Consider the following 57,330-nt stretch of genomic DNA (forward strand, 5'->3'; position numbering starts at 1 on the left):
CCAGCCACGGGGCGAGCGCCACCACGGCTTCAACCTGCGGATGATCCGCCGCGCAGACTGCGGTGAGCCCGCCCATGGAGTGGCCCACCAGATACACCGGAACACCGGGGTGCTTTGCGCTGATCTGTTGCAGGGCCCAGCGGGCGTCGTGGAGCGCGGACATGTCCTGCCCGTTCCAGCCGCGCACGCTGTTCCGCAGGGACCAGACGGCCAGGCCGTCGTCCTTGCCGGCCCGGTGCAGGTGGCGGGCGAAAGGGATCATTCTGAGGGGGCTCAAGTGCCGGGCCTCCACCGGCTCATAACTGTGAGCCTTGCCGCCGTGCAGCACCAAAGCCACACCCTTCGTGGCACCGGTGGCTGCCAGGACGGTGAGCGCCGGCTGGTGCCTGCCCGCGGGCACCCTTGCGGCGGCTGCGTTCCTGTCGGGTGCGTTCCTGTCGGCTGCGTTGCGGGGGGTGTTGCGGTGCTCCCCGGTCTTGTGGTCCATCACGTGTGGTTCCTCCCGCTTCCTGCCATTTATCAACCCTAAGATGACCGACGTAGAGTTCAAGGTATGAGGATTAGCTGCTGATGGGATCCGGTCACTCCCACGCTTCCACCGGTCATTCGGAGCCGACAGCAGAAGCGATTGCCGCTCGCCGGAAGGCAAACCGGATACTTGCCGCCATCCTGGTGCCGCTGACGCTGCTGACCCTGGCAGGAATGGCCATGCTGTGGCCGTCCGGGTCCAAGGAGGGTATCTCCCTCGCCAGCCCGTACTCGGCCGCGCCCGGTGTCACCTTTGACACGGGCAAGATCCAGAGCGTGGTGGAAGAAAGCTGCATGCAGGGCTCCACCGCGGCGGGCCCGTCCTCCGACGGCACGGGCCAGCCTGCCCCGGAGGGTTCCGAATGCATGTTTGCCTTCACCCAGCCGGATCAGGGCGGCAGCCCCGTCAAGGTGGTGATCAACCCCGAGGTCGCTCAATCCCACGGGGTGCGGCCGGGGGACCAGATCCGGTACCTGAACCTCTCCAATGCGCAGGGCGCAGCGGCCTCGCAGGGGTCACCGGCCTACATCTTCGTTGACTTCGTACGGACCCTGCCCATCGTGATGCTGGCACTCCTGTACGCCCTGGTGGTGATCGCCGTGGCACGCTGGCGGGGACTCCGGGCACTCCTGGGCCTGGTGGGCGCCTACTTCGTCCTGGCTGTCTTCATGCTGCCGGCGCTGGTGGAGGGGAAGCCGCCGCTGCTGCTGGCGCTGGTGGGATCCACCGTGATCATGATCGGGGTCCTCTACTTTGCCCACGGCTTCTCGGCCCGGACCTCGACGGCCCTGCTGGGCACAATGTTCGGCCTCGGCATCACTGCCCTGCTGGCGGCCTGGGCCACGGATGCCGCCAACCTCGCCGGCGTGGGCAGCCACGACGCCACCACCCTGATCAATACCTCCGCCAACATCTCCATCTCCGGGGTGATCCTGTGCGGCCTGATCATCTCGGGCCTGGGTGTGCTCAATGACGTCACTATCACGCAGTCGTCCGCCGTGTGGGAGCTGTACGAGCTGGCGCCGGGAACCAGCGCCCGCAAGCTGTTCAGCTCCGCGATGCGGATCGGCCGGGACCATATCGCCTCCACCGTCTACACCATCGCGTTCGCGTACGCGGGTGCAGCCCTGCCCATCCTGATCATCGTGATGCTCTACAACCGGCCGCTGGGGGACACCCTGACAAGCGCTGAGCTTTCCGAAGAGGTCATCAGGACGCTCGTGGGCTCCGTCGGGCTGGTGCTTGCCATCCCGGTAACGACGCTGATCGCCGTGCTGGTGGTCAAGGCCACCGGCATCCAAACGGCAGCCGGGCCCGCGGATGCCGGCGGCAGGGTGCACGTGAACCCTGATGACATCGACGATACGGGCGCGCTCGCCGCTGCAGTTGCGAGCAACCGCCCGCGCCGTGCAGCGGTGGCGGACACGGCACCGGGCCGGGCGGAAACCGGGGAAGAGCCAGGGGCACCCGCAACCCGGCGAGGCCGCCGCGCGGACCGGGGCTGAACCGGCCTCGACCCTGCGCAGGAGCCGATCCCGCCGATTTGCCCGCCTTTGCGACAATGGACAGGTGACTGTTACCGCAACCCCTCCTGCCCCCAAGCTGGAACTCCCGCCCCTGAAGCTGGGCAACATCACGGTGGACACCCCCGTGATCCTGGCTCCCATGGCGGGCATCACCAACTCCGCCTTTCGCCGGTTGTGCCGTGAGTACGGCGGCGGCATGTATGTGGCAGAGATGGTCACCTCGCGTGCCCTCGTGGAGCGGACGCCTGAATCGCTGCGGATCATCTCGCACGACGACGATGAAAAGGTCCGTTCCGTCCAGCTGTACGGCGTGGACCCCGTGACCGTGGGCCAGGCCGTGCGCATGCTGGTGGACGAGGACCGGGCGGACCACATCGACCTCAACTTCGGCTGCCCCGTCCCCAAGGTGACCCGGCGCGGCGGCGGCTCCGCCCTGCCATGGAAAATCGACCTCTTCACCTCCATCGTCCAGACGGCGGTCAAGGAAGCGTCCAAGGGCAACATCCCGCTGACCATCAAGATGCGCAAGGGCATTGACGAAGACCACCTGACGTACCTCGACGCCGGCCGGATCGCCCGCGACGCCGGGGTCGCCGCCGTCGCACTCCACGGCCGCACGGCCGCGGAGTTCTACTCAGGCCAAGCAGACTGGACCGCCATCGCCCGGCTCCGCGAAGCGCTGCCGGACATCCCCGTGCTGGGCAACGGCGACATCTGGTCTGCCGAGGACGCGGTCCGCATGGTCCGGGAAACGGGTGTGGACGGCGTCGTGGTGGGCCGCGGCTGCCAGGGACGGCCCTGGCTGTTCGGTGACCTGATGGCGGCCTTCGAGGGAAGCGACGTCCGCCACAAGCCTGACCTCCGCAAGGTGGCCGAGAGCGTCTACCGGCACGCCGAGCTGATGGTGGAAACCTTCGGCGACGAGGGCAAAGCCCTGCGTGAAATCCGCAAGCACATCGCCTGGTACTTCAAGGGCTACGTGGTGGGCAGCGAACTCCGCACTAAGCTGGCGCTCGTGACAAGCCTGGAGGTCCTCCGTGAGACGCTTGACCAGCTGGACCTGGACTCGCCCTACCCGGGGGTGGATGCCGAAGGCCCCCGCGGCCGGGCCGGCTCACCGAAGAAGCCGGCGCTGCCCAAGGACTGGCTGGAATCCCGCGCACTGAACGATGCACAGTCCAAGGACATCTCTGCCGCGGAGCTGGATGTTTCCGGTGGCTGAAACCCGCACCACGGCACCGGTCCTGCCCGGGTATGAAGCCCGGGACTCCGCCCGCTGGGTGGAGGAACCGCCCAAGAGCACGTACCGCTCCGATTTCGAGCGCGACCGCGCCCGCGTACTGCATTCCTCGGCCCTGCGCAGGCTCGGTGCCAAGACGCAGGTTGTGGCGCCGGACACCGACGACTTCGTCCGCACCCGCCTGACCCACAGCCTGGAAGTCGCGCAGGTGGGCCGGGAGCTCGGCCGTGCCCTGGGCTGTGACCCGGACGTGGTGGACACCGCGTGCCTGAGCCATGACCTGGGCCACCCGCCCTTCGGACACAACGGCGAGTCCGCCCTCAACGAGGTGGCGCACGCCATCGGCGGGTTCGAAGGCAACGCCCAGACCCTCCGCCTGCTCACCCGGCTCGAACCCAAGGTACTGACGGAGGACGGCCGTCCGGCGGGGCTGAACCTCACCCGCGCCAGCCTGGACGCGGCGTCAAAATACCCCTGGTCGGCGCTGGACGCGCCGGTCCTCCACGGGCAGCGCACCAGTAAGTTCGGCGCCTACGAGGACGATCTGCCCATCTTCAACTGGATCCGGGAAGGTGCGCCGGAGCGACGGTCCTGCCTCGAAGCCCAGGTCATGGACCTCGCCGACGATATTTCCTACTCCGTACACGATGTCGAGGACGCCATTGTGGCAGGCCACTTCCAGCTGCGCTGGATGGACAACCCGGACCACCGCGCCCGCGTGGTGGGCTATGCCAAGCAGTGGTATCTGCCGCACAACGATCCCGCAGCAATCGACGCGGCCCTTGCCCGGCTGGAGGCCACCGACGTCTGGGTCCGCGAGGCTGATGGCAGCCGCAAATCCATGGCTGCCCTGAAGAACATGACCAGCCAGCTGATCGGCCGGTTCTGCCAGAGCGCCCTGGAGGCCACGCGTGCCCTCTACGGCCCGGAGAACCTCACCCGGTACAACGCCGAGCTGATGGTCCCGGACGAGACCGTTATGGAGATCGCGGTGATGAAGGGCCTGGCCACCACGTTCGTGATGACCACCGAGCACCGCCAGCCCATCTACGAGCGCCAGCGCGAAGTCCTGCACGCGCTGGTGACGGCCCTGAACGCCACGGGGGACCGCCACCTCGAGCCGATGTTCGCGGCGGACTGGCGGGACGCGCCCGACGACGGCGCACGGCTGAGGGTGGTCATCGACCAGGTGGCGTCACTCACGGACGGGTCGGCGCTGGCCATGTACGAGCGGCTCGTGGGGAGCCTGCCGTCGCTTTGGTGAGGAACAACACCAGGCGCTCTTCCCGGCGGCACCCCGGGGCTAGGATGGCTCTGTGGCTGGCCTGATCAAACGAGAAGATATTGACGAAGTTCGCCAGCGCACGGACATCAAGGAAGTGGTTGACGGCTACGTCACGCTCAAGGGTGCCGGCCTGGGGACGTATAAGGGCCTCTGCCCTTTCCACGACGAGCGCTCGCCGTCATTCACCGTCCGCCCCCAGGTAGGCAGGTACCACTGCTTCGGCTGCGGCGAAGACGGCGACGTCATCGCTTTTGTCCAGAAGCAGGACCATACGTCTTTCCATGAGGCCGTCGAAAAGCTTGCCGCCCGCATTGGCTATGAACTGCGCTACGAGGACGGCGGAACCGGTCCCAGCCGCGAAGAAGTGGGAAAGCGCCAGCGCCTGCTGGACGCGCACAAAATTGCCGACGAGTTCTTCCGCGCCCAGCTGCTGACTCCCGGCGCCGCTGAAGGCCGGAACTTCCTGTACAACCGCGGCTTTGACCGGGCCGCCTCGGAACAGTTCGGCGTCGGTTACGCGCCGCAGGGCTGGGATGCGCTGCTGAAGCACCTCCGCGGCCGGGGCTTCACTGACGCTGAACTCAAGCTCACCGGCATGTTCTCTGAAGGAAACCGGGGAATCTACGACCGGTTCCGTGGCCGCCTGATCTGGCCCATCCGCGACATCGCCGGGGACACCATCGGCTTCGGCGCCCGGAAACTCTACGAGGACGACCAGGGCCCCAAGTACCTCAACACCCCCGAAACGACGCTCTACAAGAAATCCCAGGTCCTTTACGGGATCGATCTGGCCAAAAAACATGTTGCCAAGGACCGCCAGCTGGTGGTGGTGGAAGGCTACACGGACGTGATGGCCTGCCACCTTGCGGGAATTCCGACGGCGGTGGCCACCTGCGGTACCGCGTTCGGCGCCGAACACATCAAGATCGCCCGGCGGCTCCTGTCCGACGACGGCACCGGGGGAGAAGTGATCTTTACTTTCGACGGTGACGCCGCGGGGCAGAAGGCCGCGCTGCGGGCTTTCGAAGAGGACCAGCGGTTCGTGGCCCAGAACTATGTGGCCGTAGACCCCACCGGCGCCGATCCCTGCGACCTGCGCCAGACCAAGGGCGACGCCGCTGTCCGGGACCTCATCAACAGCCGGCGTCCGTTGTTTGAATTCGCCATCAAGGCAACACTGAAACGCCATAACCTGGACACCGTGGAAGGCCGCGTGGCAGCCCTTCGCGAATCTGCCCCGGTGGTGGCCCAGATCCGGGACGCCGCCATCCGGCCTGCCTACGCCCGGGAACTGGCAGGCTGGCTTGGCATGGCCGTTGAAGAGGTCAGCCAGGCCGTGGCCGTGGCAATGAAACGTGCTGCTGCAGGATCGCAGGCTACAGGCGCGCCGCCGGCGGGCGGACCGGCCCAGCCCGGCACCCGTACAGGGGCGCCCAGGACGCAACCCGGCGGACCCGGAGTAGCTGCCGGACCGGCGTCGGGCGCTGTTCCCTCCTATCACCGGCCCGATCCCCGCGATCCGGTGGCGTCCATGGAGCGGCAGGCGCTGGAGGTGGCGCTGCAGGAGCCCGCGCTGCTGGGCGGCGGCATCTGGGAACGCTTCTCGGCTGCGCGGTTCAGGACACCCGCCTTCCAGGCCGTTCATGACGCCATGCGCGCCTCCGGTCCAGGATCAATCGGGGAGCCCGTGCGCTGGGTGGAGCAGGTGATGAACGAAGTCCCGGAACCTTTGCGTCCATTGGTGTCCGAACTGGCTGTGGTGCCGCTGCCGGCCAGCACCGCCGACGCCGTCCAGAAATACTGCAAGGACATCCTGGCCCGGCTGTTCGAGCTCCAGATCACCCGGGTGAAAGCAGACAAGATGGGCCAGCTGCAACGGCTGGACCCGGCAGCCAGTCCCGAGGAATTCCAGCGGCTCAACCGCGAACTGATGATGCTGGAAATGGAACGGCGGGCGCTCCGTTCGGACTCCTGATCCGGGCGCTGCAGTCTGGATTTCACGTCCGATTTCGCTTCCAGCCGTTGGGTTTGCTAGGCTGATACCCGCTTCATTCCTCCTTAGCTCAATTGGCAGAGCATTCGACTGTTAATCGAAGGGTTGCTGGTTCAAGTCCAGCAGGAGGAGCGCACAATCCCCGTTCCGGGTCACCGGAACGGGGATTTTTTATACCCGGGGAGGGTATTGCGGGGACGTGACAGCGCCGATTTCACATTGGCGGGAAACCTTTGCTAAGGTCATACCTGCTTCATTCCTCCTTAGCTCAATTGGCAGAGCATTCGACTGTTAATCGAAGGGTTGCTGGTTCAAGTCCAGCAGGAGGAGCAAACAACAAAAATTCCCCGTCCTCCGTGTGAGGGCGGGGAACTTTTGCTTTCAGACGAAATCCATTTCCACCTGCAGGAAACGCTCGGCCTCGGCGATGGCGGCGAGGAACGCTTCCTGTTCGGTGGGGGACTTGCGGGGTTCGCGCGGGTGCCATTCATGCGGGGCGGAGTGCACCCTGGCGAAGCCGGCGCCCGGTGGAGCGTAGAAGATGCCGAAGCGCTGCACGGGCCACTCGGGAGACGTCTCAGGGGCTACCAGGAGGGCTGCGCTGAAGGCGGGGTTGAACCACTGGGCAATCGGGCGGCGCCGGTCTTCGGTAAAGAGCCCGGCCGCGTAGAGGGCCGCTGACTGCTCGCCCGTCTGCGCACACAGCCGGTCCCACCACAGTGGCAGGATGCCGGAATCGCACCGTTGCCATGTGGCCGGAAGCGGCGAGGAGTACTGCCAGCTGGGCACGGATTTATTTTATCGCGGCAGCATGCGCCACGTCAGGGGCGGACGGCCCTGGCCGCGGGCCTGTGCGGACCGTCTGCGCCGGGGCTGAGCCTAAACCCGTGGGTTCACTTATTTCCGGTTCCAGGGACCAGGGTTCACCCGATAGAGCAGCGCCGAACCGACGAGGGCGCCGAGGATAATCCCCATTGCAGGGCTGCCGACCATCCGGCCGGCAAAATAGCCGGCGACGGCGCCCAGCACTGCCCCGAGGAACAGTCCCCGGGGGTTGCGGTGCGGTGTGCGGCTCACTGGATCGACGGGACTGTCCGTGGCCGCACGATAAGCCACAGACCGGCAATGGCCACCAGGATGCACGCGGCCTGGACGGCGCCCATGGGAGTGGAGCCCGTGATTCCCAGCCAGCCAACCACCGGTGAGATCAGCCCCGCCATCATGAAGGTCGCGGCTCCTAGGAGCGAGGCAGCCGTGCCGGCCTGGGCTCCGTGGCTGGACAGTGCCAGCACCTGCACACACGGGAACGTAAAGCCCGTACCCATGATGTAAAGCCAGAGCGGGACAAGCACGCCCCACAGCCCCAGTCCGGCCTGGTCGAAAATCACGATCAGCAGGGCCATCAAGAACATCCAGGCCGTGGAACAGGCCAGGATCCACTGGGGCGGGACCCGCCGGATAAGCCTGGAGCTGATCTGGACGCCGGCCACGATGCCCAGGGAATTGATCCCGAACAAAAGGCCGTACTCCTGCGCCGAGAAACCGAAAATGTCCTGGAACAGGAACGGCGAGGCGGACAGGTAGGTAAAGAGGCCGGCGAAGTTCATGCCGCCCACCACCAGCAGGCCCACGAAGATCCGGTCCGTGAAGAGGACTTTGTAGCGCTGCCCGGCAGTCATGCCGGATTGGCCGCGCTTTTCGGGCGGGAGGGTTTCCCGGACCAGGAAGAGCGCTGCAGTGATCACCAGGGTGCCGTAACCGGCCAGGAACACAAAGATGCCGGGCCAGGGCATCACGAGTAGCAGCTGGGATCCGATGACCGGTGCAAGGATCGGTGCGAGTCCGTTCACCAGGGCCATCCGTGAGAACATCCGTACCATGGCGTAACCGGAGAACAGATCGCGGACCATTGCCATGGCCACCACGCCGCCGCCGGCCGCGCCCACGCCCATCAAAACGCGGAAGAGGCCCAGCGTGGCGATGTCGGTGGACAGGGCCGCTCCCAGCGAAGAGGCAATGTGCAGGGCAGTGGCCAGGATCAGCGGGAGGCGCCGGCCGAACTTGTCGCTGAGGGGGCCCACCACCAGCTGGCCGAGCGCGAAGCCTACGGTGGTGCCGGCCAGGGTCAGCTGGACCTGTGCCTCTGACACTCCCAGGCTGGCTTCGAGCGCCGGGAAGGCCGGCAGATACAGATCAATCGTGAAGGGCCCCAAAGCGGTAAGGGCACCGAGGAGGAGGATGTACAGCAACTTCCGGCGGCGGGTCAGGGAATCGCCCGGATTGAGGGGTGTGGTCACGGAGACCAATCCTAGGCCCCGGCAGGTCACTCGTTATGGGATTGCAAGCGCGCCGTTGGGCCGGCACGGGAGTTTGGCCTGACCCTGAATGATAGCTTTGGGGGCGGGACCGTGCTGGCGCACGCTCCCGTAGACGAAGCCGGACCGATAAAACAGCAGACCAGCAACAAGTAAGGCGGGAACCGATGAGCGGACGTCACACCGGGCGCACCAGCCAGGGATTGCGTATCACCGCACTGCCCAAGACGCTGAAACTACTCTTTCGCCTGGCGCCCCGCCAACTGAACGACGAAATCGCGTTTGCCAAGGTAGAGCTCAAGCGCAAGGGCGTCCAGGTGGGAGTGGCGGCAGCCTTTTTCGCTGTCGCGCTGGTGTTCGTGGCGTTCCTGGTTGTTGGCCTGATCGTTGCCGCTATCATGGGCCTGGCCACCATCATGCCCGCCTGGCTGGCCGCGCTGATCGTTTGCGCCGTGTTCCTGGTTATCGCCCTCATCGGCGGGCTGATCGGTCTCCGGAAGTTCAAGAAGGCGATGCCCCTGATGCCGGAGGAGACCATTCGCGGGATCAAGCATGACCTCGGCATTGCCAAGGAAGGTTCGGACTTCAATGCCGCCATCCTGGATCCGGCCAGCCCGGAGGCAAAAGCAGCCAAGGCTGCCAAGGCCGAGGCCGCAGCGAAGGCCAAGGCTGAGAAGGAAGCCAAGGAAGAGGCACACAAGGTGGAGTTCCCGCACGCGTCCGAGCCCGAGCTCCACCGCAGGCTGGACCAGCGGCGGCGCCACATCGCCGAAGTCCGTGACGAGCTGGACACCGAGCTGGACCTCAAACCCCAGGTCAACTTCCTTGTGGGCGCGGCCAAGGTAAAGCTCGGCGAGGGCAAGGCCGTGCTCGACCACGGGAAGAACGCGGCCGGTCAAAAGTTCGCAGCGTTCTCCGAGTCCGCTGAAGGTGCCAGCCTCCGTTGGAAGCCCCTGGCCGCTCTCGTGGCTTCTGCCACTGTTTTTGTGGTGCTGCTGCGCAGGCTGCTTCGGAATCCATAACTGACCAACACGTCCACGCAGTGCTGTGAGGAGGGGAGCGGAGTGAGGTTCATCGGCGCTGGCGCGCGTCCCGGCCGCCCCCAGATCGATCACGACCGCGTCTTCACCATCCCCAACGCCCTCACGGTGCTGCGCTTTATGGGCGTACCGCTGTTCATCTGGCTGGTTCTCGCGCAACAGGAGTACGGGATCGCCGTTGTTGTCCTGGCAGTCATGGCTGGCACCGACTGGATTGACGGCTATGTGGCACGCCGTTTCGACCAGGCGTCCAAGCTGGGCCGGGTCATGGACCCGCTGGCTGACCGGCTCGCACTGATCGCCGTAGCAGTCACCCTGGTGATCGCCGGCGTCGTCCACTGGCTCTACCTTGCCGCGCTCCTGGTTCCAGACGCCGTGCTCCTGGTCCTGACACTCTTCTATTTCCGGGGCCATCCCGATCTGCCGGTGAGCAGGGTCGGCAAGGTCCGTACCGGTCTCCTGCTGTTGGGCACTCCAATGCTGGTCCTCTCCCGGCTGGATACTCCCTTTGGGGAGCCGCTGTTCATCGCCGCCTGGATCGTGCTGGGTCTCGGACTCGCCGGTCATTGGATTGCCGCCTACAACTATTTCTGGGCCATTCTGCGAAAGGGCAGAATGCAGTCACATCAGGGCGGCGTGCAGCAGGATGGCGCAAAGCACGACGGCGGCAGCGCCTGATGGTGTGGGTGGCAGTCCTGCTGGCGGTGCTGGGGGCGTTCTGCCTTGCCTTGGGAGCGCAGAAGCAGGGGAGTGCCGTTAAGGCCGATACCGGTGGGCTCGCGCTGAGTTCCAACGGGTTCCTGCGCCTGCTGCGCAATCCGCGGTGGGTGGTCGGGCTGCTCCTGCTGTGCCTTGGAATGGCCATGAACGCAGTGGCGCTGGTTTCTGCGCCGCTGACCGTGGTGCAGCCCATCGGGGCGATCGCCCTGGTCATTACCACCGTTGTGAACGCCCGCGACCAGGACATCACAATCAACCGCGCCACCATGGTGTCCATCGCCGCGTGCGTGACCGGGTCCGCCCTGTTTGTTCTCCTTGCCGTGAACGTGACCCAGGAAAACCATCATGTAAATCAGGAGGATGAGCTCACCATTGTGTTGCTGCTTGCCCTGGCTGTCGGGGTTTTCGGGACCCTGGCGGTGATGTTCCGGCACCGCATGAGTGCATTTGTCTACATCCTCGGCGCCGGTGTTCTCTTCGGCTTTGTGGCGGTGCTGACCCGGATCATCGGCAAACACCTGCTGGACCCGAACGGGCTGTTCCTGCTCAACGTCCAGTGGTATTCGGTGGTGGCAATCGCCGCAGCCGGCGGGCTAGGCTCCTGGTTCGTCCAAAGCGCCTACTCGGGCGGCCCGCCTGATCTGGTTATCGCCGGCCTGACAGTCATCGATCCGATTGTGGGGATCGCCATCGGGATCGTGATCCTGGGTGAGCTGCGCCCTGACGTCCACGCCGTGATGGCGATTGCCATGGCCACGGCAGCTTCCCTTGCTATCGTGGGGGTGATCGCCCTTTCCAGGCACCACCCTGAGGTCACCAAGCGCAAGAAAGATGCGCGGAAGGCGGCAGGCAGGGCGTCCCACTAGCCTGTCTCACCAACAAGCCATGTCCAGTAGTCTCAACCGATTTCCGACCAACAAGTCTTGACCCAGCCAGTTTTTGAACAAACCGACTTTCACCACGAGGCCCCGTGCTACCGCGCATGCGGCTACCGGTGTCTCAGCGTCAGGTGCCCGCACCGTGACCTTCAGGAGCTCTCAACGTGACAACGCCCTCTGACCAGCGCCCCCTGACCATCTTGATCGCCGCGGATACGTATCCGCCCCACATCAACGGGGCGGCGCAGTTCAGCTACCGTCTGGCGAAGGGCATGACCGGCCGCGGCCACAACGTGAATGTCCTGGCTTGCCGTGCGGACAACGGAGCCAGCTTCACTGAGTTCCGCACCGAGGCAACAGTGCACCGCCTCCGCTCGCATGGCGTGTTCACCCACGAATACTTCCGCATCTGTTTGCCCTGGGAAATCAAGAAGGAGATCAGCCTCCTGTTTGACCGGGTCAAGCCTGACGTGGTCCACATCCAAAGCCACTACATGATTGGCGAACACGTCCTGTATGAGGCTGTGAAGCGGGGCATCAGGATCGTGGCCACCAACCACTTCATGCCGGAAAACCTCAACCCGTTCCTGCCTTTCCCGCAGTGGTTCAAGGACATCATCGGCAAGATCTCCTGGAAGGACATGGGGAAGGTCATGGGCCAGGCGGATGTGGTCACCACGCCCACGCCGCTGGCCGCGAAAGCCATGCACCAGCACGCCTTCCTCCGCAAGGTCCTGCCCCTCTCCAACGGCATCGACTCGGCCGCTTATGAGTTGCAGCCCGGCGAGGTCATCGAACCGCATGCGAACCCGACCGTGGTGTTTGTGGGCAGGCTGGCTGAGGAAAAGCACATCGACGTCCTCATTAACGCGGTGGCCAAAACTCCTGCCGAGTTGAATGTTCACTTGGAGATCGTCGGCGGCGGCGAAGTCCGTCAATCCCTCGAAGCGCTAGCCAAACGGCTTGGGCTCGAGGACCGGGTGCGGTTCCTTGGACTGGCCAGTGATGAACAACTCCGGGAGACCTACATCAAGGCGGACCTGTTCTGCATGCCCGGCACTGCCGAACTGCAGTCCCTGGTCACCCTGGAAGCCATGTCGGCCTCCACGCCGGTCCTGCTCGCGGACGCCATGGCGCTGCCGCACCTCGTGCGCGACGGCGAGAACGGCTACCTTTTCACCCCTAACGACAGCGACGACCTCGCAGCCAAGATCACCCGGATCCTGCAGTTGCCCGCGTCGGAGCGCGCAGCGATGGGCCAGGCCAGCCGGCGCATGGTGGAACCGCACAGCATCCAAGGCACTTTGCAGACCTTCGAGGACCTCTACCGCGGCGCCAGCTTCGAAGACAAAGTGGTCTAAGGGCGGGCAAATCGGTGGCCAGGCGGCCGTCGACCTGGCGTGCCAGGCAGCAGCGGTGGTCAGATGCGGCGTCCCCGTTTGCTAGAGTGTTTTTGCCCTGCTGAATCCGAAGTCCTTCCGGATCCGTTCAGTCATGGGCATGGGGCTATAGCTCAGCTGGTTAGAGCGCGGGACTCATAATCCTAAGGTCCTCGGTTCAAGTCCGAGTAGCCCTACGAACGTTAATAGGCATGCCGGGTCAGATCCCGGCAGTCAGATGTCCACCGCCGTAAGCCTGTTACGGATGAGCGGTTCTTCCCCGCTCCCGGTGGTAGGCAGCCGCAGGAGCGGAATACTGTGCGCGCTGCAGATCGCATCCTTCAGGCCGTCCCGGACTTTTTGCAGGGGGTCAGCTTCGTGGAAGGCGAAGCCGTCCACTTCCACCGCGAGGATGGGCATGTTGGTAATCCGGTTGTAGATGACGAAATCCATTGTGGCGCGGTTCCTCACATAGTCCGCCTGCCGGGGCGTAAGCCGGGACAGGTCCGGGAGCAGATTGCGCAGGACCACCTGTTGGGCAACGGCCAGATGCGTGTGGGCGTCCTCGGCAAGAATGTCCAGGAGCAAGGTCCACACGATGTTCTCTGAAGCGAACTTGGACGTGGTGTGAAGGCGGGCAGCCAAGGGCCCCAGCACCGCTGAGTACTCCTTGTACAGGAGATCGAACACGGAGAGGACTGAGCTGTCGAACACGCCGTGTTCGGGGTCTTGGTACTGAATGAATCGGATCAGGTCGCGGAGATGGCGGCTGGCCGGCAGCATGTCGTAATTCGTCACCAGGACAAACCTTTTGACCGCGCGGGAAACCGCCACATTGACCAGGTGCGGGTTGTCCACGAACTGAACCCCGAAACGTCCGTTCCTGGTCTCGTCCAGGACTGTGCTCATGATGATGACGTCCTTGGCGCGGCCCTGGAATTTGTGGACTGTGTCAGCCTGGATGGTATTGACGATGGCTGCTGCCACTTTGTCCACCTGCAGCCGGTACGGGGTCACCACGCCGATGTCTTCGGGGTCCGTGTCCGAACAGAATTTCCGCAGCACCTCCTCGGCAATGACATCCGCTTCCCGCTGATTGGTGCGGCCACCGGCATGTTGCCTCATGTGGTTTCCCTGGGCGGTCCGTACCACTACCAGCGGCCTATTGCCCGGATCGCTGGTGGTGAAGGGGATCAGCTGGCCGCCGTAGAACTTCTTGTTGCAAAAGTCGATGATGGCAGGGTCGCAGCGGTAGTGCTCCCGAAGCATGGTCCGGGGGAGGCCGGTGCCGAATCGTTCGATGATCGAGGACAGAATGCTGTGCCGTTCATAGTCATAACTGGCCGCCGGTGACGGCCGGGCACGCTGGGCTGCATCCGGCTTGGGAATGTGGGGGAGTTGCTGCAGGTCGCCCACCACAATGAGGTTCCGAGCGCGGGAAAGCGCAGAGCCGGCAACCAGCAGGTCCACTTGTGACGCTTCATCAATGATCAGGTAGTCCAGCAGGAAGCCGTCAGGGATGCTGCCGGGCAGGGAGTGGCAGGTGCTGAGTATGACCGGGTAGTCATGGGCAAAAGCGCTGAAGTGCCGGCGGTAGCTCCCCACCGAATAACTTTGTGACCCTCCCGTGGCGTAACGCTCATGCAGGCTGGCATCCAGCGCCTGCCTCGACAGCCGCCGCAGATCGCCGTCGAGCCCGGGAGCGTGGTTCTGGTCGCTTTGCCTTTCCAGCTGCAGGACCTGCTGTTCGAGTTCCGCAATCCGCTTGTCGTAAAAGGCGGCCTGGAGGCGGAGTACCACGTCCGTGTCATAGGGATCGATGTGTTTGGTTGGACCGTACCGGAATCGCCCCCTCACGCGGCGAAAAAGTCTCTGGAACGGACTTTCATTGGCCGGAACGGACGCTGTCTCGGCCAGGAATTCGAGGATACGGACTGACGGCCGCTGCAGGATGGCCAAGGCTGGCAGTGGTGGCAGATCGTGGCTGCCGATGTGCTGGCCGAAGTGACGCCGCTCCAGTTTGAAGGCAGCCAGCTCCTGCCGACGCGTGGCCAGCTCCCTGGCCGTGGTCTGCGCGTGCTGGACTCGCTCGTCGAGGTCTGAAATCTGTCCTGCGGCAGGCCGCGGTACAGGTGTCCTGCCGGCCTTGCGTTGCACCTCTGTGTTGCCGGGGTGGTCGCCGGTGAAAAAATTGACTTTGACTTCGTTGTTCCCCAAGTCTGCTGCGACGTGGCCGAGCCCTTCGGCTGTGAGTTTGTCGCGGACGTTCCTCACCGCAGCGTTGTTGGAGGATACAACGCCCACTGTTTTTCCTGGAGTGCGGATGATGTTGGCCACCAGGGTGAGTATTGTTTCCGTCTTGCCCGTTCCCGGGGGCCCATCGATCACTGATATACGGTGGGTGAGGCCTTTTCTGAGGGCTTCACGCTGGCTGAGGTTTGTAGAGAACGGGAAGATGAGCTCGCCAGGATCAGCCGAGGCATCAGGAGCCGCTCCGCGAAGATACAGATCCAGGACGCTTCCCTGCGGAACCGTCCTGAACTTTTCATAGAGCGGACGCAAAGGATCCTTCGTTTCCAGGTGGGAAACGACGTCGTGCCAGTAGTTGAGGACGTCATAAGCTGCGGGTGGAAGCTCAGCGGCCGGAACTATGGCGAACTCGTCCTGCACGCACATTTGATGTGTCTCGTGCCCGCCGTTTAGTGAAAAGACCCGCCACCAGGTTTGGCCGGGACCATCGAAGCGCCAGACTTCCGTCACTCCCTGCACGAACTGGCCCCGCACGCTGACACAGTCCCTATCGCCGAGGCGTTGCCTTTCGGGATTGCTGAGAACCAGAATTTTCCGGGTGGAGTACCGGTACTTTTTCGGACTTCCCTTGGCCGGCTGGAACGTGAGGTAGGTGTAATCTGCGCCGGCAACGCATTCCACGACGTCGGAGGTCCTGTCGTCAAAACCAGACTCATCCGGGCGACGGATAAGGATGGCCTCGCGGCGTGGGTCAGTCATGTCCATTCCCCCAAGCAAATGATCCCAGCGTCCTTGCAATCCTGACCTTACCCAAGTTAGGTCTCAGGCCTCCTGCCGCATCCACCCACCGTTGCGGGGAAGAGGTCCTTGCGGTAAGTTACTCACCAGTAACTTACTGAACTCCGGGGTTCGTGATCCTCGGAGTTCTGTTCGCCAGAACTGATCCCGAGCGAGGAAACCATGGCCAAGAAATCCATTGACATCAACGATCTTCCATATGCCGACGGTGACTTCTTTGCCTTCGAGCAATTGCTTACGGGCAAGGAGCAGGACCGCCTGGCCGAAATCCGCGGCTTCCTTTCCCGCGAAGTCCGGCCCATCGCCGTCGACTGCTGGAACCGCGGCGAATTCCCCATGGACCTCATCCCCAAGCTGGCTGAAATCGACCTTGTCAGTCCGGTGCGGCGCCAGGGCTATTCGAATCTGTTTGCCGGCCTCGTCCACGCCGAGGCCACGCGTGCGGACACTTCCATCGCCACCTTCCTTGGCGTCCACGACGGACTCTTCACCGGATCCATCGAGGCCCTGGCCTCCCAGGAACAGCAGGACGCCTGGCTCCCGGACATCTATTCATTGAAGAAGATCGGTGCGTTCGGCCTCACTGAACCCCTGGGCGGCTCCGACGTGGCAGGCGGCACCCGCACCACGGCGCAGCGCGACGGCGACACCTGGATCCTCAACGGCGCCAAACGGTGGATTGGCAACGCCACCTTCTCCGACTGGGTGGTCGTCTACGCCCGCGACCTTGCCGACAATCAGGTCAAGGGCTTCCTGGTTGATACAACGCTGCCCGGCTTCAGTGCCTCCAAGATTGAAAACAAGATCTCACTCCGTACCGTCCAGAACGCCGACATCGCGCTGGACAACGTTGTGGTCCCCGACTTCTTCAAACTTGCCGGCGCCAACAGCTTCCGCGACACCAACAAGGTCCTCAAGGTCACCCGGCTGGCCGTGGCCTGGCAGGCAGTGGGGCAGCAGCTCGCCGCGTTCGATGTTGCCCGCCGCTACGCCGTGGAACGCCACCAGTTCGGCCGCCCCCTGGCCTCCTTCCAGCTGGTCCAGAGCCAGCTGGTGCAGATCCTGGGCAACGCCGTCAGCTCGATGGGCATGATGGTCAGGCTTTCCCAGTTGGAGGACGCCGGCCAGGCCAAGGATGAGCAGTCTGCCCTGGCCAAGGCATTCACCACCGCCCGGATGCGGGAAAGCGTGGCGATCGGCCGCAGCCTCCTGGGCGGCAACGGGATCGTGACCGACTTCGAAATGGCCAAGATCTTCGCCGATGCGGAAGCCATCTACTCGTACGAAGGAACCCACGAGATCAACACGCTGGTGACCGGCCGCGCCATCACCGGAATCTCAGCCATCGTCTAGGGCAGCCGGAGCGGAACCGCTGCGGTGACCGGCAGGAGGATCGACGGCCGGAGGTCGATGACGAATTCCAGTGGATTGACGTAGTCATCGCCACGCCTGACCCCCCAGTGGACGCAGTGCAGCGCGCCGCAGTGACCCGGCATAAGCGTTCCGATGACCTCGCCCTTCGCTACGGCGGTTCCGGCCGTTAGGGTGCTCTCCACGGGCTCAAAGCTGCTGCGCAGCCCGCCGCCGTGATCGATGGTGATCACGGGACGGTCAACCACCACGCCGACGAAACTCACAGTGCCGGACGCAGGCGAGGTGACCGGGACGCCGTCGTGCGCTGCGCCAAGGTCCACGCCGCGATGCCCGCTCATCCACGGCTTGTCCGGCGGGTCGAAGGTCCGCACCACTGCAGGCCTGGGCGTGAGCGGCCAGTCCCAGTCCGGGCGCGGAGCCGATGCCTGGGGAACCGTGACTGCCTGGAGCAGCAGGACGGCGGCAAGCACAAGATTAGCTGTCATCCGCCCAGCATTCCGCTGCCGGCCGGCTACCGCGAGTGCCCGGTGCTGCCATGTGGAAAACGGCGGCCGGACGGGCGGAGGCTGTCCTGGGAATATCGGCGCCTGTAGTACACTTGGTGGAGCAGTTTGCTGTGCCCTCAACGCGTTTGCGTCGGCACGCCTCATTCAGGAATGCGGGGGAGCAGCAACTGACTACGCGCATCCAGACCTCCAATTCTAGAGCCCCGGCTTAGTTGAGGAGGATTGCGCCTCTTACGGTCAGGACCCCGGTCCTGATGAGAGTCGCAAGGGATGCCAGGAGCACGGCCCGCCCTGGGCCACGCTAATCAACCGTCAACTATTGGCAGGGTAAGAGGGCCGCGAGGCTTTCTCATGAATGACCTGCCGGAAGGAGCGCCGGCATGCCCGTCGTAACTATGCGCCAGCTGCTTGACAGCGGCGTCCACTTTGGACACCAGACCCGCCGTTGGAACCCGAAGATGAAGCGCTTCATCTTCACGGAGCGCAACGGCATCTACATCATTGACCTTCAGCAGTCGCTGTCCTACATCGACCGCGCCTACGAGTTCGTGAAGGCCACCGTTGCACACGGCGGCACCGTTCTCTTCGTCGGCACCAAGAAGCAGGCCCAGGAAGCAATTGCTGAGCAGGCTACCCGCGTGGGCCAGCCCTACGTGAACCAGCGCTGGCTCGGCGGTATGCTGACCAACTTCCAGACCGTCTCCAAGCGCATCCAGCGCATGAAGGAACTGGAAGAGATCGACTTCGACGACGTCGCCGGTTCCGCGTACACGAAGAAGGAACTGCTGCTCCTTCGCCGTGAACTGACCAAGCTGGAAACCAACCTCGGCGGTATCCGCAACCTGACCAAGGCACCTTCCGTGCTCTGGATCGTGGACACCAAGAAGGAACACCTCGCCGTTGACGAGGCCAAGAAGCTGAACATCCCGGTTGTGGCCATCCTGGACACCAACTGCGATCCTGACGAAGTCGACTTCCCGATCCCGGGCAACGATGACGCCATCCGCTCCGTAAACCTGCTGACCCGCGTTGTCGCCGACGCCGTTGCCGAGGGCCTCATCGCCCGCAACCAGCGTGCAACCGGCACCACCGAGGCTCCGGAAGAGCCGCTGGCTGAGTGGGAGCGCGAACTCCTCGAAGGCAGCAAGACCGAAGAGGCTGCTGCCGCTCCGGCTGCAGAGGAAGCTGCCGCTCCGGCTGCCGAGGAAGCCCCGGCTGCTCCGGCTGCTGAGGAAACGCCCGCCGCCGACGCGGACAAGTAAGACAAGTAAATCCCGGATTCTCCGGTGCTGCCCGCAGCGCCGGATCACTGACAGGATGGCGGCTCACCCGGTGAGCCGCCATCCTGTCGGTCCGTACACCACATAAATTTTCTAGACAGAGGGGTTCACATGGCGAACTACACTGCCGCTGATATCAAGGCTCTCCGCGAGCGCACCGGCGCCGGCATGATGGATGTCAAGAAGGCACTCGACGAAGCCAACGGCGACGCCGAAAAGGCCATCGAGATCATCCGCATCAAGGGCCTCAAGGGCGCTACGAAGCGCGAAGGCCGCTCCACCGCTGAAGGCCTCGTGGCCGCAAAGGTCAGCAACGGCGTTGGCGTCATGATCGAGGTCAACTGCGAGACGGACTTCGTTGCCAAGGCTGACAAGTTCATCCAGCTGGCCGACAAGGTCCTGACGGTTGCTGTGGAGTCCGGCGCTGCCGATCTCGACACCCTCCTCGCCACCACGGTTGACGGCAAGCCGCTGTCCGAGGTTGTCGTCGAAGAGGGCGCAATCCTGGGCGAAAAGGTTGTTGTCCGCAGGATCTCCCGCATCGAGGGCGGCACTGTCGACGCTTACCTGCACAAGACCTCCAAGGACCTCCCGGCCCAGGTCGGCGTCCTGTTCGCTGTCGACGGTGAAGGCGAAGCCGCTGCAACCGCCGCACACGACGTTGCAGTCCACATCGCCGCCATGTCGCCGAACTACCTGACCCGCGAAGACGTTCCGTCCGAGCTGGTCGAGTCCGAGCGTCGTATCGCCGAAGAGACCGCCAAGGCTGAGGGCAAGCCCGAGGCAGCACTCACCAAGATTGTGGAAGGCCGCGTTACGGGCTTCTACAAGGGCGAGGTCCTGGTAGACCAGGCATTCGCCAAGGATGCCAAGAAGTCCGTGGCGCAGGTTCTCGAAGAGGCCGGCGTCAAGGGCACGTCCTTCGCACGTTTCCGCGTCGGCTCCTAGTCGAATCCGCAAAGGGGTGGCCACTTCGGTGGCCGCCCCTTTTGCATGCACCCGGCAAGGGCCGGATGAGACCTTTGGCCGCCCAGCACGATAATCTTTTTCAGAGTCCACAACGGGAAGGCACCCATGGAAGCCGTCAATACTTCAAGCCAGCCAGAAAAGAACCGGCGCCGCGTCCTCCTGAAGCTCTCAGGTGAGGTCTTCGGTGGCGGAAAACTGGGCGTTGACCCCGACACCGTCCGCGGTGTGGCCAAGCAGATCGCCGCAGCAGTTCCCGACGTCGAGGTTGCCATAGTGGTGGGTGGCGGCAACTTCTTCCGCGGGGCCGAACTGTCCCAGAGCGGCATGGACCGCTCACGCGCGGACTACATGGGCATGCTGGGCACGGTCATGAACTGCCTGGCCCTGCAGGACTTCCTGGAGCAGGCCGGCGTTGAAACCCGGGTCCAGAGCGCCATCACCATGGGCCAGGTGGCCGAGGCCTACATTCCGCGCCGTGCCATCCGCCACATGGAAAAAGGCCGCGTTGTCATCTTCGGCGCAGGTGCCGGCCTGCCGTATTTCTCCACCGATACCGTAGCGGCCCAGCGGGCCCTTGAAGTCCACGCCGACGTTGTCCTGATGGCCAAGAGCGGTGTGGACGCCGTCTACACAGCCGACCCCAAAAAGGATCCGGAGGCCGAGCGCCTGGACACCTTGAGCTACGACGAAGCCCTGCGCCGGGACATCCGCGTGATGGACCAGACCGCAATGACCATGTGCAAGGACAACAACCTGTCCATGGTCGTCTTCGGGATGGAAGGCGAAGGGAACGTTACCCGCGCCATCCGGGGCGAAAAGCTGGGTACGCTGGTGACCCCCTAGCTACGGCTAGGATGATCTGAGCACGGTTCCATCCCGCTGGCCGGGGCACCAATGGAACCAGGAACACTGAACCAAGATTGTGCATGGAGCCGGTAGCCGGACTGCACTGATTTCTGAGGAGAGACCGTGATCGAAGAAACCTTGCTCGAAGCCGAAGAGAAGATGGACAAGGCAGTAGAGGTAGCCAAGGAAGACTTCGCCTCGATCCGGACCGGTCGGGCAAATCCGGGGCTCTACAACAAGGTGCTGGTGGACTACTACGGTTCACCCACCCCGCTGCAGCAGCTCGCGTCGTTCGCCATCCCGGACGCACGCACCATTCTCATCACCCCGTTCGATAAAACTGCCCTGCGCGATATTGAACGCGCCCTCAGTGACTCCGAGGTGGGCGCCAACCCCTCCAACGACGGCAACGTCATCAGGATCACCATCCCGGACCTGACCCAGGAACGCCGCAAGGAATACGTCAAGATCGTCAAGACCAAGGGCGAGGACGCCAAGATTTCCATCCGGAACATCCGGCGCAAGGCGAAGGAAACGCTGGACAAGCTGGTCAAGGATGGCGAAGCCGGCGAAGACGAAGGTAACCGCGCTGAAAAGGAACTCGACGCGCTGACCAAGTCTCACGTGGACGGCATCGACGAGCTGCTCAAGCGCAAGGAAGCAGAGCTGCTCGAAGTCTGATGAGCCAGGCAGAGCAGGCCCCGGCACAACGGGCGCGCACCAAGGGGAAGCCGCGGAGCAACCCGACCCCTAAAGCCGGCCGGAATCTTCCGGCAGCCATAGTGGTGGGCCTGGCCATGCTGATCGGTGTGCTGGGCGGGCTGCTTTTCCTGCCCCTCGGATTCGTTGCCGTCACCACAGGGTTCGCAGTCTTCGGAGTGTGGGAAATCTTCCGCGCCCTGGAGGCAAACGGGACCCGGATGCCTATTGTCCCGGTCATGGTGGGCACCGTGGGCATGCCGTTCTCCGCGTACTTCGGCGGTGTGGAAAGCCTGCTTTTCGCCATGCTCCTCAGCTGCGTCGCCGTGCTCCTCTGGCGATCGGTGGAAAGCCCCGCCGGTTCGGCGAACAGCATCTTCGCCGGTGTATTTACGCTTGGCTGGGTGCCGTTTTTCATCAGTTTCGCCGCCCTGCCGCTCCATGCCACCGGTGTAGCCGCCCCCCTGGGACTCTGGCCCGGCGGATCAATCCCGCCCGGAGCCTGGCAGGTGGCAGTGATGCTCCTGCTGGTGGTCTCGAACGATACCTTCGGCTACCTTGTGGGAGCCTCGCTGGGCAAGCACCCCATGGCCCCGAAGATCAGCCCCAAGAAATCCTGGGAAGGGTTCGCCGGATCAATCGCCGGCGCCATGCTGATCGGCATCCTGGCCTGCCTTTTCATCCTGGACAAACCCTGGTGGGTGGGAGTGGTCCTGGCCGTGGGCCTGGTCGCTGCGTCCACCGCGGGAGACCTGGCTGAGTCCATGGTCAAGCGTGAACTCGGCATCAAGGATATGAGCAGTATTCTGCCCGGGCATGGCGGTGTGATGGACAGGCTGGACTCCATCGTCTTTGCTTCACCGGTGGCGTTCGTCCTCTTTTCGATGGTTTCGGGGGCCTGATCCTGCACGTCCCCGGATGGCCGCCCCGCCCGTCCGGCACCGGCCGCGCCAATAGACTGGTACAAAACCCGGCTTCACAGCAACAAAGGAACAACAGTGGCTTTGGATTTTCAACGGAAAATTCCCGCGTCGTTTGAGCGAGTGCGGGGCAACGAATTTGGTTACAACGCCAAGCAGGTGGACCAGTTCCTCAAGAGCGCCAGGGTGGCGCTCGAGACACCCCAGGCCGCCATCAATGCCATCAGCAGCGCCGATGTCCGTGGCGTTTCCTTTGATCCGGTCAAGGGCGGCTACTCCGCAGCCGTGGTGGACGCGGCGCTGGACCGGCTCGAAGACGCGTTTGCCCGCCGTGAACGGGATGAGCTGATTGCAGCCCGGGGTGAAGAGGCATGGCTGCGGGAGATCGGCAAACTCTCGGGGATTCTCCGCGGCCGCCTGCACCGCCCTGACGGCGAACGTTTCCGCCGGCCCGCCAAAAAGAAAGTCCGCAGCTACAACATCGCGGACGTGGACAAACTTTGCTACGACCTGATCGGTTACCTCGAAGAGGACCAGCCGCTCAGCGTGGACAGCGTCCGCCGCGCCGTGTTCCGCCCGGCGGCGGGCCAGGACGGATACGAGGAGACCCAGGTTGACGCCTTCCTGGACCGCGTTGTCGAACTCATGGCAGCCATCGACTAGTCCCGGGTGTCCGGCCCCGCGCAGGTAGCCGTCAACCGAAGAGCCGGCGAGGCTCAGCGTTCCGTGACCAACGGCCGTTCCGGCGTGTGCAGCCTTGTCATGACCCGGGTCATGGTCTTGGGAATCCGGTCTTTGGTCCCGCGGGAGACGAACACCATGACGGCGAACGCGGCGGGCACGGTCCACGCCGCCGGTTGGGCCAGCCAGAACGGCGTTCCCGTGGCGCCCAGGACAGTGCCGCACACCATGGCGCCACCGCAGAGGACACCGCCTGTGACCATTCCGGCAATCGCACCGGTGTCGGTGAGGCCCCGCCACCAGATTCCCAGCAGGAGGACCGGGCAGACCGTGGAAGCGGTAAAAGCGAACACGAGGCCCACGCTGCCGGCCAGCGCCAGGGAATCGGTCATCACGGCGAAACCCAGGGGCACGAGGGCGGAGATGACGGCGGCGAGCCGGAATCCGCGGACACCGCCGCCCAGGACGTCCTGGCTGATGACGCCGGCGAGCGACACCACCAGCCCGGATGTGGTGGACAGGAAGGCGGCAAACGCCCCGGCCACCACGAGGGCCGAGAGCAGGTCACCGGCAGTTCCGCTGATCAGCTGCCCCGGCAGGAGCAGGACCACCGCGTCCGCCCGCCCGGACCGGGCGAGCTCGGGCGCGAACATCCGCCCTGCCAGGCCATAAGCAGTAGGAAACAGGTAGAAAACCGAGAGCAGGCCGAGCACTATCAGGGTGGTCCGCCGTGCCGAGCTTCCGTCGGGATTGGTGTAGAAGCGCACCAGGACGTGGGGGAGGCCCAGGGTTCCGAACAGCAGCGCAACCAGCAGCGAGATGTTCTGGTACGCGCTGGCAGGAGCCATCGCGGTGGGGTTCACCGTTGCAGGGGCGACGGCGGCAGTCCCGTTGCCGGCAAGGGTGAAGACGATGAAAAGGACCGGCACTGCGAGGGCCGTGAGCTTCAGCCAGTACTGGAATGCCTGCACAAAAGTAATGGAGCGCATGCCGCCTGCCACCACGGTCAGGCACACCACAATGACCACGGCCACGGAGCCCACCCAGGCGGGAAGCCCGGTGGTGATCCGGATGGTCAGCGCCGCGCCATGGAGCTGGGGGACGATGTACAGCCAGCCCACCACAACCACCACCAGGCTGGTAACGCGGCGGACGGCCCGCGAATCCAGCCTCGCCTCGGTAAAATCCGGGATGGTGTAGGCCCCCGACCGGCGCAGCGGGGCCGCCACAAACAGCAGCAGCATCAGGTAGCCCGCGGTGTAGCCGACAGGGAACCAGAGGGCGTCAGTACCGGAGAGCAGGACCAGCCCGGCCACGCCAAGGAAACTCGCCGCGGACAAATATTCGCCGCCGATGGCCGAGGCATTCCACCACGGCCGGACCGTGCGGGAGGCGACATAGAAATCCCCGGTGGTGCGGGAAATCCGCAGGCCGTAGAAACCGATGACGGCAGTGGCGACGGAGACCACAACCAGAGCCACCACACCGACGGCGGGATTCATCAGGAAGTCACCTGTCCCCGGCCAGGTCGCGGTACCGGGCCTCATTCCGGGAAGCCGTCCGGATGAACAGCCAGGCGCTGAGGCCGATGACCGGATAGATTCCGGCCCCGAGCAGCAGCCAGTCGAAGGGGATGCCCGCAATCCGGGTTTCAGCCAGGCCGGGCACGGCGGCCAGCAGCACGGGGAACGCGCCAAGAATCAGCATGAACCCGACAGCCACCACCAGGGCCAGCCGCAGCTGGGAACGGATGAGGGACCGGACGAAGACCTGTCCCACGTCCGATTCCTCGGCAGCTTCGCGTGATTCGCCGGCAGGGCGCGGAGCCGACCTCGGTGCCGACCGCGGTGCCGTGACCCGGACGCGGGTCATGCCTGCGGCCGGATGCGGGTGGCCTCCAGCTTTTCCCTGACCGTGGGAAGGTGCCGGCGGCTGATGGGGAGGCTGGCGCCGGCCACCGAGACGCTGGGCTTATCCGCCGCCAGCTTCATGGACGACACGTGTTTCAGTGCCACCAGGTAGGACCGGTGTGTCCTGATGAAGCCCGCCTCCGCCCATTGCTGTTCCAGGTCGGCCAGCGGCACACGGATGAGGTAGCTCGCGTCGACGGTGTGCAGCCGGGCGTAGTCGCCCTGCGCCTGGACGTACGTGACGTCGTCGCGCCGGATCATCCTGGTGGTCCCGCCCTGGTCCACGGTGATCATCTCAGGTGCGGCGGCGCCGTCGCGCATCAACTCACTGATCCTGCCCACCGAGCGGGCCAGCCGCTCGGCCCGGATGGGCTTGAGCAGGTAGTCGATGGCCGCCAGCTCGAAGGCTTCCAGCGCGCAGTCCTCATCGGCGGTGACAAACACCACCGCCGGGGGTTTGCTGCTGCGGGCAATGGCGCGGGCAACATCGAGGCCGGACACGGCGGGCATGTGGATGTCAAGGAAGACGGCGTCAACGGATTCGGTGGTCAGGGCACGCAGGGCCTCGGAACCGGAGGAAGCGCGGTGGATGGTGCCGATGCGGTCGTCCCTGCCCAGCAGGTACGCCAGTTCCTCCACGGCGGGTAACTCGTCGTCTGCGACGAGGACGTTAATCATAGGTCCTACATTAGCCGCCGGAGTCGGATGGAAGGAGGCGGCCGGGATCAGGGAAGCCTGAATCAGGCGTCATGGCCGGGCTGGGACTTCGGGACGCGCATGGTGATCAGGGTCCCCTCACCGAGGGCGGTCTCGATCACCAGGCCGTGCTGGTCCCCATAGACCTGGCGCAGGCGTGCGTCGACGTTCCGCAGCCCCACGTGGTCCCCGTCCCGGTGGCCGGCCAGCATGGACTGGAGCTCGGCAGGATCCATCCCCACGCCGTCGTCCTCGATGGTCACCTCCGCAAAGGCCCCGGAATCGTTGGCGGTGATGGTGATGTGGCCTTCTCCTTCCTTCGCCTCCAGGCCGTGCCTTACGGCATTCTCCACGAGTGGCTGCAGGCTCAGGAATGGGATGACGGTGCTCAGCACCTCCGGCGCGATCCGCAGGCTGACCTGGACGCGCTCCCCGAAGCGGGCCCGCTCCAGCAGGAGGTACCGGTCGATGCAGCGCAGTTCCTCGGCCAGCGTGGTGAAGTCACCGTGCCGCCGGAAGGAGTACCTCGTGAAATCGGCGAACTCCACCACGAGTTCGCGGGCACGCTGGGGATCGGTGTTGATGAACGACGCGATGGCGTTGAGCGAGTTGTAGATGAAGTGCGGGCTGATCTGCGCGCGCAGGGCCCGCACCTCGGCTTCCATGAGCAAGGTCCGGGATGCATCAAGTTCCGCCAGCTCCACCTGGACGGCCACCCAGTCGGCCACTTCTCCTGTGGCACGGACCAGCCCGGCGCCCGCGGACGGGGCAAACGCCGCCACCACGCCCACCACCCGCGATCCGGCGCGCACCGGGGCGATGACGGCGGCGAGGCCGCCGGCGGCACGTTCGGCGCCCAGGTCCCGAGGCTGGAGCACAGCTGTCCGTCCTCCGCTCAGGACGTCCGCGGCAAGGTCCATCAGCCGCGGTTTCAGGTCCTCAGCGGCGCCGTCCCAGGCGAGGACCCCTGCGGTATCGGTGATGGCCAGCGCGTCACAGCCGAGGAGATTGCGGAGCTGGCGGCTGGCCTTGGCTGCCCCGGCAGGGTTCAGCCCGGTCCGCAGGTGCTGCCCTGCGCGGGACGCGGCGTGCAAAGTGTTGTACGTGGCGCGCTCGGCATCGGTGCCCAGGTCACGGAAGGACCGCAGCACCTTGATGCCCACACCGACGACGACGGCGATCGCCAGGACGATCACGGCGATGGCTGCTGCGGTGAGGAGTGGGGAGTCCGGCATGGTGCCCAGCGTAGTGGCGGGTGCCGTTTGCCGCAGCATCGCGACCGTTGAGCGACCATTGCACCCGCTGCTCTGGAATGTAGCGCCCGTCACGGCGCAAGGTGATTGCAGTCACATTGGCGATATCCCGGTTGTCGGGGGCAGCCGGTGGGCCACTCAACTCTCAATGAGGAGGAACGATGGGTAACGATGCCCACACTCCGGACGCAGCGGCGTCCGTGGACTTCGAACAGGTCCAGTCGACGGCGCGGTTCCAGGAACTGCGCAGACGTCACCGTAGCTTTGTGTTCCCCATGGCGGTCGCGTTCCTGTTGTGGTACTTCGCGTACGTCCTGCTCGCAGACTACGCAGTAGGTTTTATGTCCACCAAAGTGTGGGGCAACATCAACATCGGCCTGATCCTTGGCCTGCTGCAGTTTGTCTCCACCTTCGCCATCACTGGCTGGTACGTCAGCTACTCCAACCGGAAGCTTGACCCGATCGCGGCCGAGATCCGCCACGAAATTGAAGGCCATGAATTTGATAAGGACGGCAACCGCGTGACTGGAGTGAACAAATGATCGGCATTGCCACGGCGGTCAACGTCGCCGACCTTAAGGAAACCACCCTTCTCAACATGGGCATCTTCGGCCTGTTCGTCGCGGTGACCATGGTGATCGTGATCCGGGCCAGCCGAAACAACAAAACCGCCGCCGACTACTACGCCGCCGGCCGCTCGTTCACCGGTTCCCAGAACGGGACCGCCATTGCCGGCGACTACCTGTCCGCCGCCTCGTTCCTGGGCATCACCGGGGCCATCGCCGTCAACGGCTATGACGGCTTTATGTACTCCATCGGCTTCCTGGTGGCCTGGCTCGTGGCGCTGCTGCTCGTGGCAGAGCTGCTGCGGAACACGGGCAAATTCACCATGGCCGATGTCCTCTCCTTCCGGCTCAAGCAGCGGCCGGTCCGCATCGCGGCCGCCATTTCCACCCTGGCTGTCTGCTTCTTCTACCTGCTCGCGCAGATGGCCGGAGCCGGCAGCCTGATCTCGCTCCTGCTGGGCATCAGTGACTGGGGCGGCCAGGCGCTGGTGATCATCGTCGTCGGCGCCCTGATGATCATGTACGTCCTGATCGGCGGGATGAAGGGCACCACCTGGGTCCAGATCATCAAAGCTGTCCTGCTTATTGCCGGTGCAGCCGTAATGACGCTCTGGGTGCTGGCCATCTACGGCTTCAACCTCTCCAGCCTCCTCGGTGCCGCTGTTGAAACCTCGGGCAACCCCGCGGTACTGAACCCGGGCCTGCAGTACGGCAAGTCGGAGACGTCCAAGCTGGACTTCATGTCCCTCGGCCTCGCGCTGGTCCTGGGGACCGCGGCGCTGCCGCACGTGCTGATGCGCTTCTACACGGTGCCGACAGCCAAGGAAGCCCGGAAGTCCGTGGTGTGGTCCATCTGGCTGATCGGGCTCTTCTACCTCTTCACGCTGGTGCTCGGTTACGGTGCAGCCGCACTGGTTGGTGCCGAGACCATCAAGTCCGCTCCGGGTGGCGTTAATGCTGCGGCACCGCTGCTGGCCTTCTACCTGGGCGGCCCGCTGCTGCTCGGCTTTATCTCGGCGGTGGCGTTCGCGACCATCCTCGCCGTTGTGGCCGGCCTCACCATCACCGCGGCCGCATCCTTCGCCCACGACATCTACGCCAATGTCATCGCCAAGGGGAAGGCCGACGCCGATACTGAGGTCAAGGTGGCACGGCGCACCGTAGTGGTCATCGGCATCCTCGCCATCCTGGGCGGCATCCTCGCCAACGGCCAGAACATCGCGTTCCTCGTGGCCCTGGCCTTCGCCGTTGCAGCGTCGGCCAACCTGCCCACCATCGTCTACTCGCTGTTCTGGCGGCGGTTCACCACCCAGGGCGCGGTGTGGAGCATGTACGGCGGCCTGGGCTCGGCGATTCTCCTGATCATCTTCTCGCCCGTCGTCTCCGGCGGAGCGACCTCCATGATCAAGGACGCGAACTTCGCCATCTTCCCGCTCAACAACCCGGGCATTGTGTCCATTCCGCTGGCGTTCCTGCTCGGCTGGCTCGGCACCGTGCTGGACAAGAAGCGCGAGGACACCACCAAGCAGGCCGAGATGGAGGTTCGCTCACTCACCGGCGTCGGCGCGGAGAAGGCCGTGGATCACTGATCCCCGGACAATAGATCCAGCCAAACGTACGACGGCGGCCCGCAGCCGCCGTCGTACGCTTAAGGAAAGGCCCGCGTCCCCTTCAGGGACCGCGGGCCTTTCCTCTATCCGGGGGAGCCCCTACGCCTTGGGCTTGATCTTGATGTTCATCATCTTGAGCTCGTCGGTGCCCTCAAAGCGGTAGACGAGGTCGATGTTCTTGTTCCCGCTGCAGGTGATGAGCCCCACCACATCAGCTGCCTTGGTGCCGTTCTCGGTGTTGGCCGTGACCTCGTTGTAGGTCGGCTTGCACGTGTTGTCCATCTCCAGGGTCTTGATGCCGGCGATGAACGTTTCCTTGCTTACCTGCTCCTGGAGGGCAGGGTCGAGGTATTCGTCGTACGCCGTGGAGGTTTCGCCGTTGATCACCAGTTTCGTAAAGTCGTCGGCAAGGCCCCTGGCGTGGTTGGTGGGGCCTGCCACTACGTTGACCAGGATGACAACGCCCAGGATGACCAGCAGCAGGACGCCGCCCGCCACCCCCAGGATGGTCCACAGCCTGCGGCGGCCGCGCGCGGGGGGCTGTTCGCCGGGAAGTCCGAACGGCCCGTCGGCCGGGGGCTGGCCGGGCGCGCCGTACTGGCCGGGCACCCCGTATTTCCCGGGTGTCGCGGGCTGTCCCGGTGCCGCGTGCTGCGCGGACGCGCCGTAACCCGGAGCCGCGGCGAACTGGCCCGCCGGCGGCTGGGCCTGTGGCTGTTGCTGCGGCTGCTGGGGCCAAGGTGCAGGCTGGACCGGCTGATGCGGTTCCTGAGGATTGCTCACATGGAGCCTTTCCGGCAACGCGGTGGCACTGCCTTTTTGCTGGGAGCCGCCGGGCGGTCCCGTGGGTTTACCTTGGACCAGCCTATAACCGAGTTTGCGGCGGGCGCGCACCGGTCCGACCCGCACGGAAATACTGGCCGAATCAGTTCCCCGCCGAGGTCAGTGCGCCGGCTCCGGATCCGGGCTGTCGCCGGATCCCCGTTCCAGGAGGGGCTGGATGCGGAAGGGAATGAGCTCACCCATGGCCAGGGCGGTGTCCGTCCGGTCCACGCCGTCGCACGCAAGGATCTTTCCGTTGATCCTGAAGAGGTCCTCCGCGTCCACTGCCACCACGCGCAGCAGGAGATCGGCCGAGCCGGTCAATCCGTACCCTTCCAGGATTTCCGGAATGCCGGCGAGGTCGTGGGCCAGCTGTCCCAGCTTCTGCTGCTGAACGTGGACCGAGATAAAAGCCATCAGCGGATACCCCAGCGACGCCGGGTTAATCCTGCGTTCGAAGGACAGGAAGACGTGTTTCTTTTCCAGCTGGGCCATGCGCGCCTGGACAGTGTTCCGGGAAAGCCCCAGTTTCTGGGCGAGGGCCACCACCGTCCGGCGAGGGTCGCGGGCAAGGGCTGAAAGCAGGCGGGTGTCAGTGCCATCCAAAGCTTGCATAATGCGCAACATTAGCACGGGCACGAGGCTTCAAACAGGGCATTATGCTCAGTATCCGCGGCGGTAGTTGTACCCAATGAACATTGTGAGTAGGGTCACAATTATCCGGGGTAACGGCGCCCGGGCGGCTGGCTGCCGGCGGGACCACAAGTCCCCAGGCGCCGGTCAAACGACGTGAGAAGGTTGCGTGCCATCGTGTCTACAGACGAAACGGGCCAGGGCGGAACAAGGGCAGGTGCCCCCGCCGGCAGTGCGGGAACCCAAGGTGCATCCGGCCGGAATCTGATCCAGCTGATCACCCCGGAGGGTGAGCGGATCAGCCATCCGGAATTCGATCCCTGGGTGAAAGACATCGGGGATGAACAACTGTGTTCCCTCTATGAGGACCTGACAGCCGTCCGGCGCATCGACGTCGAGGCAACCGCCCTTCAGCGGCAGGGCGAGCTTGGCCTGTGGCCGCCATTGCTGGGCCAGGAAGCGGCGCAGGTCGGTTCGGCCAGATCCTTGCGGCAGGACGATTTCATCTTCTCCAGCTACCGCGAAAACGGCGTGGCGTACTGCCGGGGCGTGGACCTGACCGACATTTTGCGTGTCTGGCGCGGAAACGGCTCCTCCGGCTGGGATCCGTACTCCGTCAACATGGCCACCCCGCAGATCATCATCGGCGCGCAGACGCTGCACGCCACCGGCTACGCCATGGGCATACAGAACGACGGCGCCGACTCCGTGGCGGTGACCTACTTCGGCGACGGTGCCACGAGCGAAGGCGACGTCAACGAGGCCATGGTGTTTGCAGCCAGCTTCCAGGTGCCGCTGGTCTTCTTCTGCTCCAACAACCACTGGGCTATCTCGGAGCCCGTACGGCTGCAGTCGCACGTGCAGCTTGCGGACAGGGCCGCCGGCTTCGGCATCCCGAGCCTGCGGGTGGACGGAAACGACGTCCTGGCCGTTATGGCCGCGACGAGGCTGGCCGTGGACCGTGCCCGGCACGGCGGCGGGCCGACGTTCATCGAGGCCGTCACGTACCGCATGGGACCGCACACCACAGCCGATGATCCCACCCGCTACCGCGATGCCAACGAACTCGAAGACTGGGCCGCGAAGGACCCCATCGACAGGGTCAAAGCCCTGCTGGACCGCAAGGGCCTCCTCACCGGGCAGTTCCAGCAGCACGTCAAGGACAAGGCGGACGCCGTAGCACGTGAACTCCGCGCCGGGTGCATTGCCATGCCGGAGCCGGAGCCGCTGGATGTCTTCAAGAATGTGTACAGCGCCCCGAACTCGTGGCTGGACCGCCAGCAGGACCACTACGCCCGATACCTTGCCTCCTTCGGTGATCCCGCAGGAGCCACTTCCCAGGAAGGTGCACGCTGATGACCCGGATGACCTTTGCCCGCGCCATAAATTCCGGCCTGCGCAAATCGCTTGAAAATGATCCCAAAGTCATACTGATGGGCGAGGACATCGGCGTCCTCGGTGGTGTGTTCCGGGTGACCGACGGCCTCCAGAAGGACTTCGGCACACACCGCGTGGTGGACACGCCGCTGGCCGAATCAGCCATTATCGGCACCGCCGTGGGTCTTGCGTACCGCGGCTACCGTCCGGTGGTGGAGATCCAGTTCGACGGCTTTATCTATCCTGCTTTCGACCAGATCGTCAGCCAGGTGGCCAAGATGCACTACCGCACCCAGGGTGCGGTGAAGATGCCCATCACCATCCGGGTGCCGTTCGGCGGGGGCATCGGGTCACCCGAGCATCACTCGGAGTCACCCGAGGCGTACTTCACCCACACGTCCGGCTTGCGGGTTGTCACGGTCTCCAACCCGCAGGATGCCTACACCGTGATCCAGCAGGCCATCCTGTCCGATGATCCGGTCCTCTATTTCGAACCCAAGCGCCGCTACCACGATAAGGGTGACGTGGACGAGACCATCGACGTCCGCACCGCGCTGCCGATGGGTGCAGCCCGTGTGCTGACTGAGGGCACGGACGTCACGCTGGTGGCGTACGGGCCGCTGGTCAGGACTGCCCGGGACGCCGCCACTGCGGCGGCCGACGAAGGCATCTCCATTGAGGTCATCGACCTGCGCTCGCTGGCACCGGTGGACTACGCCACAGTTGAAGCATCCGTGCGGAAGACAGGCCGGCTGGTAGTCACCCACGAAGCCGGCCAGTCAGGCGGGCTGGGCGCCGAGGTGGCTGCCAGCATTACCGAGAGGTGCTTCTACCACCTCGAAGCAGCGCCCGTCCGCGTCACCGGGTTCGACGTGCCCTACCCGTACTCCAAGGTGGAAATGCACCACCTGCCGAGCCTGGACAGGATCCTCGACGGCGTGGACCGTGCACTCGGACGGCCGAACTCACTCAGCGGGCTGGAAGGATGAGCGCCACCATGATCAAGGAATTCAGGCTCCCGGACCTTGGTGAGGGCCTTACGGAATCCGAAATCGTCAGCTGGAAGGTCGGCGTGGGGGACACTGTCACCCTGAACCAGGTGATCGCCGAGGTGGAAACAGCCAAGGCCGTGGTGGAGCTGCCTTCGCCGTTCGCGGGCGTGATCACCGCACTGCACGAGCAGCCCGGCACAGTGGTGGAGGTGGGCAAACCGATCGTCTCCTTTGAAGTACCGGACGACGCCGGCGCGTCACCCACGGGGGCAGCGCCGGCTGAGGGGGAGGCACCTAAGCGGCAGCCCAACCTTGTGGGGTACGGCGCCGTCGTCGAAAGTTCCGGCCGGCCGGTGCGCCGGCAGCGCACCTTTGCAGCGCCGGTTGCTGCGCCTGTAGAAACCAATCCTGTCGAAACCACGCCTGCGGAAACCAAGCCTGTCGAAACCACGCATCCCGAACCCCAGGCCTTCGAACGGCCGCGCTCCACGCCGCCCGTGCGGAAGCTGGCCAAGGACCTGGGCGTCGAGCTGGCCGCTGTCCCGGGCACCGGAGCTCACGGACTGATCACCCGGGAGGACGTCCGGAACTTTGTTGGCGGCGGTGATGTCCCGGCGGCCGCCCGGCATCTGTCTGCTGTGTCAGAAACCGCCGTTCCAGCAGGCCTGACGGCTGCTCAGGGTGAGCGCGAAGTCCGGACGCCCATCAAGGGAGTCCGGAAGTACACGGCCGCGGCGATGGTTGCAAGCGCGTTCACGGCACCGCATGCAACCGAGTTTCTCACGGTCGATGTCACGCCCACCATGGACCTCCTGGCGAAACTGAAAGCAAGCCGGGCGTTCCAGGACCACAAGCTCACTCCGCTGACCCTGGTGGCCAAGGCCGTGCTGATTGCCCTTCGCCGGAACCCGTCGCTTAACTCGCGGTGGGACGAGGCCAACCAGGAAATTGTGCAGTTCAACTACGTGAACCTCGGGATCGCCGCAGCGACGCCCCGCGGCCTCACCGTTCCCAACATCAAGGACGCGGACACCCTGTCCCTGCCCGAACTGTCAGAAGCCCTCACTGATCTGACGGGGACAGCCCGGGCCGGGAAGACGGCTCCGGCCGAGTTGGCTGACGGCACCATCTCCATCACCAACATCGGGGTCTTTGGGATCGACGCCGGCACGCCCATCCTGAACCCGGGCGAGGCCGCCATCCTGGCTGTAGGGGCGGTCCGCAAGATGCCATGGGAATTCCAGGACGAGGTGGCGCTGCGCCAGGTCATGACCTTGAGCCTGTCCTTTGACCACCGCCTGGTGGACGGGGAGCAGGGCTCGCGATTCCTGGCCGACGTCGGCGCCATCCTGGCAGACCCCGGCATGGTGCTCACGATGGTCTAGCGGGCGGGTGCCGTGAGGAAGGGCCGGGCTGTCAGATTCCCGGAACCTTCGCCGTGAGGGCCGCCAGCGCCATGCTCTCCAGCAGCGGGCGGGCGGCTTTCGGCGCGATCCTTCGGCCATGGTTCCGCACGGAGTGCGGCGTGGAGTTGATCAGGCCGAACGTGGCGTGGGCCCGCATCCGCAGTTCAGCAGCGTCGATCGCGGGATCCAGGCGGGCCAGCACCTGGACCCAGAGCTCCACGTAGGTTCGCTGCAGCGCCCTGACCTCGGCCTGCTCCTGCGTGGCGAGATTGCTGAAGTCCCTGTCCTGGACCCGGATCACATCGGGCTTACTCAGCGCAAAATCCACCTGGAACGCCACCAGCCTGCGGAGAGCCTCGAGCGGATCCGTGGTTTCCGCCACCACACTCTGCCCGCCTGCCAGGAGGTCCCGGCTGACGGTCAGCAGCAGATCGCCCAGGACTGCCTGCTTACCGGGGAAATGACGGTATACGGCCGGGCCGCTGACGCCGGCCGCCGCACCCAGGTCCTCAAGTGACACGCGGTTGAACCCGTTCACCGCGAAAAGCGATGCGGCAGCGGAGAGCAGTGCCTGACGCCGAATCTCTTTGGCCTGGCTTCGCTGGGTTCCCGGGGCGGGCGGTTCGGGAACAGGTTGGCTGCCTGGAGCGGGCCGGTCTGACGGCGGCGGCTGGGATGGCTGCGCAGGTCGGGTGATGGGCACGCTTTCCTCCTCGGACCTGCAAATTCTAACAACGCGTCCGCGTGTTGGACATCACAGTTAATAGAGACTAACCTAAATTTCAGTTACATGACACTAACCGAGTCGGAATCCGGCTCGTGCGGACATAAGTAGTCAACGGCCCTCAAACCACTAGGAACGGACCGCGTCGATGGAGACCCTCACCAGCCGGCTTGAGGCTGACAGTGACGTGTTTGCGGCCAACAACGCCGCGCAGCGTTCGCTGGCCGTGGAACTGAAAGCCAGGCTTGCCGAGACGGCCCTCGGAGGGCCGGAGAAGTCACGCGAGCGCCACGTGGCCCGGGGGAAGCTCCTGCCGCGCGAACGCATCGACCAGCTGCTGGACGACGGCAGTCCGTTCCTGGAAATTGCTCCGCTGGCTGCCAACGGCATGTACAACGATGAATCGCCCGGAGCCGGGGTGATCGCGGGCATCGGCTTGGTCCATGGCCGGCAGGTCCTGGTGATTTCCAATGACGCCACGGTCAAGGGCGGCACCTACTACCCGATGACGGTGAAGAAACACCTCCGCGCCCAGGAAATCGCGCTGGAGAACCGTTTGCCCTGCATCTATCTGGTGGATTCCGGGGGCGCGTTCCTGCCGAAGCAGGACGAGGTGTTCCCCGACAAGGAACATTTCGGCCGGATCTTCTACAACCAGGCCCGGCTGTCGGCGGCGAAGATCCCGCAGATTGCCTCGGTGATGGGCTCCTGCACGGCCGGTGGCGCCTACGTCCCGGCGATGAGCGACGAAACAGTGATTGTCCGGAACCAGGGCACCATCTTCCTTGGCGGCCCTCCGCTGGTGAAGGCAGCCATCGGTGAGATTGTCACTGCTGAGGAACTCGGGGGCGGTGACGTTCATTCAAGGATTTCCGGCGTCACCGACCATCTGGCCGAGAACGACGAACACGCCCTGCAGATCATCCGCGACATTGTCGCCACGCTTCCCAGGCCGGCAGCCCCCGTGTGGGAGGTGGAAGACGTCGTCGCGCCGACAGAGGAACCCGGTGAGCTTTATGGAGCCGTGCCCACGGACGTCAACGCGCAGTATGACGTCCGCGAGGTGATTGCCCGGCTGGTGGACGGCAGCAGATTCCATGAGTTCAAGAAGGAGTACGGCACCACGCTTGTCACCGGCTTTGCCAGGCTGCATGGCCACCCGGTGGGGATTGTGGCCAATAACGGCGTGCTGTTCAGCGAGTCCTCACTTAAGGGGGCGCACTTCATCGAACTCTGCGATCAGCGCGGTATCCCGTTGGTCTTCCTGCAGAACATTTCGGGCTTTATGGTGGGCAAGGATTCCGAACAGGGCGGCATCGCCAAGAACGGCGCCAAGATGGTCACCGCGGTGGCCACAGCCCGCGTCCCTAAGCTGACAGTTGTCATCGGCGGCTCTTTCGGGGCGGGTAACTACTCAATGTGCGGGCGGGCCTACTCGCCGCGGTTCCTGTGGATGTGGCCCGCGTCCCGCATCTCGGTGATGGGCGGCAACCAGGCCTCCAGCGTGCTGGCCACCGTCAAACGCGACCAGTACGAAGCAGTCGGCCAGGAATGGCCCGCCGACGACGAAGAGGCGTTCAAGGCCCCCATCAAACAACAGTATGAAGACCAGGGCAGCCCGTACTACTCCACCGCCCGCCTATGGGACGACGGCATCATCGATCCCGCGGACACCCGCACCGTCCTGGGACTGGCGCTTGACGTCGTCTCCCGCACCCCGCTGCCGGAAACCTCCTTCGGCCTTTTCCGGATGTGAGCCAGTAATGCCTACTTCGCCGACCTCCCCCCTGGCCACAGGCACCCCGGCGCCCGGGACCACCCTTTTCGGGACGGTCCTTGTGGCCAACCGCGGGGAAATCGCCTGCCGCGTCATCAGGACCCTGCGCGCCCTGGGCATCCGGTCCGTGGCCGTCTACAGCGATGCCGACGCCGGTGCCCGGCACGTGCGCGAAGCCGACGCTGCCGTGCGGATCGGCCCCGCCTCCGCGGCGGAGAGCTACCTGAACATCGAAGCCATCATCCAGGCCTGCCGCGATACCGGAGCAGAAGCCGTCCACCCCGGTTACGGCTTCCTCAGCGAAAACGTCGACTTCGCCCGGGCTTTGGAGACAGCCGGTATCACGTTCATCGGCCCCGGTGTCGAATCTCTGAACATCATGGGCGACAAGATCCGGTCCAAGAACCATGTGGCGGGCTACGGCGTTCCCGTGGTTCCGGGGATAGCCAAGCCGGGCATGAGCGACGCGCAGCTGATGGAGGCCGCGGCCGCCGTCGGCTTCCCGCTGCTGATCAAGCCCTCCGCGGGCGGGGGAGGCAAGGGCATGCACATCGTGGATCGCCCCGGGGAGCTGGAAGCAACGTTGGGCACCGCCCGGCGCGTGGCAGCCGGCGCCTTCGGGGATGACACGCTGTTCCTTGAACGGCTGGTCCGCACGCCGCGGCATATCGAGGTTCAGGTCCTGGCGGACAACCACGGCAACGTGATCCATCTGGGGGAGCGCGAGTGCTCACTGCAGCGGCGCCACCAGAAAGTCATCGAAGAGGCGCCGTCGCCGCTGCTGGATTCATTGAACGACGACGGGGCCACCCGTGCCCGCATCGGTGAGGCCGCGTGCCAGGCAGCCCGGAGCGTCCACTACAGCGGTGCCGGCACCGTCGAATTCCTGGTCTCCGACGATGCTCCGGATGAGTTCTTTTTTATGGAGATGAACACCCGCCTCCAGGTGGAGCATCCGGTCACCGAGATGGTCACCGGTGTTGACCTGGTCGAATGGCAGGTGCGGATTGCCGCCGGTGAGGAACTGACCGTCCGCCAGGAAGACGTCGAACTTAACGGGCACGCCGTCGAAGCGCGCGTCTATGCGGAAATTCCGGAACGGAACTTCATGCCCTCAGGCGGGACGGTGTTCCTGCTGGACGAACTGCCCCGCCACTCCACCGGCAGGATCCGGGTGGACTCGGCCCTCCTTGAGGGTCTGACAATCTCATCAAGCTACGATCCGATGATTTCCAAGGTCATTGCGTGGGGCCCGGACCGCACCGCCGCCCTGGACACGTTGGATGAAGCGCTCGCCGGCTACACCGCGCTTGGCGTCGACACGAACGTGGAGTACCTGCGGCTGCTGATCAACGACGACGATGTCCGTGCAGGGCACCTTGACACCGGCCTGATCGAGCGCAGGATGCCGGCCTTCTCCTTCCGGCAGGTGGGCGACGCAGAATTGGTCGTTGCAGCCCTTTACGTCCTGATGAACAGGGAGCATGAAGGCACACCCGTCCCGTCCGGGCCCTGGGGGGTCCGGAACGGCTGGCGGATCGGAGCGCCGGCGCCGCAGCGGGTCAGCCTGGGAACGCCCGACGGCGGCACCGCAACAGTCAGCGTCACAGGCCGCGTGGCCGGCGGCACTGTCACGGCCCGGGTCGGGACGGGGATCCGGCGTACGGCGTCCCTTCGCTTTTCCAGGCATGGACACGTGGAGGTGACTCTCGACGGCGAGGCAACGGAGTATGCGCTGGCCCCGGTGGCCCGGGGTCAGGAACTGTTCATGGGCAACGGCGGCTGGGCATGCCGGCTTGAAGTGCTGACGAGGGAGTCGCGGCTCGCCCGCGTGCTCGCCGCCATCCAGCGCGAGGAGGGCGCCGCCGACCCCGAGGTGCGTTCGCCCATGCCCGGCACGGTTGTGTCCGTTGCCGTCAGCGACGGCGACACCGTGGAGGCAGGCCAGGTCCTCCTGTCCGTGGAAGCCATGAAGATGGAACACCAGCTGGTGGCCGAAGTGGCCGGCACGGTGCATATCAGCGTCAAGGCCGGGGACCTGGTAAAAGCCGACCAGGTCCTGGCCACCATCCACCATTCAAGCCATGAAACACCCGAGGGAGCCTAGCAATGCCGGATTTCGAACTCAGCGAGGAATACCAGGACCTCAGCGACACGGTCCGCGACTTTGCGGACAACGTGGTGGCCCCGGTGTCCGCCAAGCACGATGAGGAACACAGCTTTCCTTACGAAATCGTGAAGCAGATGGCGGACATGGGTCTCTTCGGGCTGCCGTTCCCGGAGGAATACGGCGGGATGGGCGGGGACTACTTCGCCCTGGCGCTCGCCCTTGAGCAGCTGGGGCGGGTGGACCAGTCCGTGGCCATCACGCTCGAAGCGGGCGTCTCCCTGGGCGCCATGCCCGTCTACCGGTTCGGTACAGAAGCCCAGAAGGAGGAGTGGCTTCCGGTGCTCGCCTCGGGTGAGGCGCTCGCAGGCTTCGGCCTCACCGAACCGGAAGCCGGGTCCGACGCCGGCGGCACTAAAACCCACGCCAAACGCGTCGGCGGACAGTGGGTAATCAACGGCCACAAGGAGTTCATCACCAACTCCGGGACCGACATCACCCGCCTGGTGACGGTCACAGCGGTCACGGGCCAGACGGAGCGCGGGGACGGCAGCGTCAAGAAGGAGATCTCCACCATCCTGGTGCCCACCGACACGCCGGGGTTCAAAGCGGAGAAGGCCTACAACAAGGTGGGCTGGAACGCCTCGGACACGCATCCGCTCACGTTGACGGACGTCCGGGTGCCGGAGGAAAACCTGCTCGGCGAAGAAGGCAGGGGCTATGCCAACTTCCTCTCCATCCTGGATGAAGGCCGCATCGCCATCGCCGCGCTGGCCACGGGAGCCGCGCAGGGCTGCGTGGACCTGTCGGTGAAATACGCCAAGGAACGCAGTGCCTTTGGTCAAAACATCGGCAAGCACCAGGCCGTCGCGTTCAAGATCGCCCGCATGCAGGCCAGGGCCCACACCGCCCGCCTGGTGTACTACGATGCCGCCTCGAGAATGCTCGCCGGCAAGCCGTTCAAGACGCAGGCGGCCATCGCTAAGATGGTCGCAGGCGAGGCAGCCATGGACAACGCGCGGGATGCCACCCAGGTGTTCGGCGGCTATGGCTTCATCAATGAATTCACCGTGGCACGCCACTACCGCGACTCCAAGATCCTTGAAGTGGGGGAGGGCACCACGGAGGTCCAGCTGATGCTGATCGCCCGTGAACTCGGACTGTAGTAACAGGGACTGAAGCCGGCCGGAGAGGATCACTGATGATTAACAAGGTTGTTGCCAGCGCCGAGGAAGCCATAGCGGACATCCCGGACGGTGCGTCGCTCGCGGTGGGAGGGTTCGGCCTGTGCGGGATCCCCGTGGCCCTGATTGACGCCCCGCACAGGCACGGCACCCGGAACCTGGAGACCGTAAGCAACAACTGCGGCGTGGACGACTGGGGTCTGGGCGTCCTCCTCCGCGACGGCCGGATCCGGCGCACCGTCAGCTCCTACGTCGGCGAGAACAAGGAGTTCGCCCGCCAGTACCTGGCCGGTGAGCTGGAAGTTGTGCTGACCCCGCAGGGCACCCTCGCCGAGAAACTCCGCGCCGGCGGCGCCGGCATCCCCGCCTTTTACACCAAGGCGGGCGTGGGCACCCAGGTGTCCGAGGGCGGGCTTCCCCAGAAGTACGACGCCGACGGCGGGGTTGCGATCGCCTCCGCACCCAAGGAGGTGCGGACGTTCAACGGGGTTGACTACGTCCTTGAGGAGTCACTGACGCCCGACTACGGACTGGTGCACGCGTGGAAGGGCGACCGCCACGGCAACCTCGTCTTTCACGCCACCGCCATGAACTTCAACCCCCTCTGTGCCATGGCCGGCAGGATCACCATCGCCGAAGTGGAGCAGCTTGTGGAACCGGGCGAACTCGATCCGGAGCACGTCCATGTACCCGGCATCTTCGTGCAGAGGGTGGTGGTGGTGCCCGACGGCGAGAAGCGGATTGAAAAGCGGACCGTGGCCTTCCCGCCGGCATCAGCACCTGGGCAGGCCACAGACACATCACAGGCAGGAGCGTAGCCATGGAGTCGAACAGCACGCAGGGAGCGCCTCCCCGCCCCGAAGCAGTCCGGCCCGAATACCGCCGTTCCACCGCAGGGCACCCGGAGGGCATCAACCCGGACACAAAGGGCTGGACCCGCAACGAACTCGCTGCACGCGTGGCGCGGGAGCTCAGCAACGGGCAATATGTCAACCTGGGCATCGGCATGCCGACGCTGATTCCCAATTACATTCCCGCCGGTGTGGAAGTGGTCCTGCACTCGGAAAACGGGATCCTCGGCGTCGGGCCCTACCCGGCCGAGGATGCCGTGGATCCGGACCTGATCAATGCCGGCAAGGAAACCGTCACCGTCAACAAGGGGGCGGCCTTCTTTGATTCGGCCGCGTCGTTCGGCATGATCCGTGGCGGGCACGTGGATGTGGCAGTTCTGGGTGCCATGGAAGTGGCCCGGAACGGTGACCTGGCCAACTGGATGATCCCCGGCAAGATGGTCAAAGGCATGGGCGGCGCCATGGACCTGGTTTTTGGGGCCAAAAAGGTGATCGTGATGATGGAGCACGTTGACCGGAACGGCCGCCCGAAGATCGTGGAGCAGTGCACCTTGCCGCTGACGGGGAAGGGCTGCGTGGACCGGATCATCACCGACCTCGCCGTGATCGATGTTGTCACCGAAGGCGGGCAGTCCCGTCTGGTGCTCCGCGAACTCGCACCCAACGTGTCCGTCGAGGAGGTCGTTGCGGCCACGGGGGCGGAGCTCTTCGAAGAGGACCAGGAGCTCACTGTATGACAGGCCGGCGCGTCATTGAACAGCGCGGCCTCTACTTCGACGAGCTGGACGAGGACGTTGTCTACGCGCACCGGCCCGGACGCACCGTGACAGAGGCGGACAACGTCCTCTTCACCACGCTGACCATGAACACCCAGGCCCTGCATCTGGACGCCGCCTGGAGCGCAGGCCAGCCATTTGGCCAGCGCCTGGTCAACTCCATGTTCACGCTGTCCACTGTGGTGGGGCAGTCAGTATCGCAGCTGACCCAGGGCACCATCATCGCCCAGCTGGGCCTGACGGACGTTTCCTTTCCCCATCCGCTGTACCACGGCGACACGCTCTACACCGAGACCGTGATCACCCGGAAGCGGCTCTCGGAATCACGGCCGGGCCAGGGAATCGTGACAATGCAGCATACCGGCAGGAACCAGGACGGCACCGTGGTGGCCCTGGCCACGCGGAGCTGCCTGATGTGGACGCGGGACGCCCACGCCGGGCGTCCCGCGGAACCGGAAAAGGGGAGCGAAGAGGGCAGCGAAAAGGGGACAATGTCCGTATGACATTTGTGATGGGTCCCGCCCTTCTGTTCTGCCCCGCCGACCGTCCCGAACGCTTCCAGAAGGCAGCCGAACGCGCCGACGCCGTCATCCTGGACCTGGAGGACGCCGTGGCTCCCGCGGACAAACAGCGGGCCCGCGGCGCGATCCTCGCCCAGCTCGGTGCTGCGGGCGTCGGCCCCGAACTCGATCCCAGCCGGACCATCGTCCGCCTCAATCCGGCGGGCACGGACGAATTCGAGAAGGACCTGCATTGCCTGGCCCATACGCCGTACCGCACGGTGATGCTGGCCAAGGCGGAGGACGCGGGGCAGCTGGAAGCACTCAAGGATTACCACGTCATTGCCCTGTGCGAGACCGCCGCCGGAATCCTCAATGCACCCGCCATCGCGGCTGCCCCGAACGTGGTGGCCCTGATGTGGGGCGCCGAGGACCTGCTCGCCTCCCTGGGCGGCACCTCCAGCAGGAGGGACGACGGCGGCTACCGCGCCGTGGCGCTGCACGCCCGTTCCGCGGTTCTCATCGCCGCCCGGGCGTTTGGCAAGGAAGCCGTGGATGCCGTCTACGTCAACATCCCGGACCTTTCCGGGCTCGCTGCGGAGGCCGCCGACGCTGTTGCGTCAGGGTTCAGTTCCAAGGCCTGCATTCACCCCAGCCAGTCGAACGTTGTCCGCGGCGCCTATGCGCCGTCCGAGGTGGACGTCACCGCTGCCCAGGAACTGTTGCGGGCCGCCGCGGCGGCAGGGTCGGGCGTTTTCCAGTTCAACGGCAAGATGATCGACGGGCCCATCCTCAAGCACGCCGAAGCCACGCTCCGCAGGGCCGGCACGCACGCCTGAAACATCCCGGGTGATCACCAACATCCCGGGTGATCACCGCCGCCGCCCGCGGGAACCGCGGAGTGAGACCGGCGGGATGGCCTCATACAGCAGTGTCCTGACCCACCGCTCCCGGGATTCCCGAAACTCGCTCCGGGTGGCGAAACGGTACAGGTAACTGTTGACGCGCACCCAACGTGGCGGTTCGCCGTCGAACGGGTCCTCGCGAAGAAGCCGCAGGGTCCGCGGATCGGCCTCCAGGAGCTTGCCGAGGAAGGCGTAAAACCACTCCTCGTGCACCGTCCGCAAAGGCAGGAACCACATCAGCCAGTCCAGCCGCAGGTGGTAAGGCGCCCACTGCCGCGGCAGCCTGCGCACGTCCCCGGGCTTGCCCTTGAACCCGTACTCGCGCCAGGCCGCCGCATCATCCGGGTCCGCGTCGAGAGTGCCTTCAACCACAATCTCGATGCGCTGCCTGGTCACTGTGCCGAACGCGCCGTAGGTGTTGACAAGCTGCCAGCGGTTGAAGCTGGCATTCATCAGCTGGCCCTTGGAGATGAGGTTGCGCAGCGGCCAGTAGCTCAGCACCACCAGCAGGATCGTGGCGGCGAGAGTGAGGGCAAGCCAATATGGCGGGTTCCCGCGCGTGCCCGCACCAGGGTGCCAGTCCAGGGGCAGGAACGGGAACACAGCATGGGCAACGGGGTCGCTGACGGCGGCGAAAGCCAGCACAATGGCGATCCAGTTCAGCCACGCAAAGTTGCCGCTGGCCACCAGCCACAGCTGCGTGAAGACGATAATTCCGGCGGCAATGCTGGCCAGGGGCTGCGGGGCGAAGAGGAAAAACGGCACGATCAGCTGCGCGAAGTGGTTCCCGAGCACCTCGAGCCGGTGGAAGGGTTTGGGCAGCAGGTGCGCCTGCCGGCTCAAAGGACCGGGCATTGGCTGCGTCTCGTGGTGGTAGTACAGCGCTGTCAGGTCACGCCATTCCCGGCCGCCGCGGATCTTGATCATGCCGGCGCCGAACTCCAGGCGGAACACCAGCCAGGCCACCAGGATCAGGATGGTTCGGGGCGGCTCTGTCTGGTCTGAGCCGAGGAATGCGACGGTGAAACCGGCTTCGAGGATCAGCATTTCCCACCCGAAGCCGTAAAAGGTCTGGCCCACGTTGACGATCGACATGTAGAGCAGCCACAGGGCAAGGAAAGCGAGCATCGGAACCCAGGGCGGGCCGAGCTGGGGGAGGCCGGCCATTAGCAGCGCGGAAATAACCAGACCCGCCGCGCAGACCCATCGCAGCAGCCGGTCCGAGTAGCGCCAGCGGAAGAGCGTGGGCCGGCGCCGGACGCTGAACCCCTCCAGATACCGCGGAACGGGAAGGAGCCCGTGTTCGCCAAGTAATGCCGGGAACTGGTTGAGGGAGGACAGAAACGCCACGAAGTACAGCACTGCAATGCCGCGCTGCAGCACTTGCCGCGCGAATTCGTAGTCCGGCGCATCGAACCAGGAAACCCAGTCCACGCAATCCACGTTACGCCTGGCCGTTCCCGGCTCCTAGGGCCGGACGGCAGATCCGGACGGGCCCCGGAGTGCGGGATACTTGATCCATGCAGCCTCGCAGAATCGTCCTCCTCGGATCCACCGGTTCCATCGGCACCCAGGCGATTGACGTCGTCGACGGCGCCCCGCACCTGTTCGAGGTGGTGGCACTCAGTGCAGGCGGCGGGAACCTGGAACTCCTTGCCCGCCAGGCGGTCCACACCGGCGCTACCGCCGTCGGCATCGCCTCCGGTGATCCCCGGCGCCTGCAGGAGCTGATCGCCGAAGCCGCACGCCGTGCCGGCAAGCAGGGCTACCGTCCGGAGATCATCCACGGCCCGGATGCCTCGGCGCGCATCGCAGCCGTGGACGCGGACGTGGTGCTCAACGGCATCACCGGTTCCATCGGCCTCGCCCCCACGCTCGCTGCGCTGAAGTCCGGTGCCACGTTGGCACTGGCCAACAAGGAATCGCTGATTGTGGGTGGCGCGCTGGTCAAGGCCGCAGCCCGCGAAGGCCAGATCGTCCCGGTGGACTCCGAACATTCGGCCATCGCGCAATGCCTGCGCTCCGGCTCGGCGGCCGAGGTGGAGAAGCTCATCCTGACGGCGTCCGGCGGGCCGTTCCGCGGACGGACCCGGGAGCAGCTGCACGATGTTTCGCCGCAGGAGGCCCTGGCACACCCCACCTGGGATATGGGCCTGATGGTCACCACCAATTCGGCAACCCTGGTCAACAAGGGCCTTGAGCTGATCGAAGCCCACCTGCTGTTTGACGTGCCGCTGGACCGGATCGATGTTGTGGTGCACCCGCAGTCGGTGGTCCACTCCATGGTCCAGTTCATTGACGGGTCCGTCATCGCCCAGGCCTCACCGCCGGACATGCGACTGCCCATCGCCCTGGGGCTTGGCTGGCCGGACAGAGTGGCGAACGCGGCGTCCCCGTGTGACTGGACCCGGGCCACCAGCTGGACCTTCGAACCGCTGGACAGCGCAGCGTTCCCGGCCGTGGACCTGGCCAAGGACGCCGCCAAACAGGGCAGCACCTACCCTGCCGTCTTCAACGCGGCCAACGAGGAAGCAGTCCTGGCGTTCCATGCCGGCCGCATCCGCTTCACCGACATTGTGGACACCATCGATGCTGTCCTCAGCGAACACCCAGGATCCTCGGAGCTGACCCTTGAGTCGGTGCTGGATGCTGAAGGCTGGGCACGAACACGCGCCCACGAACGTTTGGCAGTAAGCAGTCTCTAGGAAGCAGCAGATCCACGCATGAGCCCCATCCTCCTTTTTATCCTCGGCGTCGTCTTTGTGGCGATCGGCATTGCCGTGTCCATTGCGCTCCACGAAGTGGGGCACCTGGTGCCCGCCAAGCTGTTCAAGGTGCGCGTCACCAAGTACATGATCGGCTTCGGCCCCACGCTCTGGTCCAGGCGCAAAGGCGAGACCGAATACGGTGTGAAGGCAATCCCGCTGGGCGGCTACGTGTCCATGATCGGGATGTACCCGCCCAACAAGGACGACGGAACGGTCCGGCCTTCCAGCACCGGCATGTTCCAGACACTGGCCACGGAGGCGCGATCCCTGGCCCACGAGGAGGTTGGCCCGGAGGACGGGAACCGCGTCTTCTACCGCCTGCCGGTCTGGAAAAAAATCATCGTGATGCTCGGCGGCCCGGTCATGAACCTGCTGATCGGCGTGGTGCTGACCGCTGTCCTGTTGATGGGCTTTGGCGTGGCCACAGCCACCACCACCATTTCCGATGTGTCCAAGTGCCAGGTGGCTGCGGGGCAGACGGTGGACCCCGATTCGCCGGACTGCCAGCTGACTCCCGCTGCGGCTGCCGGGCTCCTGCCGAACGATGTGGTCACCTCCTTTGACGGAAAAGCAGTCACGGGCTGGGACCAGCTGACCGAGTGGATCCGCGCCTCCGCCGGCAGGGAAGTCGCCATCACCGTGGAGCGCGACGGCGGACCGGTTACCACCACGGTGACCCCCGTCCTGTCCGCCCGCCCCGTCGTGGGCGTGGACGGACGCCAGGCAAAGGATGACGCCGGCAATCTCCTGTACCAGGACGTGGGCTTTCTCGGCATCGGCGCGCAGACCGAACTGGTGGCCCAGCCGGCGTCGTCCGTCCTGCCCATGGCGGGGGAGAACATCAGGCAGGTGGCCGGGGTTGTCCTCAATCTGCCCGCGAGGGTGGTCGGTGTGGCAAAGGCCGCCTTCAGCGAGGAAGAGCGCGATCCGAACGGTCCCATCAGCGTGGTGGGCGTGGGACGCGTAGCCGGCGAAGTGGCGGCCATGGAAGAGGTGCCGCTCCAGTCCAGGCTTGGCGCACTGGTGGGCCTGCTGGCCGGCCTCAACTTTGCGCTCGCGGTCTTCAACCTGATCCCGCTGCTGCCGCTCGACGGCGGGCATGTGGCCGGAGCGCTCTATGAGGGGGCACGGCGGCAGGTGGCCAGGCTGTTCGGCAAACCGGACCCGGGAGCTTTCGACATCGCCAAACTGCTTCCCGTGACCTATGTGGTGGCCGTGCTGCTGATGGGCATGAGCGCGCTGCTGATCTACGCGGACATTGTGAAGCCGGTGAACCTCTTCGGCTGAGATGCCTCGCGCTGCCTGATGCCTTCGCGGAGAAAGGTGAACAAAAATGAGCCCGCAGAAAGTAAGCCGTTGGGTCCAGGCCGGTTTGTGGGCGCTGGCCGTTGCCTGGCTCGTTACGGCCTGGTCCTCGCTGGAGCCACAGCCGGACGCGGCCCGGGACCCGGAAGCCTGGGCCAGGTTCGTCAGCTCCGATTCGTACCAGATGGGCCATCTGCTGGGCGGCACCGGCGGCACCATCCTGGCCATCTTGGGGACCTTTGCGCTGGGGTGCTGCCTTGCCGGCAGCCGGACCGGAGGCCTCGCGTTGACAGCAATGGTCAGTGCAGTGGCCGGTACCGCACTGCTGCTGGTGCCCGCTGTGATTTCCACGTTCGCCACTCCCGCCATCGGTAAGGCCTACCTGGCTGGAAACCAGGACGTGATGCAGTTGGAATTCCCGGGATCGATGAACGGGGCGTTCCTGCTGGGCCTCCTGCTGGCCTGTGCCGGCAACCTCCTGCTGGGGATCGCAGTATGGCGTTCCCGGGTCCTGCCGCGGTGGGCCGGGGTGCTCTGGGCGGCAGGAGCCGTGCTGTTCTATGTCCTCGGCGTGATCCTGGGGCAGGCCACCACCGGAAGCAGCCTGCCTACCCAGAGTGCCGGGGGCCTGCTGATGGGAGTTGCCGCGGTGTGGATGGCGTGGGAGGCGACCCGGCGGAGCGCTGTTCCGCCGGAATCACAGCGGCTGACGGCTGATTCCAGCTAATCAGCCATATATGGCTGATTCTTAATAATCAGCTATTAGTGATTGATTATTTCCTCTTGCCTGCGTACGGTTTATGGCATGTACGTACTGACCATCGACCAGCGCGGAAGCACTGCAGACATGGACCGGGTTCCAGGCCTGATTTCCGCATTGGGCAGCCTCACACCTGCCCCGTTCGAGCGTTCGGTAGGCGACGAGCTCCAGGGTGTCGTGGAACACGCTGCGGACGTCGTGGACATAGCGCTCCATGCGCTCCGGGACGGACACTGGTACGTCGGGATCGGGATCGGGGCGGTGCAGCTGGTTCCCGGCGGCAGCCCCCGGGAAGGCACCGGCAGCGGCTTTGTGGCAGCGCGGAAGGCAGTGGAACTGGCCAAGGGCGCGGCGGCCCAGGTGCCGTTGTCGGTGGTGTCCGGCAGTATGGGACGTGGCCGGGACCTACGTCCCGATGCCGGGAAGGGAGCCATGACCAGTGCACACGCCCAGGCGGTGCTCCGCTTGCTGGGACGCGTTGTGCAGCAACGCACGCCGGCCCAGTGGCGCGTGGTGGACAGCCTGCGCGCCTACCAGGGCGGCGAAGGCCGTCACGGCAGCCAGAAACATGTGGCCCGGGAGCTGGGGATCACCGAGCAGTCGGTAAGCCGTGCCCTGCTGCGGTCCGGCTGGCCGGAAGAGGCAGCTGCCAGGCCTGCCGCCGCCATGCTCCTGGAGTGCGCCCACGCCCGGATCCTTGCTCCGTCGGGGACACCTGCGCCGTGGACAGTCCAGGTAGGGGATACTTCGACCGAGGGGAACCGGTGAACGCACTCTGGATCGCAGCGGCCCTCCTGGTGGCGGGTTTTGCGGGCTGGCCTGTGACCTCGCTGGTGTTCCGGCTGGCCAGGACCATCGATGACAAGGCCGACGCCGCAGCGAAGGCCGGCGGTGCCGCAGGCCGTGACTCCGGCCAGGATCCGTCAGCAGATGTGACGGTGGACAACCTGCCGGACATTCCGGCGGATGATCAGCAGCCCGGTCAGACCGTTGACGGCGAGCTGACAGCGGGCGGCGACAGGCCGCCGTCGGACGCCACCCACCCGGAAGCTGAAGGTCCCGGGCAGCCGGGTCCCGCAGTTCCGGCCCAGCGAATTCTGCGCGGCGGTGCCATTATCGGGGTGCTCGAACGCCTGGGCGTCTGCCTGGCCATCCTGACCGGGCAGCCGGTGGCTATTGCCTACATTGTGGCCATCAAGGGCCTGGGCAGGTTTGCCGAACTCAAGGGAAACGCCGGTGGCTGCAGAGCGGTTCATCATTGGAACGCTGACGTCGATGCTGTGGGCGGCCGGCACCGGAGCGATCGTGAAGGTGTTCTTGCTGCAGTAGGTTTCGGATCGGCGGCAGCCCGCCCCGGGCGATAGGGTGTCCTTATGACTGTTTTTGCCGTTGAGTACGTGTACGCCGCCGATTCCACCGCCGCCCTTGATGAACACCGCCCTGCGCACCGCGCGTGGCTGGCAGGCCTGGCGGAAGGCGGCCAGTTGCTGACCAGCGGACCCTATGGTGACGGGGCGGGTGCGCTGCTGATCTTCAAGGTCCAGGACGAAACCCGGCTGAATGAGCTGCTCAAGCAGGACCCGTTCGCCATTGCCGGAACCATCGCCGGGATCCGCACTGCCGAATGGACCCCCGTGATAGGCCTCCTGGCCCCGCACGCGTCCTGATCTCCGTACCACTTTTCCTCCCGAAATACCTACCCAAGGAGTCCACGTGACCTCGGTCAGCCTGGGAATGCCGTCAGCACCGCCGCCTGTCCTCGCCCCCCGCCGCAAGACGCGCCAGATCAAGGTGGGATCGGTGGGAGTCGGCTCGGACTCGCCCATCAGCGTGCAGTCCATGACCACCACCCCCACAACGGACATCAACGCCACACTGCAGCAGATCGCGGAGCTGACTGCGTCAGGCTGCGACATTGTGCGCGTTGCCTGCCCGTCAGCCGACGATGCCGAGGCGTTGCCCATCATCGCGCGCAAGTCCCAGATCCCCGTGATAGCGGACATCCACTTCCAGCCCAAGTACGTTTTTGCGGCGATCGAAGCCGGCTGCGCGGCAGTGCGGGTGAACCCGGGAAATATCCGCAAGTTCGATGACCAGATCAAGGAAATCGCCCGCGCGGCAAAGGACCACGGAACGTCCATCCGGATCGGTGTCAACGCCGGCTCCCTGGAGCCCGGCATCCTCAAGAAATACGGCAAGGCCACACCGGAAGCCCTCGTTGAGTCGGCAGTCTGGGAAGCATCGCTGTTCGAGGAGCACGGATTCCACGACTTCAAGATCTCCGTCAAGCACAATGACCCCGTCATCATGGTGGCGGCCTACGAGATGCTCGCGGAGAAGGGTGACTGGCCGCTGCACCTGGGCGTCACCGAGGCCGGACCGGCCTTCCAGGGGACCATCAAGTCCGCTACCGCCTTCGGGGCACTCCTGGCCAAGGGCATCGGCGACACCATCCGCGTTTCCCTCTCGGCCCCGCCGGTGGAGGAAATCAAGGTGGGCAACCAGATCCTTCAGTCCCTGAACCTGCGTCCGCGCAAGCTGGAGATCGTCTCGTGCCCGTCCTGCGGACGTGCCCAGGTGGACGTCTACACTCTGGCCGAGCAAGTCACCGCCGGACTGGAAGGCATGGAGATTCCGCTGCGCGTGGCCGTGATGGGCTGCGTGGTGAACGGACCCGGTGAAGCCCGTGAAGCCGACCTCGGCGTGGCCTCGGGCAACGGCAAGGGCCAGATCTTTGTGAAGGGCGAAGTCATTAAGACTGTGCCTGAGAGTGAAATTGTTGAGACACTGATCGAAGAGGCCATGCGCATTGCCGAGGAGATGGGGGAGGCCGATGGCGAAGATGCTGTCAAAGGTAGCCCCGTGGTTAGCGTCTCATAAACCCGACGCCGAACCGGAGGGGGTCACCGTCCGTGCCCTTTCCGGCGCGGACACCCCGGCCCTTCGGCGCCTTGCCCTGCAGGATCCGGTAGCCAATGTCTTCATCCTCGCCCATCTCAGGACGGCGGGGTCAGCGGCGCCCACCACTGGCGGCGCTGCTGTCCTGGGCGTGTTCGACGACGGCATCCTCCTGGGCGCGTGCTGGGCGGGAGCGAACCTCGTTCCGGTGGAACTGGACCCCGGGTTTGCCGGGCTGGTAGCAGAAACGGCGAGCGCGTCCGGCCGCCGCTTTGCCTCCGCGTTCGGTCCTGCGGCCTCAGTCCTCGCCCTCTATGCTGAACTGGCTGAGTTGGGGCATGCCGCCCACGAGGTGCGGGACGAGCAGCCGCTGATGACTCTCTCCGGTCCGCCGGCGGTGGAGCCGAACACTGATCTCGCGCTGGGCAGGCTGGCCGATTTTGACCGCATTCTGCCGGCCTGTGCTGCCATGTTCGAAGAGGAAGTGGGCTACTCGCCGTTCCTCGGCGGCAAGGAGTTCTACAGCCGCCGTGTGGAGGGCCTCATCCGCCAGGGTCATTCACTGGCACACGTCAACGACTCCGGTGAAGTGGTGTTCAAGGCCGAACTCGGAGCAGTCACGGCCGACGTTACACAGATCCAGGGTGTCTGGATGAACCCCGGCTACCGCGGCCAGGGGCTGAGCGCGGGCTACATGGCAGCAGTAGTGGAGAAGGCCCGTGCTTTGGCGCCGGTGACCAGTCTTTACGTCAACGGCTTCAACCTCCGCGCACGGTCCACCTACGAACGGGTGGGGTTCCAGCAGGTCGGCACGTTCGCAACCGTCTTGTTTTAGGCTTCCGTGCCCCTCAAAACCTTCGAATGGAGAAATTCCTTGTCAAAGGTGCCCGCCATCACATAGGTTCGATCTAGCTGCGCTGGAGTGGGTGGGCGGTCTCACCAGTCCTCACCAGTATCTAAGCGTCAACGGCCGTAGAGCCACGCCTGAATGCAATGACCAGCCGTTCACGGCCAGGGGCTCTGTATTCCGGGCGTGGCTCTATTGCGTGACTGCGTGACTGCGTGACTCCGGGGCCGGGGGACTGCGGACTGCGGGACGGAGCGCGGATTGCCGGTAGATTAGTACCCAGACGAATTGCCCGGCTCTGCTTCCAGCAGCCATTCCCCAGAAACGGATACCCGCCCGTGGTCACAAGACTGTCCCAGCTTTTCCTGCGCACCCTGCGTGAAGATCCCGTCGATGCCGAGGTGGCCAGCCACCGGCTCCTGGTGCGGGCCGGCTACATCCGGCGCGCGGCACCGGGCATCTACACGTGGCTGCCGCTCGGGCTGAGTGTGCTGCGCAAGGTCGAAGCGGTGATCCGCGAGGAAATGGCGGCGATCGGTGCCCAGGAAGTGCATTTCCCGGCCCTGCTGCCGCGGGAACCCTACGAGGCCACCAACCGCTGGACCGAATACGGCGAGGGCCTCTTCCGGCTCCAGGACCGCAAAGGTGCGGACTACCTGCTGGCTCCCACGCATGAGGAAATGTTCACCCTCCTGGTCAAGGACCTGTACTCCTCGTACAAGGACCTGCCCCTGAGCCTTTACCAGATCCAGAACAAGTACCGCGACGAAGCGCGGCCCCGGGCAGGCCTGCTGCGCGGCCGCGAGTTCATCATGAAGGACTCTTACTCCTTCGACGTGGACGACGCCGGCCTGGACGCCAGCTACGCGGCGCACCGCGCGGCATACATCCGCATCTTCGAGCGGCTGGGCCTGGAAGTCATTCCGGTCGCAGCCACCGCCGGTGCCATGGGCGGCTCCAAGAGCGAGGAGTTCCTGCACCCGACTGAGGTCGGCGAGGACACCTTCGTGCGGTCCGCGGGCGGCTATGCAGCCAACGTCGAGGCAGTGACCACGGTGGTGCCGGCGGACATCGACTTCAGCGGTGCCCCGGCGGCCGAAGTCCTGGACACTCCGGATACCCCCACCATCGACACCCTGGTGGCCTCCGCCAATGTACTTGCTCCCCGCACCGAGGCCGAGGGCGGCCCGTGGACTGCCGCTGACACGCTCAAGAACGTTGTCCTGGCCGTCACCCTGCCCACCGGTGAACGCCAGCTGGTGGTCATTGGCCTTCCGGGTGACCGCGGGGTGGACCTGAAGCGCGTCGAAGCCAACATCGGTTCCTTCCTGCCCATCGCCGGCGAAATCGGACTCGAAGCCGCCAACGACGACGACCTCAAGAAGCAGCCCCTCATCGTCAAGGGCTACCTTGGCCCCGGCATGACGCTGGAGGAACCCCTGCTGGGAAGCGACAGCGCGACCAAGCTCCTCTACCTCGTCGATCCCCGCGTGGTCAGCGGTAGCGCGTGGGTGACCGGTGCCAACGAGGCCGGAAAGCACGTGTTCGGACTCGTTGCCGGACGCGACTTCGGCTGGGACGGCGTCATCGAATGCACGGACGTCCGCGAAGGCGACCAGGCCCCGGACGGGTCCGGTCCGCTGGAAATCGCCCGCGGCATCGAGATGGGCCACATTTTCCAGCTTGGCCGCAAGTACGCCGAAGCCCTCGAGCTGAAGGTCCTGGACCAGAACGGCAAGCAGGTTGTTGTCACCATGGGTTCCTACGGCGTGGGCGTGACGCGCGCCGTCGCGGCCCTGGCCGAATCCAACCACGACGACAAGGGCCTGACCTGGCCGCGCGCCGTCGCCCCCGCCGATGTCCACGTCGTGGCTGTGGGCCGAGGCGAGGAAATCTTCGCAGCCGCGGAGAAACTGGCCCTCGACCTGGAGGCCGCCGGGCTGGACGTTATTTATGATGACCGTCCCAAGGTCTCACCGGGCGTCAAGTTCGGCGACGCCGAACTGGTTGGTGTCCCCACCATCCTCGCCGTCGGCCGGGGCCTGGTGGACGGCGTGGTGGAGATCAAGGACCGGCGCAGCGGCGAAGCGGAGAACGTAGCGGTGGACAAGGCCGTCGACTACGTGGTCACCGCCGTCCGTAGCTGATCTCCGGAGGTGATCTCCGGGTTCGAATCGATCCAGCTCACCACCATCATCCTGATCGTGGTGGCTGGATTTGCCGCGGGCTGGGTGGATGCGGTGGTGGGCGGCGGCGGGCTGCTCCAGCTGCCCGCCCTGCTGCTGGTCCCCGGAATCACGCCGGTCCAGGCGCTGGCGACCAACAAAATGGGATCAATTTTCGGCACCACCACCAGTGCTGTGACGTACTACGGGCGGGTCAAACCCGACCTGCGGACGGCCATCCCCATGGCGGTTATCGCCCTGGCCGGCAGCTTCGGAGGCGCGGTGCTGGCCGCTACGCTGCCGGCCAGTGTCTTCAAACCGATCATCGTGGCCGCGCTGGTCGCCGTCGCACTCTTCACGGCCCTCAAGCCCAACGTCGGTGACATCACCCTGCTGCGTCATGACGGCCACAAGCACTATGTGGTGGCATGCCTGATCGGTGCCGTGATCGGCTTTTACGATGGCCTGATCGGTCCGGGAACCGGTTCCTTCCTTATCATCGCGCTGGTCTCCGCCATGGGCTACGCCTTCCTGGAAGCCAGCGCGAAAGCCAAGATCGTGAACATGGCCACCAACGCCGGCGCCCTGCTGTTTTTCCTTCCCCATGGATCGCTCCTGTGGGGTGTGGGCCTGGTGCTGGGCGTTTCCAACATGGCCGGCGGCTATCTCGGGGCACGCACCGCCGTGAAGCAGGGCAGCGGTTTCATCCGGGTGGTTTTCCTGGTGGTGGTGGGCGCCCTGATCATCAAACTCGGCGTCGACGTGTGGCAGGAAAACTTCGCCTGACAGGGTAGGCGGAACCCTCGCAGCCCCCTCTGGCCCGGCGTAGCATGCAGGTATGTCCGCAGGCGGCGAACCCTATTCGGAAGCATTGTCGGCCGCGGCCCGTCGGGCGGCCGAGTGGTTGGAGAGCATACCCGCGCGGCATGTGGGGCCGGCCCAGAGCGCCCGGGACCTCGCAGCAGCCTTCGGCGGTCCCCTCCCTTCCCGGGGCCTTCCTGCCGCTGACGTCGTGGAGTACCTGGCGGACAAGGCCGAACCCGGGCTGATGGCCATGCCCTCCGGTCGGTTCTTCGGCTGGGTCATCGGCGGAACGCTGCCTGCCGCCCTGGCCGCCGACTGGCTGGTCAGCGCGTGGGACCAGAACGCGGTGCTCCGGGTCTCGGCACCCGCCATGGCGGCCATCGAGGACGCTGCGGGCCGCTGGCTGGTGGACCTCCTGGGCCTCCCGGACGGATCCGACGTCGGCTTTGTCACCGGAGCCACGATGGCCAACTTCGCCGGCTTGGCTGCCGCGCGCTGGAGCCTCCTCACGGGCGCCGGCTGGGACCTGGAACGCGACGGGCTCTTCGGCGCACCGCGCCTCCGCTGCCTCGTAGGCCAGGAACGGCACGACTCGGTTGACCTCGCCCTGCGGTACCTGGGGCTGGGGCGGCCGGCTGTTGTGCCCTCCGACAGGCAAGGCAGGATTGTGCCAGGCGGGCTCGACCGGCAACTGTCAGCAGGCTCCGGTCCGGTCCTCGTCTGCCTGCAGGCGGGGAACCTGCATTCGGGGGCCTTTGATCCCTTCATCGAAGCCGTCGGCGTCGCGAAGGCACACGGTGCCTGGGTCCACGTGGACGGAGCGTTCGGGCTGTGGGCAGCCGCCGTGCCCGAACTTGCTGCGCTCACTGCCGGGATGGACCTGGCGGACTCGTGGGCCAGCGACGCGCATAAGACCCTCAATGTCCCCTATGACTGCGGCATAGCCGTTGTCAGGGACGCCGCCGCCCTGCGCTCCGCCATGGGCGTGCATGCCAGCTACCTGATCCAGGCCGCCGACGGTGCTGCCGACCCGCTGGAAAAAGTGCCCGAGCTCTCACGCCGGGCCCGGGGCGTGCCGGTCTGGGCAGCGCTGCGATCATTGGGCCGGGAGGGTGTGGCGCACCAGGTCCGCGGGCTGGTGCTGCGCGCCGGTCAGCTGGCGGAGCAGCTGGCTGCGCTTGAGGGCATCGAGGTACTCAACGAGGTCGGCTACACCCAGGTGTCGCTCGCCTTCGGCGATGATGCCACCACACGCGCCGTCACGGCGAAGGTCATTGAGGACGGCAAGGTCTGGATGTCCGGTTCGCGCTGGCAGGGCCGGGACGTCCTGCGCGTCTCGGTCAGCAACTGGAGCACTGATGCGGACGACGTCGGGACGGCCGTCGAGGCGGTCCGCTCGGCTTTCGCAGCAGTCAGGGCCGCGGGCTGACGCTCCCACCGGACGCCGCCGACGGCTCGGGCAAATCGTGCGCTGCGGGAAGGCCGTCCAGGGTTCGCCCGGCCAGCGTGCTGGCCACCCACAGCGAGCGTTGCATATCCCCGCGATGGCCTGGCCGGGAGGCGTACCAGAGCGCGTTCTCCACTTCCCGGGCCACCGCCCACTGGCGGGCGGCGTCCGCATCCAAGCCTGCGGCGGCGCTGAAGTCCAGGCACCGTTGGTTCAGCCCTGCAGCGGGATCGCTCCGCGGCAGGTCGCCCAGGCGGTTCCACAGCAACGGGGCCACCGCGAATTCGGGTTCGCCGATCATGGGCTGCGGGTCAATTGCCACGTAGCTCAAGCCGGCAGACCCGCCGGCGCCGTCAGCAGCGGATGCCCGGGGCCGGGCCAGGATATTCATAAAGTGGAAGTCGGTGTGCACCAGGACGTCCCGGCCCGAGCGGCGGCCCACTGCCCCGCGGGTCTGGCAGACCTCCAGTGCGGCCTCGAGCAGCCATCGCGGGAATGGCCTGCCCTGCTGTTCCCAGTCGGCGGGCAGGTCATCGCTCCACTGTTCTGCCCGCCCCGCGATGTGGTCGAACTCCTGCCAGGCGGGCCGGTGGTCGGGCACCAGGCTGAGCTGCCGCACGAGGCTGCCCCATACAGCCGCCGCTTCGTCCATTTGCACCGTCTGGAGCGAGGAGCCGGCATCCAGCCGCTCGAGCAGCATGGCGCACGTTCCGGCGTCGGCATCCAGCATGCGGACGGCGCCGGCTCCGCCCCACAGGGCAAGCGCATGGCGTTCCAGCCGGGCCTCGTCGTGGGGAAAGGCAACCTTGAGGGCCGCCGGGCTCCCGTCCGGAAGCCGGACAGGGATCACAACGCCGCCGTGGCCATGCCACGGGGATGCTCCCGCAGGCAGGTCCGCAGTTAGATCCCAATGCTCCAGCCGCCCCTGGATCAGTCCGGGGAGGGAGCCCAGCCACGCCCGTCCTGCGCTGTCGTGGCTGTACCGCACGCTGAGGGCCGGCGGGATCAGGACAGTGCTT

The 57,330-nt window shown here is 65.3% G+C and carries 52 protein-coding genes, 3 tRNA genes and 1 pseudogene (2 of these 56 cut by a window edge); 41 read left to right on the forward strand and 15 right to left on the reverse strand.

Annotation, left to right across the window (positions count from 1 at the left end; all coding sequences use genetic code 11):
* Positions 1–487, reverse strand: the 5' portion of a protein-coding gene (locus IDT60_RS06285) for an alpha/beta hydrolase (protein WP_191081848.1). Its footprint begins 308 nt before the window's first position; the window shows 487 of its 795 coding nt (coding positions 1–487); it begins with the start codon at positions 485–487; its stop codon lies beyond the left edge, outside the window.
* A gap of 83 nt (positions 488–570) precedes the next feature.
* Between IDT60_RS06285 and IDT60_RS06290 the strand changes: the two genes are divergently transcribed.
* The 6 genes from IDT60_RS06290 to IDT60_RS06315 all read left to right on the forward strand — a co-directional run bounded on the left by IDT60_RS06290 (position 571) and on the right by IDT60_RS06315 (position 6,903).
* A complete protein-coding gene (locus IDT60_RS06290) occupies positions 571–2,034 on the forward strand; it encodes a YibE/F family protein (RefSeq protein ID WP_191081298.1) in 1,464 nt (487 codons plus the stop codon).
* Positions 2,035–2,098: 64 nt separating this feature from the next.
* Positions 2,099–3,277: a tRNA dihydrouridine synthase DusB gene (dusB, locus tag IDT60_RS06295; protein ID WP_191081299.1), complete on the forward strand. Its 1,179-nt coding sequence runs from the start codon at positions 2,099–2,101 to the stop codon at positions 3,275–3,277.
* A complete protein-coding gene (locus IDT60_RS06300; protein WP_167525084.1) occupies positions 3,261–4,559 on the forward strand; it encodes a deoxyguanosinetriphosphate triphosphohydrolase in 1,299 nt (432 codons plus the stop codon). Before dusB ends, IDT60_RS06300 begins: the two co-directional genes overlap by 17 nt.
* A 52-nt stretch (positions 4,560–4,611) precedes the next feature.
* Positions 4,612–6,555, forward strand: coding sequence for a DNA primase (gene dnaG, locus IDT60_RS06305; RefSeq protein WP_191081300.1), 1,944 nt, complete (start codon positions 4,612–4,614; stop codon positions 6,553–6,555).
* A gap of 77 nt (positions 6,556–6,632) precedes the next feature.
* Positions 6,633–6,705 (forward strand) — tRNA-Asn (locus tag IDT60_RS06310).
* Between the two features lie 125 nt (positions 6,706–6,830).
* Positions 6,831–6,903 (forward strand) — tRNA-Asn (locus tag IDT60_RS06315).
* Positions 6,904–6,954: 51 nt separating this feature from the next.
* On the opposite strand, the gene IDT60_RS06320 is transcribed toward IDT60_RS06315, so the two are convergent.
* The 3 genes from IDT60_RS06320 to IDT60_RS06330 all read right to left on the reverse strand — a co-directional run bounded on the left by IDT60_RS06320 (position 6,955) and on the right by IDT60_RS06330 (position 8,870).
* Positions 6,955–7,362, reverse strand: coding sequence for a hypothetical protein (locus IDT60_RS06320; protein ID WP_164201246.1), 408 nt, complete (start codon positions 7,360–7,362; stop codon positions 6,955–6,957).
* 108 nt (positions 7,363–7,470) lie between these two features.
* Positions 7,471–7,650, reverse strand: coding sequence for a hypothetical protein (locus IDT60_RS06325; protein ID WP_191081301.1), 180 nt, complete (start codon positions 7,648–7,650; stop codon positions 7,471–7,473).
* On the reverse strand, positions 7,647–8,870 hold the full coding sequence (locus tag IDT60_RS06330) for a multidrug effflux MFS transporter (protein ID WP_191081302.1): 1,224 nt from the start codon (positions 8,868–8,870) through the stop codon (positions 7,647–7,649). The genes IDT60_RS06325 and IDT60_RS06330 overlap by 4 nt, the downstream gene beginning before the upstream one ends.
* Before the next feature lie 185 nt (positions 8,871–9,055).
* Between IDT60_RS06330 and IDT60_RS06335 the strand changes: the two genes are divergently transcribed.
* From IDT60_RS06335 to IDT60_RS06355, 5 genes are all read left to right on the forward strand, one after another.
* Positions 9,056–9,910 carry a phage holin family protein gene (locus tag IDT60_RS06335; RefSeq protein WP_191081303.1) on the forward strand — a complete coding sequence of 285 codons (855 nt, stop codon included), beginning with the start codon at positions 9,056–9,058 and terminating at the stop codon, positions 9,908–9,910.
* 42 nt (positions 9,911–9,952) lie between these two features.
* The gene (locus IDT60_RS06340) at positions 9,953–10,606 is read left to right on the forward strand and encodes a CDP-alcohol phosphatidyltransferase family protein (protein ID WP_191081304.1); all 654 of its coding nucleotides are present in this window, start codon (positions 9,953–9,955) and stop codon (positions 10,604–10,606) included.
* Positions 10,606–11,514 (forward strand): DMT family transporter, encoded by a 909-nt coding sequence (locus IDT60_RS06345; protein ID WP_164201236.1) that lies wholly within the window; start codon positions 10,606–10,608, stop codon positions 11,512–11,514. Before IDT60_RS06340 ends, IDT60_RS06345 begins: the two co-directional genes overlap by 1 nt.
* Positions 11,515–11,690: 176 nt before the next feature.
* Positions 11,691–12,887, forward strand: a complete 1,197-nt coding sequence (locus tag IDT60_RS06350; protein ID WP_191081305.1) for a glycosyltransferase — start codon at positions 11,691–11,693, stop codon at positions 12,885–12,887.
* A gap of 141 nt (positions 12,888–13,028) precedes the next feature.
* A tRNA-Ile gene (locus IDT60_RS06355) sits at positions 13,029–13,102 on the forward strand.
* 37 nt (positions 13,103–13,139) lie between these two features.
* On the opposite strand, the gene IDT60_RS06360 is transcribed toward IDT60_RS06355, so the two are convergent.
* Entirely contained in the window at positions 13,140–15,914 is a 2,775-nt protein-coding gene (locus IDT60_RS06360) for an AAA domain-containing protein (protein ID WP_164201232.1), read from the reverse strand.
* Positions 15,915–16,115: 201 nt separating this feature from the next.
* On the opposite strand from IDT60_RS06360, the gene IDT60_RS06365 reads away from it, so the two are divergent.
* Positions 16,116–17,306: an acyl-CoA dehydrogenase family protein gene (locus IDT60_RS06365; RefSeq protein WP_164201230.1), complete on the forward strand. Its 1,191-nt coding sequence runs from the start codon at positions 16,116–16,118 to the stop codon at positions 17,304–17,306.
* On the opposite strand, the gene IDT60_RS06370 is transcribed toward IDT60_RS06365, so the two are convergent.
* The gene (locus IDT60_RS06370) at positions 17,303–17,812 is read right to left on the reverse strand and encodes a M23 family metallopeptidase (protein WP_164201228.1); all 510 of its coding nucleotides are present in this window, start codon (positions 17,810–17,812) and stop codon (positions 17,303–17,305) included. The two genes, IDT60_RS06365 and IDT60_RS06370, sit on opposite strands and share 4 nt — an antisense overlap.
* Before the next feature lie 401 nt (positions 17,813–18,213).
* Between IDT60_RS06370 and rpsB the strand changes: the two genes are divergently transcribed.
* The 6 genes from rpsB (at position 18,214) to IDT60_RS06400 (ending at position 23,210) form a co-directional block, all read left to right on the forward strand.
* A complete protein-coding gene (gene rpsB / locus IDT60_RS06375) occupies positions 18,214–19,095 on the forward strand; it encodes a 30S ribosomal protein S2 (protein ID WP_164201226.1) in 882 nt (293 codons plus the stop codon).
* A gap of 129 nt (positions 19,096–19,224) precedes the next feature.
* Entirely contained in the window at positions 19,225–20,061 is an 837-nt protein-coding gene (gene tsf / locus IDT60_RS06380; RefSeq protein ID WP_164201224.1) for a translation elongation factor Ts, read from the forward strand.
* A gap of 126 nt (positions 20,062–20,187) precedes the next feature.
* Positions 20,188–20,925, forward strand: coding sequence for a UMP kinase (gene pyrH, locus IDT60_RS06385; protein ID WP_164201222.1), 738 nt, complete (start codon positions 20,188–20,190; stop codon positions 20,923–20,925).
* Between the two features lie 126 nt (positions 20,926–21,051).
* On the forward strand, positions 21,052–21,609 hold the full coding sequence (gene frr / locus IDT60_RS06390) for a ribosome recycling factor (protein ID WP_164201220.1): 558 nt from the start codon (positions 21,052–21,054) through the stop codon (positions 21,607–21,609).
* Positions 21,609–22,529, forward strand: a complete 921-nt coding sequence (locus tag IDT60_RS06395; protein ID WP_191081306.1) for a phosphatidate cytidylyltransferase — start codon at positions 21,609–21,611, stop codon at positions 22,527–22,529. The genes frr and IDT60_RS06395 overlap by 1 nt, the downstream gene beginning before the upstream one ends.
* A 96-nt stretch (positions 22,530–22,625) precedes the next feature.
* Positions 22,626–23,210: a DivIVA domain-containing protein gene (locus IDT60_RS06400; protein ID WP_191081307.1), complete on the forward strand. Its 585-nt coding sequence runs from the start codon at positions 22,626–22,628 to the stop codon at positions 23,208–23,210.
* A gap of 53 nt (positions 23,211–23,263) precedes the next feature.
* Here the strand turns inward: IDT60_RS06400 and IDT60_RS06405 are convergent, their stop codons facing one another.
* The 4 genes from IDT60_RS06405 to IDT60_RS06420 all read right to left on the reverse strand — a co-directional run bounded on the left by IDT60_RS06405 (position 23,264) and on the right by IDT60_RS06420 (position 27,069).
* Positions 23,264–24,730 carry a cation acetate symporter gene (locus tag IDT60_RS06405; protein ID WP_191081308.1) on the reverse strand — a complete coding sequence of 489 codons (1,467 nt, stop codon included), beginning with the start codon at positions 24,728–24,730 and terminating at the stop codon, positions 23,264–23,266.
* A 7-nt stretch (positions 24,731–24,737) separates the two neighbouring features.
* Positions 24,738–25,100 carry a hypothetical protein gene (locus IDT60_RS06410; RefSeq protein WP_164201213.1) on the reverse strand — a complete coding sequence of 121 codons (363 nt, stop codon included), beginning with the start codon at positions 25,098–25,100 and terminating at the stop codon, positions 24,738–24,740.
* Positions 25,097–25,816 (reverse strand): LytTR family DNA-binding domain-containing protein, encoded by a 720-nt coding sequence (locus tag IDT60_RS06415; RefSeq protein WP_164201211.1) that lies wholly within the window; start codon positions 25,814–25,816, stop codon positions 25,097–25,099. The genes IDT60_RS06410 and IDT60_RS06415 overlap by 4 nt, the downstream gene beginning before the upstream one ends.
* A 62-nt stretch (positions 25,817–25,878) precedes the next feature.
* Positions 25,879–27,069: a sensor histidine kinase gene (locus IDT60_RS06420; RefSeq protein WP_191081309.1), complete on the reverse strand. Its 1,191-nt coding sequence runs from the start codon at positions 27,067–27,069 to the stop codon at positions 25,879–25,881.
* Between the two features lie 179 nt (positions 27,070–27,248).
* Here IDT60_RS06420 and IDT60_RS06425 point away from each other — a divergent pair, with 179 nt between their 5' ends.
* Positions 27,249–27,629, forward strand: a complete 381-nt coding sequence (locus IDT60_RS06425; RefSeq protein WP_164201207.1) for a DUF485 domain-containing protein — start codon at positions 27,249–27,251, stop codon at positions 27,627–27,629.
* Positions 27,626–29,242, forward strand: a complete 1,617-nt coding sequence (locus IDT60_RS06430; protein ID WP_191081310.1) for a cation acetate symporter — start codon at positions 27,626–27,628, stop codon at positions 29,240–29,242. The genes IDT60_RS06425 and IDT60_RS06430 overlap by 4 nt, the downstream gene beginning before the upstream one ends.
* 120 nt (positions 29,243–29,362) lie before the next feature.
* On the opposite strand, the gene IDT60_RS06435 is transcribed toward IDT60_RS06430, so the two are convergent.
* The gene (locus tag IDT60_RS06435; RefSeq protein WP_223883907.1) at positions 29,363–30,046 is read right to left on the reverse strand and encodes a hypothetical protein; all 684 of its coding nucleotides are present in this window, start codon (positions 30,044–30,046) and stop codon (positions 29,363–29,365) included.
* Positions 30,047–30,205: 159 nt separating this feature from the next.
* On the reverse strand, positions 30,206–30,700 hold the full coding sequence (locus IDT60_RS06440; RefSeq protein ID WP_164201203.1) for an Lrp/AsnC family transcriptional regulator: 495 nt from the start codon (positions 30,698–30,700) through the stop codon (positions 30,206–30,208).
* A 195-nt stretch (positions 30,701–30,895) separates the two neighbouring features.
* Here IDT60_RS06440 and pdhA point away from each other — a divergent pair, with 195 nt between their 5' ends.
* Genes pdhA through IDT60_RS06455 form a run of 3 tightly spaced genes read left to right on the forward strand, consistent with a single transcriptional unit; the run spans position 30,896 to position 34,472 of the window.
* Positions 30,896–32,074, forward strand: a complete 1,179-nt coding sequence (pdhA, locus tag IDT60_RS06445; protein ID WP_191081311.1) for a pyruvate dehydrogenase (acetyl-transferring) E1 component subunit alpha — start codon at positions 30,896–30,898, stop codon at positions 32,072–32,074.
* The gene (locus IDT60_RS06450) at positions 32,074–33,084 is read left to right on the forward strand and encodes an alpha-ketoacid dehydrogenase subunit beta (RefSeq protein ID WP_191081312.1); all 1,011 of its coding nucleotides are present in this window, start codon (positions 32,074–32,076) and stop codon (positions 33,082–33,084) included. The genes pdhA and IDT60_RS06450 overlap by 1 nt, the downstream gene beginning before the upstream one ends.
* On the forward strand, positions 33,081–34,472 hold the full coding sequence (locus IDT60_RS06455; RefSeq protein WP_223883908.1) for a dihydrolipoamide acetyltransferase family protein: 1,392 nt from the start codon (positions 33,081–33,083) through the stop codon (positions 34,470–34,472). Before IDT60_RS06450 ends, IDT60_RS06455 begins: the two co-directional genes overlap by 4 nt.
* 31 nt (positions 34,473–34,503) lie before the next feature.
* Here the strand turns inward: IDT60_RS06455 and IDT60_RS06460 are convergent, their stop codons facing one another.
* Positions 34,504–35,076 carry a TetR/AcrR family transcriptional regulator gene (locus IDT60_RS06460; RefSeq protein WP_223883957.1) on the reverse strand — a complete coding sequence of 191 codons (573 nt, stop codon included), beginning with the start codon at positions 35,074–35,076 and terminating at the stop codon, positions 34,504–34,506.
* A 289-nt stretch (positions 35,077–35,365) separates the two neighbouring features.
* On the opposite strand from IDT60_RS06460, the gene IDT60_RS06465 reads away from it, so the two are divergent.
* The 7 genes from IDT60_RS06465 to IDT60_RS06495 are packed head-to-tail and all read left to right on the forward strand — an operon-like array spanning position 35,366 to position 43,251.
* Positions 35,366–36,973 (forward strand): carboxyl transferase domain-containing protein, encoded by a 1,608-nt coding sequence (locus IDT60_RS06465; RefSeq protein ID WP_191081313.1) that lies wholly within the window; start codon positions 35,366–35,368, stop codon positions 36,971–36,973.
* A gap of 7 nt (positions 36,974–36,980) precedes the next feature.
* Positions 36,981–39,101: a biotin carboxylase N-terminal domain-containing protein gene (locus tag IDT60_RS06470; RefSeq protein ID WP_191081314.1), complete on the forward strand. Its 2,121-nt coding sequence runs from the start codon at positions 36,981–36,983 to the stop codon at positions 39,099–39,101.
* 2 nt (positions 39,102–39,103) lie between these two features.
* Positions 39,104–40,267: an acyl-CoA dehydrogenase family protein gene (locus tag IDT60_RS06475; protein WP_191081315.1), complete on the forward strand. Its 1,164-nt coding sequence runs from the start codon at positions 39,104–39,106 to the stop codon at positions 40,265–40,267.
* A gap of 35 nt (positions 40,268–40,302) precedes the next feature.
* A complete protein-coding gene (locus IDT60_RS06480; RefSeq protein WP_191081316.1) occupies positions 40,303–41,103 on the forward strand; it encodes a CoA transferase subunit A in 801 nt (266 codons plus the stop codon).
* A gap of 2 nt (positions 41,104–41,105) precedes the next feature.
* Positions 41,106–41,873: a CoA transferase subunit B gene (locus IDT60_RS06485; RefSeq protein WP_164201187.1), complete on the forward strand. Its 768-nt coding sequence runs from the start codon at positions 41,106–41,108 to the stop codon at positions 41,871–41,873.
* Positions 41,870–42,415, forward strand: coding sequence for a MaoC family dehydratase (locus tag IDT60_RS06490; RefSeq protein ID WP_164201186.1), 546 nt, complete (start codon positions 41,870–41,872; stop codon positions 42,413–42,415). The genes IDT60_RS06485 and IDT60_RS06490 overlap by 4 nt, the downstream gene beginning before the upstream one ends.
* Positions 42,412–43,251 (forward strand): CoA ester lyase, encoded by an 840-nt coding sequence (locus tag IDT60_RS06495; protein WP_191081317.1) that lies wholly within the window; start codon positions 42,412–42,414, stop codon positions 43,249–43,251. The genes IDT60_RS06490 and IDT60_RS06495 overlap by 4 nt, the downstream gene beginning before the upstream one ends.
* A gap of 33 nt (positions 43,252–43,284) precedes the next feature.
* Here the strand turns inward: IDT60_RS06495 and IDT60_RS06500 are convergent, their stop codons facing one another.
* Positions 43,285–44,751, reverse strand: coding sequence for a lipase maturation factor family protein (locus tag IDT60_RS06500; protein WP_191081318.1), 1,467 nt, complete (start codon positions 44,749–44,751; stop codon positions 43,285–43,287).
* An 86-nt stretch (positions 44,752–44,837) separates the two neighbouring features.
* Between IDT60_RS06500 and dxr the strand changes: the two genes are divergently transcribed.
* The 11 genes and pseudogenes from dxr (at position 44,838) to IDT60_RS06555 (ending at position 56,293) form a co-directional block, all read left to right on the forward strand.
* Positions 44,838–46,022, forward strand: a complete 1,185-nt coding sequence (dxr, locus tag IDT60_RS06505; RefSeq protein WP_191081319.1) for a 1-deoxy-D-xylulose-5-phosphate reductoisomerase — start codon at positions 44,838–44,840, stop codon at positions 46,020–46,022.
* A gap of 18 nt (positions 46,023–46,040) precedes the next feature.
* On the forward strand, positions 46,041–47,372 hold the full coding sequence (locus IDT60_RS06510; RefSeq protein WP_164201178.1) for an RIP metalloprotease: 1,332 nt from the start codon (positions 46,041–46,043) through the stop codon (positions 47,370–47,372).
* Between the two features lie 46 nt (positions 47,373–47,418).
* Positions 47,419–48,117 carry a DUF4386 family protein gene (locus IDT60_RS06515; RefSeq protein WP_191081320.1) on the forward strand — a complete coding sequence of 233 codons (699 nt, stop codon included), beginning with the start codon at positions 47,419–47,421 and terminating at the stop codon, positions 48,115–48,117.
* A 78-nt stretch (positions 48,118–48,195) separates the two neighbouring features.
* Complete coding sequence (locus IDT60_RS06520; RefSeq protein WP_223883909.1) at positions 48,196–48,918, forward strand: MarR family transcriptional regulator; 723 nt, start codon at positions 48,196–48,198, stop codon at positions 48,916–48,918.
* Positions 48,915–49,479, forward strand: a pseudogene (locus IDT60_RS06525) (hypothetical protein). The gene IDT60_RS06520 and the pseudogene IDT60_RS06525 overlap by 4 nt, the downstream one beginning before the upstream one ends.
* Positions 49,480–49,523: 44 nt before the next feature.
* On the forward strand, positions 49,524–49,817 hold the full coding sequence (locus IDT60_RS06530; RefSeq protein WP_164201169.1) for a YciI family protein: 294 nt from the start codon (positions 49,524–49,526) through the stop codon (positions 49,815–49,817).
* A 46-nt stretch (positions 49,818–49,863) separates the two neighbouring features.
* Positions 49,864–51,030 (forward strand): flavodoxin-dependent (E)-4-hydroxy-3-methylbut-2-enyl-diphosphate synthase, encoded by a 1,167-nt coding sequence (gene ispG / locus IDT60_RS06535; RefSeq protein ID WP_164201167.1) that lies wholly within the window; start codon positions 49,864–49,866, stop codon positions 51,028–51,030.
* On the forward strand, positions 50,993–51,883 hold the full coding sequence (locus IDT60_RS06540) for a GNAT family N-acetyltransferase (protein WP_164206325.1): 891 nt from the start codon (positions 50,993–50,995) through the stop codon (positions 51,881–51,883). The genes ispG and IDT60_RS06540 overlap by 38 nt, the downstream gene beginning before the upstream one ends.
* 350 nt (positions 51,884–52,233) lie before the next feature.
* Positions 52,234–54,042 (forward strand): proline--tRNA ligase, encoded by a 1,809-nt coding sequence (locus IDT60_RS06545; protein ID WP_191081321.1) that lies wholly within the window; start codon positions 52,234–52,236, stop codon positions 54,040–54,042.
* Between the two features lie 9 nt (positions 54,043–54,051).
* Positions 54,052–54,846 (forward strand): TSUP family transporter, encoded by a 795-nt coding sequence (locus IDT60_RS06550; RefSeq protein WP_191081322.1) that lies wholly within the window; start codon positions 54,052–54,054, stop codon positions 54,844–54,846.
* A 52-nt stretch (positions 54,847–54,898) separates the two neighbouring features.
* Positions 54,899–56,293 carry a pyridoxal-dependent decarboxylase gene (locus IDT60_RS06555; protein ID WP_191081323.1) on the forward strand — a complete coding sequence of 465 codons (1,395 nt, stop codon included), beginning with the start codon at positions 54,899–54,901 and terminating at the stop codon, positions 56,291–56,293.
* On the opposite strand, the gene IDT60_RS06560 is transcribed toward IDT60_RS06555, so the two are convergent.
* Positions 56,277–57,330, reverse strand: the 3' portion of a protein-coding gene (locus IDT60_RS06560) for an aminoglycoside phosphotransferase family protein (protein WP_191081324.1). 11 nt of this gene lie beyond the right edge of the window; the window shows 1,054 of its 1,065 coding nt (coding positions 12–1,065); its start codon lies beyond the right edge, outside the window; its stop codon occupies positions 56,277–56,279. The genes IDT60_RS06555 and IDT60_RS06560 overlap by 17 nt on opposite strands.

This window comes from Pseudarthrobacter sp. BIM B-2242 (assembly GCF_014764445.1).
Taxonomy (GTDB): Bacteria; Actinomycetota; Actinomycetes; order Actinomycetales; family Micrococcaceae; genus Arthrobacter; species Arthrobacter luteus_A.

Coding starts and splice junctions, on each gene's coding strand:
- IDT60_RS06290 (WP_191081298.1), top strand. CDS start 571: ATGGGATCCGGTCACTCCCACGCTTCCACCGGTCATTCGGAGCCGACA.
- IDT60_RS06300 (WP_167525084.1), top strand. CDS start 3,261: ATGTTTCCGGTGGCTGAAACCCGCACCACGGCACCGGTCCTGCCCGGG.
- IDT60_RS06335 (WP_191081303.1), top strand. CDS start 9,056: ATGAGCGGACGTCACACCGGGCGCACCAGCCAGGGATTGCGTATCACC.
- IDT60_RS06345 (WP_164201236.1), top strand. CDS start 10,606: ATGGTGTGGGTGGCAGTCCTGCTGGCGGTGCTGGGGGCGTTCTGCCTT.
- IDT60_RS06360 (WP_164201232.1), bottom strand. CDS start 15,914: ATGACTGACCCACGCCGCGAGGCCATCCTTATCCGTCGCCCGGATGAG.
- IDT60_RS06365 (WP_164201230.1), top strand. CDS start 16,116: ATGGCCAAGAAATCCATTGACATCAACGATCTTCCATATGCCGACGGT.
- IDT60_RS06370 (WP_164201228.1), bottom strand. CDS start 17,812: ATGACAGCTAATCTTGTGCTTGCCGCCGTCCTGCTGCTCCAGGCAGTC.
- rpsB (WP_164201226.1), top strand. CDS start 18,214: ATGCCCGTCGTAACTATGCGCCAGCTGCTTGACAGCGGCGTCCACTTT.
- tsf (WP_164201224.1), top strand. CDS start 19,225: ATGGCGAACTACACTGCCGCTGATATCAAGGCTCTCCGCGAGCGCACC.
- pyrH (WP_164201222.1), top strand. CDS start 20,188: ATGGAAGCCGTCAATACTTCAAGCCAGCCAGAAAAGAACCGGCGCCGC.
- IDT60_RS06395 (WP_191081306.1), top strand. CDS start 21,609: ATGAGCCAGGCAGAGCAGGCCCCGGCACAACGGGCGCGCACCAAGGGG.
- IDT60_RS06405 (WP_191081308.1), bottom strand. CDS start 24,730: ATGAATCCCGCCGTCGGTGTGGTGGCTCTGGTTGTGGTCTCCGTCGCC.
- IDT60_RS06410 (WP_164201213.1), bottom strand. CDS start 25,100: ATGACCCGCGTCCGGGTCACGGCACCGCGGTCGGCACCGAGGTCGGCT.
- IDT60_RS06415 (WP_164201211.1), bottom strand. CDS start 25,816: ATGATTAACGTCCTCGTCGCAGACGACGAGTTACCCGCCGTGGAGGAA.
- IDT60_RS06420 (WP_191081309.1), bottom strand. CDS start 27,069: ATGCCGGACTCCCCACTCCTCACCGCAGCAGCCATCGCCGTGATCGTC.
- IDT60_RS06425 (WP_164201207.1), top strand. CDS start 27,249: ATGGGTAACGATGCCCACACTCCGGACGCAGCGGCGTCCGTGGACTTC.
- IDT60_RS06430 (WP_191081310.1), top strand. CDS start 27,626: ATGATCGGCATTGCCACGGCGGTCAACGTCGCCGACCTTAAGGAAACC.
- IDT60_RS06440 (WP_164201203.1), bottom strand. CDS start 30,700: ATGCAAGCTTTGGATGGCACTGACACCCGCCTGCTTTCAGCCCTTGCC.
- IDT60_RS06450 (WP_191081312.1), top strand. CDS start 32,074: ATGACCCGGATGACCTTTGCCCGCGCCATAAATTCCGGCCTGCGCAAA.
- IDT60_RS06455 (WP_223883908.1), top strand. CDS start 33,081: ATGAGCGCCACCATGATCAAGGAATTCAGGCTCCCGGACCTTGGTGAG.
- IDT60_RS06465 (WP_191081313.1), top strand. CDS start 35,366: ATGGAGACCCTCACCAGCCGGCTTGAGGCTGACAGTGACGTGTTTGCG.
- IDT60_RS06470 (WP_191081314.1), top strand. CDS start 36,981: ATGCCTACTTCGCCGACCTCCCCCCTGGCCACAGGCACCCCGGCGCCC.
- IDT60_RS06475 (WP_191081315.1), top strand. CDS start 39,104: ATGCCGGATTTCGAACTCAGCGAGGAATACCAGGACCTCAGCGACACG.
- IDT60_RS06480 (WP_191081316.1), top strand. CDS start 40,303: ATGATTAACAAGGTTGTTGCCAGCGCCGAGGAAGCCATAGCGGACATC.
- IDT60_RS06485 (WP_164201187.1), top strand. CDS start 41,106: ATGGAGTCGAACAGCACGCAGGGAGCGCCTCCCCGCCCCGAAGCAGTC.
- IDT60_RS06490 (WP_164201186.1), top strand. CDS start 41,870: ATGACAGGCCGGCGCGTCATTGAACAGCGCGGCCTCTACTTCGACGAG.
- IDT60_RS06495 (WP_191081317.1), top strand. CDS start 42,412: ATGACATTTGTGATGGGTCCCGCCCTTCTGTTCTGCCCCGCCGACCGT.
- dxr (WP_191081319.1), top strand. CDS start 44,838: ATGCAGCCTCGCAGAATCGTCCTCCTCGGATCCACCGGTTCCATCGGC.
- IDT60_RS06510 (WP_164201178.1), top strand. CDS start 46,041: ATGAGCCCCATCCTCCTTTTTATCCTCGGCGTCGTCTTTGTGGCGATC.
- IDT60_RS06515 (WP_191081320.1), top strand. CDS start 47,419: ATGAGCCCGCAGAAAGTAAGCCGTTGGGTCCAGGCCGGTTTGTGGGCG.
- IDT60_RS06520 (WP_223883909.1), top strand. CDS start 48,196: ATGTACGTACTGACCATCGACCAGCGCGGAAGCACTGCAGACATGGAC.
- IDT60_RS06530 (WP_164201169.1), top strand. CDS start 49,524: ATGACTGTTTTTGCCGTTGAGTACGTGTACGCCGCCGATTCCACCGCC.
- IDT60_RS06540 (WP_164206325.1), top strand. CDS start 50,993: ATGCTGTCAAAGGTAGCCCCGTGGTTAGCGTCTCATAAACCCGACGCC.
- IDT60_RS06555 (WP_191081323.1), top strand. CDS start 54,899: ATGTCCGCAGGCGGCGAACCCTATTCGGAAGCATTGTCGGCCGCGGCC.